Genomic DNA, 57,671 nt, shown 5'->3' with positions numbered 1-57,671 from the left:
CATTGTCCATATCTTTGGCGTAGTTGCAGATGGTTGTTCACAAATTTGTAATAATTTTATTGCGGAACGACATTCCCTGGGATATAGTAACGGTGAGGACCATTCAAGGCGTCCGGCCGTGGAGTGCAGGAGCTTCACCGGACATGCCCACAGGAGGGAAATGCAATGGCAGAAGCAAATACAACCGAAACCCGGGTCGAAGGTCGGGAGTTTATTCTGGAGAAAACCTTTGACGCTCCCCGGGAGCTGGTGTTCCGGGCATTCACGGAAGCGGAGCATCTGAAGCATTGGTGGGGGCCCCGCGGCTGGACCATGCCGCATTGCTCCGTGGATCTGCGGCCCGGAGGGGTATGGCATTACTGTATGAAATGCGAAGACCCCAGCCAAGGAGACTTCTATGGTATGGAGTCCTGGGGCAAAGGCGTCTACGGCGCCATCGACGCGCCGGTTGGTCTTACCTACACCGACTACTTTTCCGATGCGGAGGGAAAGGAGGCGGAAGGAATGCCTGCCACGGAGGTAGTGCTTTCCTTTACCGCTGCCGGGGACAAGACCCGGGTAGTCTGCCGCAGCATCTTTGACACGGAGGAGAGCTTGCGCCAGGTGCTGGAGATGGGAATGGAGCAGGGCATTCTGGAAACCTGGGGCCGTCTGGAGGACTATCTGCCATCATTGGCACAATAACTTTTGCAGGGAGGCCCGTTCTTTGTGGAGCGGGCTTTTTTCGGGTTGGAAATAAAAATGACGTTTACGGATGAACTCCGCGGCAGATGCGGTGCCGATGTCCTGGGGGGTCGGTTGTGACGCGGACCATCTGACGGTTGCGAGCGGAGCCCCATTGATGGCTGTGGGCCGATTGTCTGCTGGCTGTGGGTCGACCGTCTGCTGGTTGTGGGCCGGCCGTCTGCTGGCTGCGGACAGAGCATCCGTTATTTTTCTCATTTGGCCCGTTTATTGATGTTCGCGGACAGACAATTCGTTATTTTGCTTCAGAAGCAAGGAGAACCGGAGTTTTTTCACACTTAACGGATTCTGTGTCCGCTCCGGAGAAAAATAGGCCGATTTTCGAGAAATAACGGAACCAGGGTCCGCCGAATAAGACGCATGGTGCCGGCCCGGAGCTAAAGGGGAGGAATAGCCATCCATGCTGCGTTTCCCGCCGCACCTTTAGACCGATGAAATGTCGAAGATGTCCCTCAAACCGGCTTTGCCGGTTTCGAGGCAAACCTTTGCAAACTTACAGCCAGCTTTCAGATAGGGTTCAGTGGGCATTCAGCTTGAGCGGGTACTGTAGAGGTATTCCAAGCTGAAAGGTGGATGCAGAACATGCGCAACCACATCACTTCCAAACTGTTGTCCTTTGCCCTATTATCCACGGCTCTGGCGGCCTGCAGCACAGCGCCGGACAATGCGGCAACCTCCGCTGCCGCGGCAACTGCGGGTTCTGCTTCTTCAGCGGCCTCCGCTGCCGTGGAAGGCAATGTGACGGCAAGCCCCGTTACCGCCAAAATGGTCACCTACACCTCTGACGATAGCTACACCGATTGGACCAAGGAAAAACCCAATACCATTCAATTGCAAGGCAACACCGCTGCCATCACGGGGACCGGGGCGGTAGTGGAGGGCTCCACCATTATGATTGCCCTCCCCGGCGTGTACGTTATCAGCGGCAAGCTGGATGACGGCCAAATTGTAGTAGACAGCCAAAGCTCCGGGACAGTGAAGCTGGTGCTGAACGGCGCGGAGATTACCAGCAAGACCAATGCCGCCATTTATGTGAAAAAAGCCGACAAAACGGTAGTTTCCCTTCCTGAGGGCACTGCCAATGTTTTGACGGACGCGGCGGAGTATGTCTACAGCGATCCCAAGGAAGACGAGCCCAACGCCGCCTTGTTCAGCAAAGACAATCTGACCATTAACGGAACAGGGGCGCTCACGGTAAACGCCAACTATAACAACGGCATCATGAGCAAGGATGAGCTGAGAATTACCGGCGGCAGCATCACGGTTTATTCCGTGGATGACGGCATTGTGGGCCGCGACATGCTGGCCGTTAAGGACGGTACCTTGGTGGTGGAAGCCCAGGGCGACGCCCTCCGCTCCACCAATGACGAAAAAGCGGATAAAGGCTTTATCGCCTTATCCGGCGGAACCTACAAGCTGACCTCCGGCAAGGATGGCATCCAGGCGGCGGGCTCCCTGCTGATTTCCGGCGGGCAGTATGCGCTCACCACCGGAGGCGGCAGCGCCAATGCGGCGGCCAAGGCCCAGGACGGCTGGCAGCAAATGGGCGGCGGCCCCTTCGGCAACGGCGGCGGCGCACCTGCGGGCAATGCTGCCCCCGCAGGCAATGCTGCCCCTGCCGGCAATGCCGCATCTACCGGCAACGCCGCGTCGGTTACAACAACTGCAGCAACCGCCACCGCGACGGAAAAAACCAGCGCCAAGGCCATTAAAGCGGCGTCCGATCTGGCTATTACCGGCGGCAGCTTTACCATCGACTCTGCCGATGATGCCGTGCACAGCAACAATACCTTGTCCATCGGCGGCGGCGAATTGACCATCACCTCCGGCGATGACGGGCTGCATGCAGATGCCTCGCTGACAGTTTCCAACGGAACCATTTTCATCAAGAAGAGCTATGAAGGCATCGAGAGCAAGCAGATTACCTTGGCCGGCGGCAAAATCGAAGTCACCGCCAGCGACGACGGAATCAATGCGGGCGGCGGCAATGACGGCTCCGCTGTGAACGGCCGTCCGGGCCAAAACAGCTTCAGCGCCTCGGGAGACACATGGCTGAACATTACCGGCGGCAGCCTTGCGGTGAACGCCGCAGGCGACGGCCTGGATTCCAACGGCATCATCACCATGTCCGGCGGGACGGTAACCGTTGACGGCCCTTCGGACAATGGAAACGGGGCCTTGGATTACGACGGCAGCTTCACCCTGACCGGCGGCTCGCTGGTGGCGGCAGGCAGCTCCGGCATGGCCCAGGCGCCCTCTGAGGATTCCTCGGTCTACTCCGTCATGATGAGCTTCACCTCGGCCCAAAAAGCGGGCACCACGGTAACCTTGACGGATAAGAGCGGCCAGGTGGTGGCCTCCTTCACCCCGGCCAAGCAGTTCCAAACCATTGTCTTCGCTGCACCCGGATTGGTCAAGGACGGCACCTACACCGTCTATACCGGTGAAACCAAGGTGGTGGAATTTACCCCTTCAGGCTCTGTCACCTACCTCTCGGAGACCGGTGTTACCACCAAGCCGTCCGGGGGTATGGGCGGAGGCGGAATGGGGGGCGGCGGCCGAATGGGCGGCCAACAAGGCCAGATGGATGGCGGTATGGGAGGCGGAGGCCAAGGCCAGATGGGCGGTCAACAAGGCCAACAGGGCCAACGCGGCCAGCGGCAGGGCGTGCAAGGTCAGACCGGCGGACAGCAATAGGACTAACAGGGCCTCCTCATATACAGCAAAACCCGGCGGGACGGCAGTTTCCGCCGGGTTTTTGTCAATCCGCGTCACACATCCGGACCGCAAGAATGGCTACAATTATTTTTTCCGGGAATTTCCGGGGCGAAGAGAGCATCTATAAGATATGGTTATGATATAATGTTACCGCAATCCTTCAAATTTGCAGAAACGGAGTGTGCCCTGAAATTGGACACCAACTGGAAACGAAGAATTACCCTGTTTCTCGCCACCCAGACCATATCCCTGTTTGGAACTGCCTTGGTGCAATACGCCATCACCTGGCATATTACCCTGACCACCCAGTCAGGCAGCATGATGACCATCGCCATTGTCTGCGGCTTTTTGCCCACCTTCTTCCTGTCTCCCTTTGCCGGGGTGTGGGCGGACCGCTACAACCGCAAGCGGCTGATTATGATCTCCGACAGCGCCATTGCGCTGACAACCTTGATTATGGCTCTTCTGTTTCTATCAGGGCATGGGTCCCTGTGGCTGCTCTTCTTGATGTCGGCCATCCGCGCCTTGGGTTCGGCAGTGCAGACGCCTGCTGTGGGAGCGATTTTGCCGCAGCTGGTGCCCGAGGATCAATTAACCCGCGTGAACGGAATCAACGGAAGCATTCAGGCGCTGATCATGCTGGTGGCCCCCATGGCCAGCGGCGCTTTGCTGGGGATGGCCCCGTTGGCAGCGATTTTCTTTATCGATGTGGTTACCTGCTTCATCGCTGTTGGCGCCTTGTTCCTGTTCCTGCGGGTTAAAGACCATGACCGGATGCAGAACCGGCAGGAGGGCGGGTATTTCAACGATATGCGGGAGGGGCTGCGGTTTATTGCAACCCATTCCTACCTCAAGCAATTCTTTATTTTCTGCGGCTTCTTCTTTGTTTTGGTGGCCCCTGCCGCATTCCTTACGCCTCTGCAGGTGGCCCGCAGCTTCGGAGAGCAGGTATGGCGGCTGGTGGCCACGGAGATTACCTTTTCCATAGGCATGATGCTGGGCGGTCTTATCATCGCCTCGTGGGGCGGCTTCCGCAACAAGCTTCATACCATGACGCTGTCCTGCATTATTATGGGGGCCTGTACAGCAGCATTGGGGATTGTGCCGATGTTCTGGATGTACCTGGCCATTATGTCCCTGTTCGGCCTCACCATGCCCTTGTTCAATACCCCCGCCACCGTGCTTCTGCAGGACCGGGTGGACAAGGACTTTACCGGCCGGGTTTTCGGCGTGTTCGGCATGATCACCAGCTCCATGATGCCCATCGGCATGCTGGTGTTCGGGCCAATGGCCGATGCCGTAGCCATCGAATGGATTCTGCTGGCCACCGGCGCGCTCTTAATGATTCAAGCCTTGTTCCTGTTGAAAAATAAAGCTCTGCTGAAGGCGGGAGCTCCCCTGGAGTCCGGCCCGGCGTGAGAAGCGGAAGCATAACAGCGCGGGTGATCCCGCCCCTCACAAAAAACGTCCTGTACCTTCCTCCGGGAAGGCGAACAGGACGTTTTTTTCTTGAACTCTTAGAAAGTATATATTGGGGAAGCGGCTCGGCTTCTTGACAAACGCAGGTTGTCAAAGGATGCCGACGGGCGTTTCGTCACAGCTGGGCGGACAGAGAATCCGTTATTTTCCGAATGTGCTCCGTTTTCAGATGTACACGGACAGACGTTCCGCTATTTTGCTCCAGGAGCCTGGAATCGCCTGCTTTTTCAGATTTAACGGATCGTGAGTCCGCGTGGGAGAAAAAAAGGCGGATTTTAGCGAAATAACGGAACCACAGTCCGTCAAACTCAAACACCAAAACTCAAACACCAAGACTCAAACACCAAACTCAAACGTCTTGATAAACGCGCAGCTCCAAAGGACGCCGCACGCGTTTTTCTCATTCGGGAACGGGCTCCCCCTCTTCTTCATCCCCCGCCGCCGCTTCCAGTGCCGCTAGCCGCGCCTGATCCGCCAATAAAAGCGCGGCGGTTTCTTCCAGCAGGCAAGGATCGGCGTCCCTGGCCAGCCACCCTTCCTCCAGCTGGCGGCTGCTGGCGGCAGCGCCTTGCAGATAGCTGTACATAATCTGGGCCTCATCCACATCGAACCGGGTAATGGGACCTTGCTGCTCTGTTCCGGAGGCGGCATAGGCAGCCCGCACCAGCCTGCCGATCTCCGGAGCCAGGGCCGTCCGCAACGCTCCTTCAACGGGCAGGGGCAGCCGGTGGTTCAGGAGCAATCGGTTGCCTTTGATCAGGAACAGCTTGGCCATTCCGCCGTCCATGTCCTCCAGCACCAGGGAGATATGTCCCGTCTCCGCGAAGCTGATCATCTTTTCCCTCTGCAGCAGATATTGGACTGCTCGACCCTCATCCCGGTATCTGGCGGCAGCCTCAAAGTCAAAGCGCTCGGCAGCCTCCACCATTCGCTTCTCCATCAGCTCGGAAATCTCTGTGCTCCGCCCCTCCAGGAACAGAATGATCCGGTCCACAATCCCTTCATACACCTGCGCCGCGTTTCCCCCGGCGCACATGCCGATGCACCGCCCCAGCGCATGGTTCAGGCATGGCCCGCGACCGCCGGCAGGGTTGCTGCAGACAATCCGCAGACACTCCTTGATCCCGTCCAGCGCACGCTCTACAGTGCCCCGGCTGCTGTACGGGCCGAACCGGCGGAGGCCGCCGTCCTCCTCCGGACGGTAGCTGACCGCCAGGCAGCGCAGACCGTTCTCTTTGGCCCGGCGGATGGTGATGTAGGTATAGGCCTCCGGATTTTTCATTTTCCGGTTATAGACAGGACGCAGCTCCTTGATCAGGCGGCATTCCAGCAGAAACGCTTCAAATTCCGTATCTGTATGGCGTACCTCCAGATCCCGGATATGGGAGACCAACACACGGGTTTTGGGGCTGTGGCCGCTGCTTTTGACAAAATAGGACTGGACTCTGCGCCGGAGCTGCTTGGCTTTGCCCACATAGATGATATTGCCCAGGGAATCCTTCATCAGATAGACGCCGGGGGTTAGAGGCAGCGCCTTGACCTTATCCTTCAATTGCTCCTGCATGTGCCGCTTCCCCTCCCCAACCGGCGGGCTTTCCACCGTTTTCCTCTATGATAGGACAGACTGGGCAGGCAGCGCAATCGGCAAGACCATACCCAAAGCGGTGCCTTGTGGGAAAGCGGACGCGAGAACCCGTTCCGTTTCCTCTTTTTTTCGAAAAAACTTGGACCGGCCCTCTTGACCTTGGAGCGGCACCAACGCCTATGATAGGGATAATTCCGGAAGAATGAAAGGTTGAATGCGATGCATTACACGATTGGCGAGTTGGCAAAAGTGGTCAATCTGTCCACCGATGCCATCCGGTATTATGAGGAAGTCGGGCTTCTTTTGCCCCATCATGTGGACCCGGTTAACCGGTACCGCTATTATACGCCGGAGCAAATCGGCAGAATTACGGAAATTATCGAATGGAAGGAATGCGGCCTGACTCTGGAGGAGATCGGGGACATGCTGGGCGGAGCGGACCTGGACAAGCGGCAGGAGATATTTCAGCAGAGGCTTGCCGACATGCTGGACAAGGAAGCGAGACTGGCACGGTCCATCCTCCTGCTCCAGAAGCGGATAGCCGCCCTAAAGGGGGCATCTACCGAAATGAAAATGGTATTGATTATTGATGATTCGGAATTTGTGCGGCAATGTATTGCCGATGTTCTGGAGCGGCAAGGCTGGACGGTGGCGGGGTCTGTGCCGGACGGGGAGCAGGGGCTGGAGCTGTACGGCCGGCAGCAGCCTGATGTGGTTGTGCTGGACATCGGGCTCGAGGGTATGGACGGCATCCAGGTGCTGAAAAACATCCGGCAGCAGGACCCTAACGCCAAAGTGGTGATGTGCTCCGGCAGAGGCACTCCGGAGGTGGTGCAGGAATGCCTCATGAGCGGGGCGGCGGAATTTGTGGCCAAGCCGTTTCTGCCGCATGTTTTGGCGGATGCGGTGGCTGCGGCCGTGCAGTCTCCCGCTGCGGGCTGAAGCATCAGGAGTATTCTCCCACATACCAGTCCAGCATTTTGCGGGCGATGCTGACGGGAGACGGAATGACGGGCAGCCTGTCCGGGTCAAACCACTGGGCGTCCACAATTTCTTCGCCGTCTACCTGAATCTCGCCGCTCTTATAATCTGCAATGAAGCCGATCATCAGGGAGTGGGGGAAAGGCCATTGCTGGCTGCCGAAGTAGCGGAGGTTGGTGATAGTGATGCCAACCTCTTCTTTGATTTCCCGGCGGACGCAGTCCTCCAGCGTTTCCCCCGGCTCCACGAAGCCTGCGATCAGACCGTACATATTGTTGGTAAAATGTCTGGCCCGGGCCAGGAGCACCTGCCGCCCCTTGAGGATGGCGGTAATCACCGCAGGCGCCAAACGGGGGAAGCTTACGCTGCCGCAAGCGGGGCATAGCATGGCATGTTCCTTGGGCGAAGGCACGGTTTCGGTGCCGCAGGCGCCGCAGAAGCGGTGGGCAAGGCCCCAGGCTACCAATTGGACAGCCCGGCCTGCCAGGTGGAACAGGCCTTCGTCCATTTTGCCGTAGAGGCTTCTTAAAGGGTGGAAGGCTAAACCCTCCGCCAGCCCTGTAGCGGTTTCTGTACCGGCGGCGGCATAGCAAGGGATGCCTTTCCAGGTGCCCAGGTAATGGACACGGCCAGGCGCAAGGCCCAGTTCTTCCGCCCCGGCGGCTGAAGGAACCTCCAAGCCGTCCGCATCTTCCCGCATCAGCAGGCTTCCCGACCGGGAAATAAACCAATAGGCGGCAGTACCCGGCTCATGGTCGGGAATATAAGCGGGAATATAGTGGGTGTAAATGCTCTCTCGAGGTGCAAGCATGTGCAGGACCCTTTCTGGTCAAGTCTCGATTGAAATTGCGGTTGTGCGGCAAGGCTATTTTCAAGATAACAGATGTCCGCAGGACTGGCAATTTGCCCGGGAATTTGGGACAATATAGGCACATTGCAAAAAGGAGAGTCCACATGAACAAGCCTTCGATTTACGGACTGGCCTTTGATGAGCTGGCAGCCTGGCTGGAGAGCCATGGGCATAAGAAACACCGGGCGCTTCAGGTATGGGATTGGCTGTACCGGAAGCGGGTGGGAGAATTCGCCGTCATGTCCGATGTGCATGAATCCTGCCGCGTTTTGCTGGAGGAGCATTTTGCCGTTCAGACGCTGGAGGAGCATACCCGGCAGCAGGCTGCCGACGGGACCATCAAGTTTTTGTTCCGCCTGGCGGACGGCGATCTGATCGAAACGGTGCTGATGCGCCATAAATACGGGTTATCCGTCTGTGTGACCACACAGGTGGGCTGCAATATTGGCTGCAGCTTCTGCGCCAGCGGCACCATGGCCAAGAAGCGGGACCTGGATGCCGGAGAGCTGACCGGCCAGATCATGAAGGTCCAGTCGTATCTGGACCGGCATGAACCGGGGGCCAAGGTCTCCCATCTGGTGGTGATGGGAATCGGCGAGCCACTGGACAATTGGGACAACCTGATGTCCTTCCTGCGCATTGTCATGGACCAAAAGGGACTGGTCATCGGCCCGCGGCATATTACCGTGTCTACCAGCGGCCTGGTTCCGCGGATTCGGGATTTTGCCGACGCTATGCTGAAGGTCAATCTGGCGGTGTCCCTGCACGCGCCCAATGATGAACTGCGCACCCGGATTATGAAGATCAACCGGGCCTATCCTCTCCGGGAGCTGATGGACGCCATCCATTATTACCAGAACAAAACCGGACGGCGCATTACCCTGGAATATATCCTGCTCCAGGATGTCAACGACCAGCCTGCCCATGCCCTGGAGCTGGTGGGGCTGATCGGCGACCGGAAGGAGGCGACCGGGGTCAACCTGATCCCCTACAATCCGGTGGACGAGTTTCAGGAATACAAGCGGAGCAGCCGGGAAGCGGTGGATGCCTTTTATGATGTGCTCAAAAAACACGGCATCAACTCCACCATCCGCCAGGAGCAGGGGGCGGATATAGACGCCGCCTGCGGCCAGCTCCGCTCAAAGCAGCTGCGGGGCGTATAGGGCGGCAAGGCGAAGCAAAAAACCTTCGCCTCCGCGAAATGGCGGATTTGAAGGTTTTTTCTCACATCTAAAATTATCCGGTTTGTGGCGGAGCCAGCCAATGAAAGGCTTCGAAATTCCGCAGGACACCGAATGCCAGGGTGAGGGTCAGCATAATCCCCATCACGATGCTGCCGGTGCGTTTCATCCCTTTGCGCTGGGCCGACCAATACAGGGCATAAAGCGGGATCAGAGCAAAAGGCAACGCATTAAAGCGGAGGGCTTGTGCCGGGTCAAGCTCCAATAGGGCCAGAAACATCCGGGTGATCCCGCAGCCGGGGCAGTACAATCCTGTGACCGTGTAGAAGGGGCAAGGGATTCCCAAGTGAGTGTACGGTAGCCACACCTTCAGATAAAGCAGTCCTCCTGCCGCAGCCGCCGTCGTCCCGACCAGCCGCTTAGGGAGAGGCCGGAACAGCCGATTAATAACGGGCCATCTTGTTGACATCGGCTTGAACCAAGGCCAGAGTGACAATTTGCAAACCGAAGAAGTGGAGAATCAAATAAATCAGGGCATTATCGGAGGCATGCCAACCCCGCTGATGCTGGGCCTGCTCCACCTGACGACCGATCTGGAACGCCCATACATAGCTCCAAATACCGCAGGTGACCAGCGTGAGAAGGAAATGCTTGCCGCCGGTAAACTCATGGTCGCCGCTTAACTTTCCGACATCACTGGTTAATACGATAAACCAATAAATCCCGTAAATCCCGCATGTAATCAAAGTCAGAATAACTGCAACTGCCACGCCGCGCTGCTCTACCATGCTCCACCGTCCCAATAAAATTGTGATAAAAAACTACACAAGCCGACAAAGGCTAGCTTGAGTATACTGAATTGTATTGGAAGGTTCAAGAAAAAATTCCTGCTATTCCATCTGCACAACAGTTCCCTCCGGGACCACCTGCACCCAGGTGTTTCCGGGCAAAAGAGGGATCTCTGTGCTGCCTGCATAGACGCGGAGCATGCCGTCCTTTTGCTGCCAGGTGACGGACAGGGCGCGGCCCTCCTGGATCAAGGTTCCCTTGCCGGGGCCGGTGACATTCACGCTGCGCCGTCCCTCCTTGTCCAGCACGGCGTGCTTTGCTTCCAGCACCAGCAGGTTGCGGGTATGCAGCTGGCCGCCGGTTTCCTTATCTGCGTGGGGCTCGCCGTCCATGCTGCGCAGGTAATATTCCTTGTCCGCGTCATAATCATAGGAGACCACGTAGCCGCGGATGTACGGAATTTTCACGCGGCTGGCCGGGTTTGTCCCGGAGGCGGCAGCCGTGGGGGAGACGCCTTGGGCGGCAAACAGCAGCCCCTTCTGCTTCCATTCCTTGCGGAATTTCCGGGTTTCCGCACCCTCTGCTATTTTTGCGGTGGAGGTGTAGAGATTATGAGGAGCCTTGCGGTCCGTAGCCCGCCAGTAGAAGGCATGATCCCCATAGACCTGATCCAGATGGTTCAGCTTATGGCTCTGCAGCAGGTTCATGGCATCCTGGCTCCAGCCGGCATGAACGATCACCGCGTCCAGCATCTCGCCCAGCTCCACAAAGTAGGGCCTGATGCTGCGCACTGGCCCGATTATCTCCACGGGCTGGCTTTGGAACACGCTGACAAACCGGGTGATTTCCCCCTCCGCCAGGATTTCAAAAACCAGATCGGCCTGCTGCAGGCCGGATTGCGGCCGGGCCTGGGGAGCATTTTCCACCATGACCATATATGGGCGAGTTGTCATTTCGGTTTCGCTTCCCAGTCCTGTAAGGGGATAACGGAAGGGAGCGGGAGTGGGAGTGGCCGGCAGCACAGATGCGCCTATGGAAGCGGCGGCGGATGCGGCGGGGGACATACCCGGCTCACTGCCGGAAGGGGCTTCCGGGGAGCAGGCCGTCAGAACGGCGGCGGTGCAAGCTCCCATCAGCAGAAGACGGAAGCGGAACAAAGGTTGGGATTGCATAACCATCAGTGACAGCCCTCATTTCTGTTGTGGGCGAAAGCTCGCCCAACGGATTCATATTCTTCCATTTCGCCGCGGAGCCGGCCGAATCCTGTTGGGTATACGAAATAATGGAAACGTTTGGTGACATGGCCTGGCGCGTCGTCCCCCGGATACGGATGAAGAGGAGAACCTGTATGAAGCCCACCTGCAAAAAAATAGCCAATGCTGCGGCGGCAGCCATAACCGCCGGGGTCTTGCTCCTGGCCGCAACCGCCTGCGAATCCGCCGGCAGCGGCAATGGCAACGCCTCCTCCGGGAAGAACATGCTTCCCGCTGTTTCCTATGGCGGCCAAATGCCGGGAGCGGCCGACCGGGAGGAGCAGCTCTACCGGTTCATCCGGGAGAAAATGAGCGGTCCCGACGGCGTATGGACCAATTATACGGACACGGAGCAGAACAAAGAGGCTGCCACCGGCCATGAAATTTTAAGCGAATCCGCCTCCCTTCTATTGCGCTACCAGGCGCTGGCGGGCAAGCGGGAGGAATTTGCCGCCGGTTGGGAGCAGGCCAAGCGGGTGTTTGACCGGGAGCGGCTGTTCAGCTACCGGTACAGCCCGAAGCTCTCCAAGCAGTATCCGCTGAATGCCGCGGTGGACGACCTGCGGATGATCCGGGCGCTGTATGAAGCGGGGGAGGCCTTTGGCGATGAGGCATACACGGCCGAGGCGGACCGGTACGCCCTCCGCTTCGCCAAGTACAACATCCGGGACGGCGGGATCAGGGACTTTTATGATGAGACTTACGACATGGCAAATCCGTTTATTACGCTTTGCTATATTGACCTAAAGACCCTGGACAAACTTCCTCTACCGATCAAAAGTCATTCCTCTCTCATGGAAAAAATGCAGAAAATTGTCGCGGATGGATACATTTCCGACTTGTTTCCCTTCTATCAACTAAGGTACAATTATGGAAGCAATTCCTATGAATCGGACTCCGTCCGTACGGTAGAGTCGCTTTTGACCATTCTGTCCCTGGCAGAAATGGGCAAAGCGCCGGAGCAAAGCCTCCGCTTTATTAAGCGGGAGGTGCTGCACGGCGCCTTGTACGGCGCTTATTCGCTTGAGGGACAGCCCCTCAATGACATCCAGTCCACCGCCATCTACGCATTGGCGGCCATGATCGGCTCCCAGACCAACGACCGGGAGATGTATGAAGCGGCGTTGCGCAGAATGCACGCTTACCGGGTGGAGGACCCGGCTAGTCCGTTGTACCGGGGTTACGGCGATGCCGCCAGCGGCCAGGCCTACTCCTTCGACAACCTAATGGCCCTATTGGCCTATCGCTACTAGAATGAGGAAGGGTGATGCACATGGGGCTTAGGCGCATTCCGTCCGGATTGCAACGGGCCGCAATTTTTGCGGTCCGTTTCATTTCGCCGGCGGCATTGGCTGCGTCCGCCGTTCTGATCATTACGGCGCTGGCCCTGTTTGTTCCGCCCTTCGTGGGCATGGCGGACAACGGCGACTATTACCGCATCCTCTATGGCAATGGGCTTTATTTCAGCCAGCCGGATTACGACAGTCGGTATTTCGGCTATTTCGTGCGGGAATACGGCATTTTTCAATATTTTAATGAACATCAGACCCTGCTTTATTCCTCCCAATCCCTGTTGATTCGGCTGGCATTGGCCGTGAACAAGCTGGTATACAGCACCACCGTTTTTGATATCCGCATTCAGGCGGCTTTATTGACCCTTATGTATACGGCAGCCGTCTATCTGCTGGTGGAAGGCATCACGTGTCGGATGTCCCGGGCACGGGGGTATGCTGCAGCTTTATTGGTGGTGTTCGTATTGGCCGACACAGGCTATACGGCCTATTTCAATTCCTTCTTCGGGGAGAGCATTGTTCTGGTCATGATGGTCACTCTGATGGCTTCGTGGCTGCTGTTCTACCGGAAACGGTATAACGATTATGTCCTGCTGGCTTTGTTTGCCGTCAGCGCCCTGCTCCTGATCACCGTCAAGCAGCAGAATGCCCCGGTAGGCGTGGTTTTGGCCGTAGCGGGGGTGTCCCTGCTCCTGATGCGCCGGGACAGACTTTTCCGGTTTTTGGCAGGGGGCATTCTGGCTCTGCTTTTCGCCGCCGGAATCGTCACTTACGTATGGATTCCCAAAGACTTCGTGCATATTAACCAGTACCATGCCATGACCCGGGGTGTGCTGCAAACAACGGATAATCCCGAGAAGGCGCTGGAGTCCTTTGGCATGAATAAGCAATATGCTCTTCTTAAGGGAACCATCTATTATGCCCCTTATTCCACGGTAGATGTGGACGGAAGCCACATGGGCGAGAACTTCTACAACAAATACGGGTTTGTCTCCATCGCCGCTTACTATGCGGCACACCCCGGGGAACTGGGGGCTCTGCTCAATGCGGCGGCGCGCAATGCCTTTACCATCCGCCCTCCGGCTATGGGCAGCTTTGAGAAGTCGGCGGGAAGGGACTTCGGAGCCCAAACCCGATTCTTCTCCGCCTATAGTCTGTTGAAACAGGCCGCAGCCCCCAGGACCTTTGGCTTCATCGTCATCTGGATGGTGCTCGTTGCAGGCCTGTATATGCCGGGATTTGTGCAGGCGGTCCGGGTCCGGGACATGCGGCATATTCAGAAGCTGGCGTTGGTAGTGGCAGGCATGGGCATCGGGCTGTCGGGCATTGTCGTATCCATTATCGGCGCGGGAGACGCGGATTTGGCCAAGCATGAATTTCTGTTTACCTTGGGCTTTGATCTGGTCAGTGTGCTGTTCGTTGCCGATCTCGTAGGCAAGGAGCTTGGGTACCAACAGATGCCGGATCAGCCGTCAAGTGCCAGGAAGCCGGCAGCAGTTCTTCCTCCAATCGCGAACAAAGGTGTGAATGCCTAAATGACCATGATCCTCCCCAAAATACTTTTGCGCCCGCTGCTGATTCTGGCAGCGGCCTCTTGTATTTGGCTGCCGGGTCCTTCTCCAGTTGCGGCAGCGGCTCAACCGACGGCTTCCACCGAGGAAATTCCGGTATTGCTGCTGTATGACAGCCTGGCTATCGGCACTCCCCGGGCAAAAGAAACAGCTGCCTTAAGCCGCCTGCTGATGACCATGGGAGCCAAGGTGACCGTGGAGCCTATTAGCGCCTACCGTCCGGGGACTCTGGCGAATTACAAGCGGCTGCTGGTGCTTCGCCTTGATCCCGCCATTGAGCATGACGCGCCCGAGCTTGTGGAGGAGCTGGAGAGCTTCCCCGGCAGTGTGCTGCAGTTGGGCGGCGCTCCTCAGGCGGAAGCCGGGAAGCTGCCTTCCCGCCAATATGGCCCGGCGCCGCAGGGGGGAGCAGCCGGACGGCTGGCCGCAGCCCGGCTGCTCCGGGAGTGGATGGGCCTGCCGGGCCACGGGCAGCTGTACGTGCTGGTCCGCGGCTTTACCCCCTACTCCGACTCCACTCTTCTGCGGAGCATGGCCGATGAACTGTATGCCGCAGGGATACCCTTTATGCTGGGGGCCCGGCCGGTGCTGGATAATCTTCAATTCCCCGCAGCCAAACGCTATGCGGAGGCCCTCCGTTACATCCAGCCGAGACAGGGCAGCGTGCTGATGGAGGCGCCTGCCGTATTTGGGCCTATTGTTGGAGGAGCGGACCCGCTGCAAAGACAAATCTCGGCCTTTCTTGATATGATCATGGAGGCGGGGGTAGCCCCCCTGGGGATTGCGGCGGAGCAATATTGGAGCTTTGACCGGCATTACAGCCGTGAAGGAATGGGATTCTTCGATTCATTGGTGTTGTATGCGGACCATACAGACACGCCGATGTACCAGGAGAGAAGCACGGAAGCGGCCTATTTTCAGTCCGCTTTGTACAGCATCAGCCCCGATTTTCCGGACGAATGGGAAATGCTAAGATCATCTCCCTCCTCGTATCCCGCGGACGCGGCAGTAACCCTGGATTTTCCCGAAAGCCAGGACGAGCTGGATATTCTGGTGAAGGAGCTCAAGGCGTATCCCGCCGTATTTGCCGATTACCGCCAACGGGAGCATACCACCCGGACCGCTGGCTATACGGCCTCCGCCCAGGCAGGCAAGGTGACGATCAATGGTGCGCCCCTTGCATTGGATACCGGGGAAGCAGGAGGGGATGAGCCGGACGAGGATTATTTGTATGTGGAGCGGGAGAAGGCCAGCTTCAAGGGATTTTTCCAGGCCCAAAACCGGATTTTCCTGACGGTGGTGGTGGCTGCCCTGGTTGTGCTTACGTTGTTTATCGCCGCGGGCAGACGGCTGTACCGGCGCAAATTTTTGAAATAGGGGTAAACTCATGAGGCTTCCCGATCTTCTGATGGTTATTGCAGTAGTGGCTATATGGTCATTGCTGCTGGTTAATGTGGCGCTTATCATCGCGGGTTATATCTACTACATAAGAACCGAGCGCAGTTCTTCCCCCAAGCTTGAGGGGGAGTACCCCTTTATCTCCATTCTGGTTCCTGCCCATAATGAGGGCAAAGTGATTGTCCAGACAGTGGAAGCGCTGCTGGCCTTTGATTATCCGGCAGACCGCTATGAGCTGATCGTCATTAACGATAATTCCTCGGACAACAGCGCCGCCCTCCTGGCGGATGTGCAGCGGCGTCATCCCGGCAGGCAGTTCAAAGTGATCAACACGGACAAGATAACCGGAGGCAAAGGCAAGTCCAATGCCCTGAACATCGGCTTCGGGGAAAGCCGCGGAGAGCTCATCGCCATCTATGATGCCGACAATACTCCGGAGCGGGACGCTCTGCGCATTCTGGCGGCGGAGATTACGGGAGACCCAACCTTGGGAGCTGTCATCGGCAAATTCCGCACCCGCAACCGGGACGCCAGCCTGCTTACCCGGTTCATCAATATCGAGACCCTCTCCTTCCAGTGGATGGCTCAGGCGGGACGCTGGCAGCTGTTCCGGCTGTGCACCATTCCCGGCACCAACTTCATCATGCGCCGCAGCATTGTTGAGGCGGTAGGCGGTTGGGATGTGAAGGCGATTGCCGAGGATACGGAAATCAGCTTCCGCATCTATATGATGGGCTATCGGATCAAATTCCAGCCCAAAGCCGTCACCTGGGAGCAGGAGCCCCAGACGGTGAAGGTGTGGTTCCGCCAGCGCAGCCGCTGGGCCAAGGGAAATGTGTACGTGATTGTGAAAAACATCCCGCTTCTGTTCAAACGCTCCGCACGCAAAATCCGGTTTGATATCCTGTATTATATATCCATTTATTTCCTGCTGGTGGCTTCGCTTGTCACCTCGGATACCCTGCTTGTCCTTCATGCTCTGGGCTACGTCCATACCTCCATTGCCGGGATCAGCACATTGCTGTGGCTGTTGGCCATTCTGCTGTTTGTGCTGGGAACCTTCACTACCTTGACGACGGAAAAGGGAGAGATGTCCTTCTCCAACTTGTGGCTCATCATGCTCATGTACATAACCTATTGCCAGATGTGGATGGTGGTGGCCGTTTTCGGCCTTTATCATTTTGCCAAGGACCAGATCCTGAAGCGGGAAGTGAAATGGTACAAAACAGAGCGGTATTAGGCTAAAAAGGAGACCCATCTATGGTTGTAAAAAAGGCAGCGTTATCGGTTTTCATCATAATCGGACTATTGATGCAGGGGAACTGGACCCAGGCTGCCATTCTCCTGACCAAAAGCGGGACACACAGCTATACCGTCCCTTTTGTCAGGGAGGAGGTTTCCCTGTCCGGCTCTGCGGGCTCAAGCGAAATGACCTTTCAGCTCCCTTCCTACTGGGAGGTAGGCCGGGTAAAGGTAATCCTGGATGTGCAGGTCAGCCAGGTATCCCGGAAAGAGTGGTCCACCGTCACCCTGTCCGTAAACGGAAAGCCCTTCTACTCCTTTCACCCGGAGACAGGAGGGGAAACCGGACAGCATGTGGAGGCGCCGGTGCCTGTAGAGCTGCTTGTTCAGGGAGGCAATGTGCTGAAGCTGCAAACCGAGCTGCGGGCATACGCGGATGACCAGGTTTGCGTAGAGGATACCCAGGTTGCCCATTGGCTGCGGATCGGCGCCTCCTCCCGCGTTGAAACCGAATACGGGTTGCGTCCCGTGGAAGACTCCATCCGGGACTTTAATGCCCGGATGGCAGGTCCCGATGCCGTTGCCGCAGGCCGCAGCCTGGTGACCCTTCCCGCCGACCCCAAAGCGGCGGAATGGGAAGCCGCGGCATATGCCTTGACGGGGTTTGCCCGAACCAATCTGCTGACGGAGAATGCCATCCCGCTTTTGCCGTATACGGCGGAGCATATTCAGGACAAAGAATATGTGACCCTGATCGGCCTTTACGACAGTCTGCCCCAGGAGCTTCAGGCGCTGGTCCTGTCCGGTTCGTCTGCAGTCGGTGCCGGTGAAGCTGCGGCTGCCGCGCCCGATCTGGATCGTCAGGGGCTCATCCGGCTGGTCGGCATGCAGGATAAGGCCATATTGATTGTGACCTCCCGTTCCCCGGAGATGCTCATCAAAGCGGGCAGACTGGTGGCCAACCAGGAGCAGATTGGCCAGGCTGCCGGGAATATGTTGTTGGTTGACGACTCAACCGATGTGTCCAAGCCTGCAGCCGGGTTCAGCCGGGAAATCCGTCTGACCGAAAACGGCGATGAACTGAAAGGGCCTTTCCATCAGGAGCGCAGCTACTATATTGCCATGCCCGGAAACCTGGAGTTGGGGAATGCCAGCAAGATCGCCCTGGATTTCCGCTACTCCGAAAATCTCAACTTCGACCGTTCCCTGATCACCGTGAAAATCAACGGCGTGCCCATCGGCAGCAAAAAGCTGCACAAGGAGCTGGCTCAAGCCGACCGGGCCGTGTTTACTGTTCCCGGAGATATGGCGGTGTCAGGCAGCTTCACCGTAACTGTGGCCTTCGATCTGGAGGCGGACTTCAATGCCTGCGCAGTCAGCAGGAATGAAACGCCCTGGGCGTACATCACCCCGGACTCCCAACTGCAGCTTCAGTCCCGGCAGAGAACGGAATTGCTGCTGAACAACTATCCGTATCCCTTTGTCCAGGACGGGCAGTTTGCCTCCGTATCCGTCATTCTTCCCGACCGGCGCGACAATGAGCTGTACCGGACAGTGGGCAATCTGTTTCACCTGTTGGGCCGGTATGCAGCAAGCAACACCGGTGAAGTGAAGTTCAGCCAAGCCTCCGCCGCGCCGGAGGAACTGAAGAACCGGAACCTGATTGCCATCGGCTCCTACCGGGACAATGCGGTTATCCGGGCGCAGAATGACAAGCTGTATTTCCGTTACGACAAGGACGGGACGCGGATTCTCTCCAATGAAAAAATCAGCCTGGAGGCCGGGTATGCCGCCGCCATAGGGACGCTTCAGCTGTTGCCTTCCCCTTATGGAGGGGGAGGGATGCTTGTAGTGACGGGAGCGGAGCCCAATTCCGTATTCCGGGCATCCCGGCTGCTGGCCGGAGAGGAGGCGCTTTGGAGGATTTACGGCGACGGAGTTTTCACGGACCGGGACGGCAAGATTCAGGCGTTCCGCTTCAAGAAGGCCTCCGGCGTCAAGACGGCTCCGGGACTGGATGAAATCCTGCAGCGCAAGGATGTGGTGGCCTTCACGGCAGCGGCGGTTCTGGTGCTGGCGTTGGTGCTGGTATCCCTGATCCTGCTGGTGAGGAAGCATACAAGAAGAAAGGCCCATAAAAAATCGACAAGGAGGAGACGATCATGAGACGGACCTCGCCCGCGCTTGTATCGGATGCCGCTCTCGTCGGCTTTATGCTCCTGTGCCTGGTGGCCATTTTGTTTATCACCGCCGATCCGGAGCAGGCCATGGTCAATGTGATCATGCTGGCCGTCGCCTTCTTGATTGCCGTGATCACCTTTTTCTCCTCTGTAACCGCAGGGCTGGTGCTGAATGTGATGTTCATCTTTGGCTACGGCAGTCTGGTCCTGTACCAGACTGTGGCCCAGGCCGGCGTCATTGAGGGCCGCACTTATTTCTGGCTGTTGATGACGCCGCTTTTTACCCTGGCCATGTGGCTGTATTCCTGGTCCGCCCGCCGGCTCCAGGAAGAGAATGACAGCTTGCGGGAGCAGTCGGCCAATTTGGCAACGCTGGATGTGAATACCGACTTGAAGAACAGCCTTGCTTTCCAGAAGGATGCAGGCGTCTTTACCGGTCTTTCCGTCCGCTACAACATTCCGTTGACCCTCCTGGTTTTAAAGGTCAGATATTGGCAGGAGATCAGGCGCTTTATCCCTGCCGACCAGTTGAGCGAGACGATTCTGGATATCTCCCGGATCAGCCAATCCAGCATCCGGACCAACGATATTCTGTATTTGCTGGATAAAGAAGAAGCCACCTGGGGTCTCCTCCTGTTTACGGACAAGGAAGGGGCCAAGGTGGTGATGGAGCGGATCAGGCAGAAGCTCTATGAATTCAACACCGGCGTGTTTACGGACAAATACAAGGTGAAGCTGGTCCTGAAGATTGGGGCAGTGGAATACAGCCCCGAGACCATTCCTTCCCCCCTGGCATTTGTGGAGCAGGCTGTTAAGCAACTGGAGTATGATGTGTAGGAAATGAAAAAAAGAGCCGCGAATTGCGACTCTCAGCCCCTACAGGTTAACGGCCTAGGTTGGTTATTTCTTCCCATCGCCAAACTCAAACGCCTTGATCAACCCGAAGCGATGGGGGCAAGGGGCGCGTAANGCCAAACTCAAACGCCTTGATCAACCCGAAGCGATGGGGGCAAGGGGCGCGTAATCGAAAAATCAACTACAATTCCGGAAAAAGGGCTCAAAAAGAGGATTATATACGAAATTTCATATATATTTCCGGCTGAAGCGAGTGGAGGAGCGACATAAGCACGAAATTTCATGCTTATTAGGTGCAAATGGGCTCATTTTGAAAAATATACTCGAAAAATCATATCCAGCTCCAGCACCGGAAGTACGAGGCCCCTGTTGCAGGTGACTCGCTTCTCCGAAGTGCTTCGATCGAAGCCTTTCTAACGCGGTTGTGCTGTAGTTTTGTTCCAAGCGGCCTACCGCAGGAACCGGCGAACCAGCTTTAATTTATCCTTGTAGGGCGGGAAGACCAGCCCTGTTTCCAGGCGGGTGGTCTTCTTGAGAACGCTCTTGCGGTGAGAAAAAAGCTCAAAGCTGTGCCGGCCATGGTAAGCGCCTATCCCCGATTGGCCGACTCCCCCAAAGGGCAGGGCGGAGCTGACCACATGGGAGATGGTGTCATTGACGCAGCCGCCGCCGAAGGAAACACGGCTCAGCACCAGGCTCTCCGTCTTTTTGCTCTCCGTAAACAAATACAGCGCCAATGGTTTGGGCCGATCCTGAATCTGCCGGATGGCATCCTCCAGACGGTCATAGGTCAGGATGGGCAGAATCGGGCCGAAGATTTCCTCCGCCATGGAGGCGTCCTCCCATTGGGCTTGGTCCAGCAGCGTCGGCCCGATATAGCGCTCCTCCCGGGACATGGCCCCGCCGTGGACAATCCGGGAGCGGTCCTGCTCCACCATGGCGGCCAGCCGGTCAAAGTGCCTTGTATTGATAATCCGCCCATAGTCCGGACTCACGGAAGGATCTTCGCCGTAGAAGCGGACGATAGCCTCCTTCATCCGCCGGACCAGCTCATCCTTAATGGCCGAATGGGCCAATACATAATCCGGCGCGATGCAGGTTTGGCCGGTATTCATCAGCTTGCCCCAGATGATCCGTTTGGCGGCCACTTCCAGATTGGCGTCAGGCTCTACCACCACCGGACTTTTGCCGCCCAGCTCCAGCGTCACCGGCACCAGGTTCTCGGCCGCCGCCTTCATGACAATCCGGCCCACCGCCGCGCTGCCGGTAAAGAACATATAATCAAAGGGGGCGTGAATCAGCGCCTCAACCGTTTCCTTTTCCCCTTCCACCACCTGGATATACTCCTCCGGGAAGGTCTCCCCGATCAACCGGGCCACCGCCGCCGCTACCGCCGGAGCAGCCTCCGAAGGCTTCAGCACGGCGCAATTGCCTGCCGCGATAGCTCCGATCAGCGGTTCAATCAACAGCTGGAGCGGATAATTAAACGGCCCGATAATAAGCACCGAGCCATACGGCTCCGGCTGAACCCAGCTGCGGGAGGGCTGCAAATGAAGCGGCACCGCCGCTTTTTTGGGCTTCATCCATTTGCCGAGCTTCTTCATGGTTTCCCCGATGCTGTGCAGACAAAATCCCACTTCCGTGGTATATCCCTCAAACTCGCCCTTCCCCAAATCCTTGCGGAGGGCTTCAAGCAGCGGTTTTTCAAAGCGGAGAAGAGCGCTTTTAAGCCTCCGCAGCTGCTCCAGACGAAAAGACAATTCCAGTGTTTGACCGCTTCTCCACAAGCTCCGCTGCGCTTCCACGATGCTGACCGCTTGCTCCTTCGTCGATACCTTCATGCGGGAACTCCTCCAATACAAGGATGGGCGTTGACAAGCCCTGTTTCTCTCCATACTACTGTATGCCCTATTCTGGAAGCAAACTGCACCTTGTATACGGGAGCGACATATCATAAGGGGAAAATTGGCCGCGATGGAGATGAGCATATGGCCTTACCCCAAATTGATATTGTCATTCCCGCCATTGAAAAGGATTTGGCGACCCTGCCCCATGTGATTGATGCTCTGCGCAAGCAGGTACAGCATCCCATTGGGCAAATTCTCATTATCGCTCCGCGCAAGCAGCGGATCATGCAGCTCTGCGCCGCGAAGGGCTGCAGATTTGTGGATGAGGACACGGTCCTGCCCATCACCAAAAAAGACATTCATTACAGCTCCAACCGCTGGGAGCGGTCGGGCTGGCTCTATCAGCAGCTGCTGAAGCTGGGGGCAGCCAGACTGTGCAGCGCCAAGTATTACCTGGTGGCGGACGCGGATACGGTATTGATCCGGCCCCATCGGTTCCGCACAGGGGAAGGCAAGACGGTTTTCTATACCCGGGATTGGAGCCAAAGCGAATATTTTGTCACCTACCGGAAGCTGATGGGCCAAAAAACGGCGGCCCCCTCATCGCTGGTCACCCACTACATGCTGTTCGAGAAGGCGCAGGTGGCCAAACTGAAGAAGACCATTGAGGCGAGGCATGGCGTAAGCTGGTATAAAGCCATTATCCGCAGCATGAACCGGAAGAAGCAGTTCGCCTTCTCCGAGTTTGAAACCTACGGCAACTTCCTGTACGGCCGGATGCCCCAAAAGGTAGTGCTGCGCCCGGCCCGGAACAAGGCTCTGCACACTCCCTTCCGCCTGCTGTCGGCCAACAAGCTGAAGTCCCTGGCCTCCCGCTACCGGTCCATCTCCTTGCATCAGCGCAAGGATTATACGAAGAAAGGGTAAAAAGCTCCAGAGCGGCTTCCCGTCCATACGCGTCTCCTGCAAATTTTGGTACAATACAATCAGCCAAGGGCAGAGGGCTTGACCTGTTTTGGTTCAAGGCCTCTGCCCTGTATCTTGCCGTAAGGAGCCGGACATGATGAAAAAGCTGGTTTATGTGGAGGATGACAAGGATATCGGACAATGGGTCAAGGAGCATTTGCAGGGGCAAGGCTTTGACGTAACCTGGCTAACCGGCGGGGAGGAGCTTGCCGAATATGCGGAACAGTGCGACTTGCTGATTCTGGACGTGATGCTTCCCGGTTTGGATGGATTTACCTTGGGGCAGCGCCTCAAGAAGAAATATCCCGGGCTTCCGGTTCTGATGCTTTCCGCCCGCGGCACCATTGAGGACAAGCTGGCGGGGCTGCAGTTTGCCGATGATTATATGACCAAGCCCTTTCACCCCGATGAGCTGGTGGCCCGGATCGAGGTGCTTCTGCGGCGCAGCGGGAAATTCGGCCAGACGGTTCTTGAGCTGCAGCATCTCTTGGTCTACCCGGAGGAGAACCGCATCGTCGATACCCGCACGGGAGAAGAGGTGCAGCTGACTGGCAAGCAGCATCATATTTTTCAGTATTTTCTGCAATGCGCCAACCGGATTCTGACCAAGGAGCAAATTTATGAGGCCGTGTGGCGGGAGCCTTACCTGGAGGGAGACAAGACGCTGATGGTCCATATCCGCTACCTCCGGGAGAAGCTGGAACGGGACCCCGGCCAGCCGGAGATCATTGAGACGGTCAGAGGCGTCGGTTACCGGCTGAGGACAAGGCCGTGAAGCGCAACTCCCTGATTATCCGCTATCTGCTGATTGTGCTGACCGCCTTTATGATGTGGCCGCTGGTATTTCCCGCGTCTTTCATCCTGTATCAGGGTCCACACGCAGTAAAGGAGTGGCTGGCAGAGGAGAACGGCCCGGCCAATCCCTATTCGTCCCGGCAGGAGCTGATCAGCCGTTGGCATCAGGAGGCGCGGCAGCTGGACGGCGCTCTCCCGGAAGCCATTGATGAAGCGTTGGCGAGGGTGAAAAAAGAGCTTCCCCAAGCCAGGCTCTTCTGGGTGGACGGGGACGGTCTGACCCGGCTTGCCCTTACAGATGAGGAATTGCCTGCCCAATGGTCCGCGGCGGAAGGGATTGCCTTTATGAAGCGGAGCTATGACGCCGACCCGTTTACTGTTGTGGCGTTTATCGGGCAAAAGCAGGAGCAGGGGTTTATGGCCCTTCAAGTGGACCAGGCGCTGATGCGGGACAAGCCGGCTTATGGCTTGCAGCAGTATTTTATCACCCTGTCAACGGTGTTCGTCATCTTTCTGGCGATCTCGTGGCTGTTTTTTTACCGCATCCGCAAGCGCCTGGTGGGTCTGGCGAGGGCAATGGAGACCGTGGATGAAGCGGGGATTCCTCATCCTGTGGAGGTGGGCCGCGGGGACGAAATCGGAGAGCTGGAGCGGGCCTTTAACGAAATGACCGGGCAGCTTCACGCAGGCAGGCGGCGGGAGGCCAGGGAGGAGACGCTGCGCAAGGAGCTGATTGCCAGCCTGTCCCATGATCTGCGGACGCCCATTACCATTATCCGCAGCCATGCGTATTCCCTGCGGAAGGAGGAGCTGCCGGCCCAGGCCCTGCAGTCTGCGGCGCTGATCGAGGGCAAGGCGGAGGAGCTTAGCCGGCTGATGGACAATCTCCTGTCGTATTCCCTGCTGTCGGCAGGCAAGCTGCCGCAAAGCCGGGAGGCTGTGGAGATGGGGCGGTTTCTCCGTACTGCGGCGGCCCAGTGGTACCCGGTGCTGGAGGAGCGGGGTTTCCGGGTGGAGGTGGATACCCCGGAGCATCCGGTTATCTGGCATACCGACCCGCAATGGATGACCCGGATTCTGGACAACCTGCTGCAGAATGTGGCCCGCCATGCCGGTTCAGGCGGCTATGCGGGACTTTCTCTCGGGGAGAACAATGGCAGGAGCATGATGGTTGTGGAGGACCGGGGACCTGGAATGGCAGGCGCTTCGGATAAAAAAGGGGCCGGGATCGGTCTGGAAATTGTGGCTCTGATGTGCAGGGAGCTGGGCATTTCCTTCCAGCTGGAGAGCGGGTCCGGGGGCACCCGGGCATGTCTGGGGGAGCCGGGGACTGGTTTAAACGAAATTTAACCTTGGGGTCCGTTGGTCTTAACCTCGGGCTGGTATGCTTAAGCCCGAGGTGAGGAATGTGAAGGAATGGATTGTGGAAACAACCGGCCTGACCAAACGCTACGGAAAGCGGTTTGCCGTGGACGGGGCCGCTTTGCACATCGGCAAGGGCGACATTTACGGCTTTCTCGGACCCAACGGCGCAGGCAAAACGACAACCATCCGGATGCTGCTGGGGCTGATCCGGCCTACCGGGGGAACCGTCCGCATATTCGGCCGGGACCTGCGCCGGGAGCGCCTGTCCATCCTGCGGCGGGTGGGCTCCCTGGTGGAATCGCCCTCCTATTACGGGCATCTGACCGCCCGGGAGAATTTGGAGGCGCAGAGGCGTGTGCTGAATGTGTCCCGGCGGCGGATTGATGAGGTATTGGCGGCAGTCCGGCTTTCCTCCGAGGCCAACCGCCCGGTGAAGGGATTTTCCCTGGGCATGAAGCAGCGGCTTGGCATTGCCGCCGCCATGCTGGCGGAGCCGGAGCTGCTGATTCTGGACGAGCCCACCAACGGCCTGGACCCTTCGGGCATTCACGAAATCCGCGAGCTAATCAAAAGCATGCCGCAGCAGTACGGAATGACGGTGCTGGTGTCCAGCCATCTGCTCGGCGAAATTGAGCTGACGGCCAACCGTGTGGGAATCATCCGGCGGGGCAGGCTGGTCTTCGAGGGAGAGATGGAGGCCCTGCGCAAGCGGGCCTCCGGTTTTCTGCGGCTGGCGGTCAGCCAACCGGAGCGGGCCCAAAACACGCTGGCTCTGCTGGGGCATCCTGCGGTGCAGGAGCCCGCGGACGGCGGGCTCGTCATTGACTTGCCGGAGGATAAAGCAGTCGCGCGGCTGGTCAAGAATCTGGTGGAGGAAGGCCACAGCATTTACCGTCTGGAGGAGCGCCGCCATTCCCTGGAGGATATTTTCCTGGACATGGTGGGAAAGGAGTCCATTCTATGATCGGCGGACTTCTTGGCGCGGAATTGCTGAAGCTGAAGCGCTCCATGGCTGTGGTGCTGGCGGTGCTGGGCCCCGTTGGGGTGGTGTCCATGGAAGCCGTCAATTTCGTGCTTCGGTACGATTATCTGGTGAAGCAGCATGAAGGCAGGCTGTGGCAGGGATTGCTGGGGAATGTTTCGGGCTTTGCTCCCATCGTATTGCTTCAGGGGGCGGCGCTGCTGGCTTCGCTGGTAGCCGGTTGTGAACACCGGACCCATGCCTGGAAGCAGCTTTTGGCCTTGCCGGTGACCCGGTTTGGGGTATTTCTGGCCAAATTTCTGGCCTGCGCGGGTTTGCTGCTTTTATCCAGCAGCCTCTTGGCCGTGGGCACCTTTTTCCTTGGCGGTTTGCTTGGCTTTGGCTGGCACCCGCCCGTGAGGGAGCTTCTGGCGGCAAGCTTCCATCCCACCCTGGCCGGGCTGGCCGTGGTTTCCCTCCAGCTGTGGCTGTCGGTGATGCTGCGCAATCAGGCGGTCCCCTTGACAATCGGAATCGCCGGCACCATTGTCGGGATGTTCTATTATCAGCTGCCGGACTGGGTGCTGTGGAAATGGGTGACGCTGCCGGAGTCCGGGGGCCTCCGGTACATCCTGTTTGGCCTGGCGGCCAGCGCCGGGCTGCTGGTGATGGGCGCAGCCCATTTCGGCCGAAGGGATGTGAACTAAAAATGATCCTCTTCACAAGACTGCTGAGCGCCGAATGGATGAAGCTCCGCCGGTCGGCGATCTGGCTCCTGCTGGCAGCGGGGCCGGTGCTGGCGGCCGCTATCGGCTTTATGTCTCTCCGGTCGGAGATGGCAGGCAGCCGGACGTGGGAAAGCCTGAGCATGATTATGGCCATCACCCACGGCATTCTGTTCCTGCCCTTGCTGGCCGGCATCATCTCCGCCTTCGTATGCCGCTATGAGCATGACAGCGGCGGCTGGAAGCAGCTGCTGGCGCTGCCGGTGAAGCGGGGCGGCGTGTACCTGGCGAAGCTGGCAGCCGTGCTGCTGCTCCTCTTCATCAGCCAGCTGATCTATCTGGGCCTGGTGATTGCCGTTGGGCTGCTGCTCGGCCTGGCGGGGCCAATGCCTGCGGCAGACCTGGCGCAAAGCGCCCTGGGCGGCTTTGCGGCCGCAGCGCCGCTGGCTGCGCTGCAGCTGGCCTGCTCTGTGGGCTGGGCCAATTTTGCCGCGCCGTTGGCCATCAACGCCATGATGGCCCTGCCCAATGCCATCATCATCAACTCCGCCCGCTACGCCCCTTATTATCCGTGGTCCCAGCCGCTGCGGGCCATGCTGCCGGATGCCGGAAACCAATTCGGCTTCCTTCACTTGCCGGCGGCCTCCCTGTACGGGGTGGTGGCCGGGGGCTTCCTGCTGTTCTTTCTGGCGGGCTGGCTCTATTTCCGCAGAAGGGATGTTTAGGAGCTGTCCGACGAAAAGGAAAAGCGAATAAATATTCATAGTGGAATGACTGGGAGGGAAAGGAGTGACTTGAGGGCGAGTTTTTTGGCGGCTTTGACACCTTAAACATTCGATTCAATCAAGGCCGACAAAACGTGTTTGAGCATCCAAGGCACTCCTTTCCCGGCAAGGAATGAAATCCGATGAATATTTATTCTCCTAAACCACTCCGTCGGACAGACTCCTGAGACGCCGCCCGGAAAAAGCGAAAAGACCGTCTCCATGCCGGAGGCGGTCTTCGTCACATGCATTCCGTATGCTCCAGCCTACATTCTGTGCTGCTTCCGGTAATGGAGGGGGGAGGAGCCGGTGATGCTTTTGAAGGTTTTGTTGAAATGGGATACATGCTCGAAGCCCACCTGCTCGGCGATGAGCTGGATCTTCTCCCGGGTATTGCGCAGCATGTTCTGGGCTTCCCTGACCCGGACCACCCGGATGTACTCGCTCAGATGGAAGCCTGTCAGCTTGAGGAACACCCGGCTCAGGTAGGCCGGGCTGATGTAGAATTGGCGGGAAAGCTCCTCCAGGGTCAGCGGCTCCCGGTAGTGCTCATGAATATAGGCGGAAATTTCCGAAATCTTCTGGTGCATGGGATGGCGGGGCTGCGGCATGTCGTCGGCCCCCAGCGCGGAGCGGTGCACACGGATAAGAAACTCGGTCAACAGCTGTCTGACGAAGGTCTCATAGAAATTGTGATGCTCCTGGCATTCGGCCAGCATCCCCAACAGCAGCTTCTCCAGCTCCGGCTGCTCCTTTAATGGCAGATGAATCATCCCCGACTCCAAAAAAGGCGCCTGCTCCAGAATTGCCCCGTCCTCCCCGGAGAGAAAATCCGCCGAGAAATGGACAAGCACCCGCTCGAACTCCTCCACCTGGGAGCTGGAGGTGGAGTGCAGGTCTCCCGGCACGACCAGCATCAGATCGCCTTTGCGGGCCACATAAACATTGCCGTTCATAAAGTAAACACGTTCTCCATGCAAGAGATAATACAGCTCGTAGCAGGTATGGGAATGGGGGCGCGCCATCTTGTCAAAGCCGAGCTTGCGCAGCTGCTGGATGGAGAATGCCTCGCCGATAAAATGTTTTTCAGAGGAACGGTGGTTCACAGCGGGCCATCCTTTCGTCCTGAAGATATTCTCTAAGTATACACCACCTGGACGGGTATCCGAAAGGGCCACAGATAACCCGCTTGTCCGGGCGGTTTCCCGAGCCTTGGGCGCAGCAGGCATCATCCTGTGACATGCAATTATTTATTTGATGGGACGTTCATGAAAGCGTACACTTGAGTCGGGAGGCGGCTTCGGGGCCGCCGGAGCAGGCCGATCAATCGGAAGGAGATGGGAGCAGAAGTATGGAGCAGCAGCATTGGGCATTGGTAAGCGGAGCGGACAGGGGACTTGGGCTGGCTCTGGTCAAAGGTTTGCTGGAGCGGGGTTACGGGGTTTTTGCCGGTCTGCTTCAAGAGAAGGGCGGAGCGCATGAGGAGCTGGAGCGGGCTTTTGCCGGCCGCATCAGGCTTCTGCCGCTGGACATCGCCAGCGCCGCCAGTGTGGAGCAGGCGTACCAACGGGTCCGGGAGGAAGCCGGATCATTGGACATGCTGATCAATAACGCGGCCATTCTGGGGAATATCACCGCCACCGTAGAGGATGAGCTGGATTTTGCCGAGCTGGAGCGGGTCTTCGGGGTGAATGTCCTTGGTTCGCTGCGGATGTCCAACCGGTTCGTCTCGCTGGTGATGGGCAGCCGGGACAAGCTGATTCTGAACATCTCCTCGGAGGCGGGAAGCATCGGGGACTGCTGGCGCAACGCCTGGTATGCCTACTGCATGTCCAAGGCGGCTTTGAATATGCAATCCAAGCTGATGCATAACCAACTGGCCCCCAAAGGCGGGCGGGTGATGGTGGTTCATCCGGGTCATGTGCAGACCTATATGCAGGGAAAGCTGGACATGGCGGGCAAATTGACGCCGGATGAATCCGCAGGGCATATTCTCGGACTGGTGGACAAGCGGCTTTCTCCGGATTATGCTGGGGAGAATATAGGATTGGTGGATTATGCGGGGCGGGAGCTGCCCTGGTAATCCGCCGGAAACGAGAGGAGAGACAAATCAATGCCCATTCGCACATTGCTTGTTGGACATCAGGAATCTGCGCCGTATCATCCGCTGGGAGCGGTGCAGGAGCGGCTGACCGCCATTTGGGGGGATGAGTTTCATGTAACCGCCGAGGAAGGAACCGCCGGCCTGCGCAAGGAGCGCATAGGGAATTATGAGCTGGTTGTCTCCTATACGGACAGCTGGAAGACACCGGCGGCCCCGGAGGAAATCGCCGGGCTCCTTGCTTATGTTGCCCAGGGAGGCGGGCTATTGGTGCTGCATAACGGCATGAGCCTGCAAGCGGCTCCCGAGCTGGCCCAGCTGGCCGGCGGGTATTTCACGGGACATCCGCCGTATACCGGGCTGGAGTTTCAAGTGACGGAGGCGGGAGCCTCCCATCCCCTGTCGGCAGGTCTGCCGGGCTTCACCATGGACGAGGAGCCGTACCGCTATGATCTGGACCCGCTGGCCAAGGCTCAGGTGCTGATGACCTACCGGCATGAGGGCCAGGACCATCCTGCCGCATGGACCCGCCCTTACGGCTTGGGCCGGGTAGCTGTGCTGGCGCCGGGGCATCATCTGCCCTCCTTCCAGCATGAGGCGTATTCCCTGTGGGTGCGGAAAGCGGCCCTGTGGGCGGCGGACAAGCTGTAGGCGCAGGATCAGAAACGGAGGAAGACAGATTATAAAAAAGGCCGGGCCCTTGATTTTCAGGGCTCAGCCTTTTTTGGTTTTGCGGTAATCGGAGGGGGACATGTCCATCATTTTCCGGAACATGCGGGAGAAATAATACGGGTCGGAGAACCCCACCTGCCCGGCAATCTGCTTCAGGGTCAAATCTGTCATGTCCAGATACTGGCAGGCCCGCTGGATTTTCAGCCTCAGATAAAAGTCAATGGGCGTGTACCCTGTTCTTGTCTTAAAAAGCTGCACATAGTGGGGCACCGACAGCCGCGCCGCCTCCGCCAGCTCCTTCAGGGTCAGGGTGGAGCCGACCCGGTCGTTCATCAGCTGCACCGTTTCCTCAATCAGCTGCCCCCGTTCGCTTCCCGGCTGCAGGCCGCCGTGTAGAAAACAGGCTACTCCCAGCAAATGCCGCAGTGTTTGGGAGACGTAAACCATGTGGTCTGCCGTAATCCCCTTCAGCAAAATATCGGTGCATTCATTGAACAGCCCGGCCAGCTTCACCGCCTTCTCGTAGCCCACCTGCACGGGATTGCCGCCGGCGCCGGAATCGGCAGCCGTGAAAAAAGCGGGGGCATCGCTTCCCATCACATGGACCCAGTAGATGCTCCACGGATTCTCCGCGGACGCCCCGTAGGCATGTTCCATATCGGGCGGCAGGACAAACAGCTGTCCCCGCTCCACGGTTTGGGTCTTGCCGCCGCCGATGCGGTACCAGCCGGAGCCCTCCTCGCAAAGCATCACAATATAAGCCCCGCAGCCTTCCGGCCGGGTGCGGTTATGGTAGCGGGCCTTGGGAAAATAGCCGATATCGGTGGCGTACAGGGACCGGATCAGGGGATGCTCCCCATGCTCCTCCAGGAAGGCCGGAGGAATCACAATCAGCTTCTGGGAGGCGAAGCCTTCCTTTTTTTGAATCACGTCGGTTTTCATAAGATTATTATGATCGTTGGCTTCCGCGCTTGTCAATACAAGGGATTATTGGTTTGGCAAAACCGGATATGATCCATCCTAATCCTTACATGATGCATTGGCTTGGAAGGGGCGGCGGGATAGACTGGGGGTATCATCAGCGCCGGAGATGCCGGTGCAGCCTTATGGGAGGGAGAATGGGCATGGAGCAGCAAAAGAAGAGAACAGGGCAGGAGAAGGCGGTGAGAATTTGGGAGGAAACGGTCTATATTCCCACCTATGGAACGGGGGAGCCGGACCGGAACCCGATGTTTTTGGAGAAGCGGATTTATCAGGGCAGCTCGGGGAAGGTCTATCCCCACCCGGTTATTGACCGGATTGAGGATAACAAGGAGGACCGCCCGTACCGGCTGGTCTATCTGGAGAACGAATATCTGCTGATCGCCGTGATGCCGGAGCTGGGCGGGCGCATCTACCGGGCGTTGGACAAAACCAACAACTATGACTTCGTTTATTATAACCGGGTCATCAAGCCTGCGCTGGTGGGGCTGACCGGACCGTGGATTTCCGGCGGCATTGAATTCAACTGGCCGCAGCATCACCGGCCCAACACCTTCGGTCCGGTGGAATACCGGCTTGCCGCGAATGATGACGGCAGCGCCACCGTCTGGTGCAGCGAGATTGACCGCATGTACGGCACCAAAGGAGAGGCTGGTTTTACCCTGTACCCCGGCAAGGCGTATCTGGAAATCCACGGCAAGCTCTACAACCGGACCAGCCTGCCCCAGACCTTCCTGTGGTGGGCCAACCCGGCGGTGGCCGTCAACGACCATACCCAGTCCGTGTTTCCGCCGGATGTCCATGCGGTGATGGACCATGGCAAGCGGGATGTGTCCCGTTTTCCCATTGCCGACGGCATCTATTACAAGATGGATTATTCCGCAGGGGTGGACATTTCCCGGTACAAAAATATTCCTGTACCCACCTCCTATATGGCCTATCGGTCGGAGCATGATTTTGTGGGCGGGTACGACCACGGGAAGCAGGCGGGTATTCTTCATATTGCCAACCACCATATTTCTCCGGGCAAAAAGCAATGGACCTGGGGCAACGGGGATTTTGGCCGGGCCTGGGACCGCAATCTGACAGATGAGGACGGGCCGTACATTGAGCTGATGACCGGCGTGTACACGGATAACCAGCCGGATTTTTCCTGGCTGGCGCCGTATGAGGAGAAGACGTTCAAGCAATATTTTATGCCGTACAAAGAGATCGGGGTGGTCCGGGAGGCCAACCTGGATGTGGCGGTGAGCCTGGAGCTGCGGGAAGCGGAGACAGGGGCAGACGTGGAAGCGGGAGCAATGGTGCAGGTTTATGCCACCTCCCGTTTTCCCGGAGCCTGTGTGACCCTGACCGGAGAGGACGGGCAGGTTTATCTGTCGGAGCGGGCGGACTTGTCTCCGACGGAGACGCTCCGCCGGGAGGTAACGCTGCCGGAGGGTGTGGCCCTCTCCCATGTGACGGTGGCGGTGCGGACGGCGGAGGACGAGCTGCTTCTCCGGTACAAACCCGCTCCGGCCGCAGAGGAGGAGCTGCCGGAGCCGGCCAAGCCCATCGGTGCGCCGGAGGAGCTGGAAACCGTCGAGGCCTTGTACTTGGCTGCGCTGCATCTGGAGCAGTACCGCCATGCCACCCGGGAGCCGGAGCCATATTACCTGGAGGGGCTGCGCCGCGCTCCGGCGGATATCCGGCTGAACCTGGGCTACGGGCTCCTGCTCCTGCGGCGGGGAGAGTATGCCAAGGCGGAGCGGTATCTGCGCCGGGCCGTAGAGACCTCCACCCGCCACAATCCCAACCCCGCCGACGGCGAGGCCCTGTTCCACCTGGGCATGGCCCTGAAGCGGCAGGGCAAGCTGGACGGGGCGTGGAACGCCTTCTACAAGGCGGTCTGGAATGCCGCCTGGCAGGACAGCGGCTACTTCGCCCTGGCCCAGATCGCCTGCCGCCGGGGGCAGGGCGAGGAGGCGCTGGAGCTGGCCGAGCGGGCGCTTCTGCGCAACAGCCGCCATTTCCAGGCGCGGCTCGTCCGTACCGCCCTGCTGCGCAAGCTGGGGCGGCTGGAGGAGGCAGCGGTATCCGCCGCGGAGACGCTGGCGGCGGATACCGCCGATTTCGGCGCCAGGCACGAGCTGGCGCTGCTGGAGACGGACGCCGCCGGAGCGGCTGCGGCGGCAGAGGAGCTGCGCGGCTTCATGCGCGGGGAGCCGCATAATTACCTGGCCCTGGCGGCGGATTACGCCGACTGCGGCCTGTGGGCGGAGGCCATCCTGGCGCTGCGCCTGTATGTCCCCGCCGATGGCGTGAGCCGCTACCCCATGGCCCACTACGCTCTGGCCTGGCTGTACCGCCAGAGCGGCGATCCGGCCGCCGCGGCTGCGGAGCTGGCTCTGGCGGCGGCCGCTCCCGCCGACTACTGCTTCCCCAACACCCCCTTCGAGCAGGAGGTGTTGGAGGCCGCCCTGGCGGCAGCGCCGGAGGATGCCCGGGCCGCCTATTACCTCGGCTGCCTCTACTACGACCGGAAGCGCCATATGGAGGCGGTGGCGTGCTGGGAGCGGTCGCGGCAGGCCGACTCCGCCTTCCCTACCGTCCACCGGAACCTGGCGCTGGCTTATTACAACAAGCTGGGCCGCCGGTTGGAGGCCCTGGCCTCCCTGGAGGAGGCGTTCCGGCTCAATCCCGCCGACGCCCGGGTGCTCTTCGAGCTGGACCAGCTGCACAAGAAGCTGGGCACGGCGCCGGAGGAGCGGCTTAAGCGGCTGCAGGACCATATGCCGCTGGTGCGGCTTCGGGACGATATGTATGTGGAACTGGTGACGCTCCTGAATCTCCTCGGGCAGCATGAGGAGGCGCTGGAGCTGCTGTCCTCCCGCCGCTTCCATCCCTGGGAGGGCGGCGAGGGTAAAGCCCCCGGCCAATATGTGCTGGCACTGTTGGAGATTGCAAAAAAGCGCTTGGGCGGAGGCAACGCAGCCGAAGCCAAGGCCGCGCTGGAGCGGGCCTTGGTCTACCCGGAGAACCTGGGCGAGGGCAAGCTGGCGGGGACCATGGATAACCACATTCACTATTATCTGGGGCTGTGCCATCAGGCGTTGGAGCAGCCCGGCGAAGCTGCCCGGCAATTCGGGCTGGCTTCCCTGGGCATTGCCGAACCGGCCGGGGCCATGTTCTACAACGACCAGCCGCCGGAGATGATCTACTACCAGGGGCTGGCCCTGGCCAGGCTGGGCCGCGCCGAGGAAAGCGCCGCCCGCTTCCGCCGTCTGGTGGAGTACGGGCAGGAGCATCTGGCCGATGAGGTCCAAATCGACTATTTTGCCGTTTCCCTGCCGGACTTCCTGGTCTTCGATGACGATCTGGACCGGCGCAATCTGATCCACTGCCGCTTTATGATGGGCCTGGGCTATCTGGGCCTGGGCTATCTGGGCCTGGGCCAACCGGAGGCGGCAGCGGCGGAGCTGCGGCAGGCGCTGGAGCTGGAGCCGGCCCATGCCGCCCGCCTGTTCCTGCCCTCCGGCCAATAGCAAACAGCCAGTCCCAATAGGGGCTGGCTGTTTGCTTAGCAAAGAAGCGGCAGCTATGCGGACCAACGATCCGCTATTGTCCAACTATATGCGGTTTTGTGGATTTCACGGACACAGGATGCGTTATTTGCTTTCCCAAGCGTCCAAACCGCTTGTTTTGCCCACCATAACGGATTCTCTGTCCGCGTGGAGGAGAAAACACCGGTTTTTCGCGAAATAACGGAACGTGTGTCCGTATAAACCGGAGCATAGGCCGCCGCTGTCTAATGCCCTCAGGCGCTTATCCCGCTAAGCCGGTCTGCACCTTATCCCCGTCAAAGCTGTAGACCAACCTCCGGTTTTCCTTGTCCCTGGTTTCCAGGTGGACCGGCTTGCCCCACAGGCGGTGGATCAGGGGCAGGGTCCGGTCCACATATTTGCGGTCCAGCTCCAGCCCATCGTAGCGGTGAAGCAGCAGCAGCTCCCCGCGGCCGCCGTGATCGGCGTCCATGGCGGTCACATAGGGGAAACCCCCGTTGGTGCGCTGGCGGATCAAGCTCATCTTCACCTCCTCCACGTCCTTGGAGGTGACCACATAGAGATCGTCCTTTTGGCCGAACAGGAACAGATCCATTTCCTCCACCAGCGTCTTGTCCAGATAGTTGCGGATGAAGGATACGTCCGACTCCGTCTCCCGGATTTCGAAAAGCGCCTCCAGCCCCTTGTGCCGCTCGATATATTCCAGCATTTTGACCCCCAGATAGTAGGGGTTCAGACTGCCCGTTCCCGGCTGGACCACACCTGCGTTCATTTTGGCAAAATCCATAATCTCCGCACCCGTCAGCTCCAGCTGCCGCACCAGCCGCAAATGCCAGAAGGTGGCCCAGCCCTCGTTCATGATCTTCGTCTCCAGCTGCGGCCAGAAGTACAGCATCTCCTCCCGCAGCATATAGAGCACCTCCCGCTGCCAGTCAGCCAGATTCCGGCTCTCTCCGGCGATAAAGCCGATGACATCCTTGGCGCCGCCCTCCGTTTCCCGGAAGCCGCCCTTGGCTCCGAAGCGGGTGTGGGGGTCCACATGCTCATGGATGGCCAGTCCCGCATCCAGCGTCTCTTCTACCGCATCGCTGCCGAATTCTTGCTCGAAGTCCCGCATCCGCCGGGCAAACACGGCCATCCGTTCCACCATCCGCCGGTCCGTCCCCTTAAACATGGCGTTGTTTTTGAAAAAATCGCTATGCGCCAGCACATGGGCGACAATCAGCTTGTTTTGCAGGAGCGTGTTATGGTCCAAAAGAAAGGCATAGCAGGGGTCGGAGTTGATGACCAGCTCATAAATCCGGCTTAGCCCGTAATCATATTCGGATTTCATCCGGTGGTAGGTTTTGCCGAAGCTCCAGTGAGTGAACCGGGTGGGCATGCCGTAGGCCCCGATGGAGTACAGTGTTTCGGCGGGGCAAACCTCATAGCGCATGGTAAAAAAATCCAGACCCGCCTCCACAGCCATGCCGGTAATTGATTCAATGGCCCGCTCCAGCGCTTCCGCCTCCGCGTGGTTCATGATGCTCCCTCCCTTCACAATTTCCGCTTCCCGGTTATTCTCGTGTTCTCCTTAAGGCCTTCAGCTGACGGCATGCTCTCCGAAAAATTGCTTCAGCGTCCGGTACACATCGCCCTTTTCCTGCAGCACGGAGGTGGTGAATGCCTCATGCCGGACAGCGGAGAGGCTGTCCCACAGCCGGCTGGCCCTCATATAACGGCGGATTTCCCCGTAGCCCATGAGATTGGTGCGCAGGAGGAGCTGCTTGACCAGCTCCACAGACAGGGCGTTGTCCGAATCAATGTTATCCCCGTCGGTAAAATGAAAGGCATAGGCGTTGTAGGCCGATACGGGATACTCCCGGGCAAGCAGGTCCAACGCCAGAGAGTAAACGGAGGAGCAGCGGGTGCCGCCGCTTTCCCCCTTGGTGAAGAAGGCCTCCTCCGACACCTGCTTGGCCTCGGTATCATGGGCGAGAAAGCATACCTCCACCCGTTCATAGCGGGTGCGCAGAAACCGCACCATCCAGAAGTAGAAGCTGCGGGCAATATACTTCTCGAAGCTGCCCATGGACCCGGAGGTATCCATCATGGCCAGCACCACCGCATTGCTCTGGGGCTTCCTGATGTCCTCCCAGGTTTTGAAGCGCATGTCCTCGTTCTTGATGAGCCCGGCTTGCCCGGTGCCGGACCAGCCGGACGGGCCGCTGCTGAAGGAAGCCCCGGCTTCCGGGGACAAGCCGGCCCCGCCGGCATCTGCGCTCCAGGCTGCCGCCGCTCCTTCGCCATAGCCGTTGCCCGCGCCGCCGCCCCCGGCCAGGCTCCGGCGCTTCAGAGACTCCAGCAGCGTCCGGCGTTTGTCGATATTGCCCATCATGCCCTTCTTGCGGATGTCATTGAAGCGGATATCGTCAATGGACATATCCGCTTCACTCTTCCGCTGCAGGCGAGGCAGCTGCAAGTCCTCGAAGATCAGCTCCGCCAGCTCGTCCACGGTGACCTCGGCCTCGTAGTAGTCCACGCCGGGCTGCTCCCCCGGCTGGCCCTCTTGACCCTGGCCGGGCTGCTGGCCATTAGGGGAGGCCCGGCCGATCACATCTCCGGCCTTGGTGCCTCCGTTGCCTTGGCCTACACGCTGCTCTCTGCCGTAATCGTAGCGGAACCGGGGCTCATCCATTTCCCGGATGGGCACCTTCACAATCCGCTCTCCCTGGGAGGTAATGATCGCTTCCTCACTGACCAGCTCCTTCAAATTTTTGCGGATGGCCTCCTTCACCTTGCGGGCATGTCTTTCCTGGTCCCGTTCCCCCTTCCGGTGGAGCGACCAATCATCCCGGGACAGCACGAACAGCGGCTTTTGCATGGATCTGATCCCTCCTTATTGATGATGTGATTACCGGTTCAACAGGCTGCCCACATACTTCAGCAGTTCGTTGGCGCAGGACGGGCAGTAGCCATGCTGGTCCATCAGCCGGGCAGACACCTCGTTGATCCGCTTCAACTGGCCCTCATCGGGATTTTTCGCTGAGGTAGTGATTTTCACGACGTCCTTCAGGTCCTCGAAAAGCTTCCTTTCGATGGCCTCCTTCAGCTTTTCGTGGGAGGAATACCCGAATTTCTGGCCACGGCGGGCCAGGGAGGAGATTTTGATCAGGATTTCCTCCCGGAAAGCCTTCTTCTGGTTTTCCGAAATCCCGATCTGCTCCTCAATGGAGCGCATCAGCTTTTCGTCCGGGTCCCGCTCCTCCTCGGTAATGGGGTCCTTCAGCTTGAAGCCGTTGCAGTAGGACTCCACATTGTCCAGATAGTTGTTCATGAGGGTGTGGGCCGAATCCTCGAAGGAGTAGACAAAGGCCCGCTGCACCTCGGTTTTGGCGTGGTGGTCATACTCCGCCCGGGCCATGGTGATCAGGTTCAGGAGCCGTTCCCGCTCCTCCCGGGAGATGGAGGCATGCTGGTCCAGTCCCTCCTTCATGGATTTCAGCACATCCAGGGAGTTCAGGCAGGGCTTGTCCCCTTTAATCAAGGCGCTGGAAATCCGGTTGATCACGTACCGGGGGTCCACCCCGGACATGCCTTCGTCGGTGAATTCCTTGCGCAGCTCGGCGGCGTCTCCGCCTTTGGCGCCGTCCACCTCCTGGCCGTCGTAGAGGTACAGCTTTTTCATCAGGTCCATGCCGGGCTTCTTCGGTTCCTTCAACCGGGACAGAACGCTGAACACGGCTGCGGTTTTGAGGGCCCCGGGGGCAATATGGACGCCCTTTATATTGGACTGCTTGATCAGCTTGTCGTAAATCCGCTCCTCCTGGCTGGCCTTCAGGTTGTAGGGAATGCGCATGACAATCATCCGGGAGTGGAGGGCTTCGTTCTTTTTATTGGCGATAAAAGACCGGTACTCGGTCTCGTTGGTATGGGCGACAATCAGCTCGTCGGCGGAAATCAGGGCGAAGCGCCCGGCCTTAAAGTTGCCCTCCTGGGTCAGGGAGAGAAGATTCCAGAGGAACTTCTCGTCGCACTTGAGCATTTCCTGAAATTCCATCAGGCCCCGGTTGGCTTTGTTCAGCTCGCCGTCGAAGCGGTACGCCCGCGGGTCGGACTCGGAGCCGTATTGGGAGATGGTGGAAAAGTCAATGCTGCCCGTAAGGTCGGCGATATCCTGGGACTTGGGGTCCGAGGGGGCGAAGGTGCCGATGCCGGTCCGTTTGGCCTCGGAGAACAGCACCCGTGTGACGGGCATTCCCTCAGCCCGGCCGCCATATTCCAAATCCAGGCGCATGCGGCAGACGGGGCACAGGTCGCCCTCGATCCGCACGCCGTACTCCGCCTGGAATTCCTCCCGCAGCTCGTGGGGAATCAGGTGAAGGGGCTCCTCCTGCATCGGGCAGCCCTTGATGGCATAGACCGCCCCGGCATCCGTCCGGGAGAACTTCTCCATGCCCTCCTTGAGCAGCGCCAGAAGGGTGGATTTGCCTCCGCTGACGGGGCCCATGAGCAAGAGAAGCCGCTTGCGCACATCCAGGCGCTGGGCGGCCGGGCGGAAGTATTCCTCCACCAGGGTTTGCAAATCATCCTCCAACCCGTACAATTGGGAGCTGAAGAACTTGTACTCCCGGCGGCCGTCTCCCTTGTCCTCGACTCCGGCGGCTTCAATCATCCGGTAAATCCGGTCATGGGCGAGCCCGGCAATCTCCGGCCGTTCCCTGACCATGTCCAGGTAATCCATAAACGTGCCTTCCCAATGCAGCTGATGTTCCTTTTCCCGGTAATGGGACAGCTTGTCCAAGAACGGCATAGACGGCTCCTCCTTCATGATAGTAGAATGTGAAGAACACAAAGACCCCATTGCGGAATCTCTGCCGGAAACCAAGATGCATGTGCTGGAAACTGGAAAAACGGCGATGGGGTAAGGGTTATAACTCCTATTCTACAACAATTTTAATTATCAGACAAATAAGAATATTCAGAAAATTAACAAGTTTTTTTCTGTGTTCGAATAATGGTCACAGCTTGGCCGGGCAAAAGGGAGTAGGATGAGAAGGAATAAAGGTTGTTAAAAAGGAGAGATGGCCTGTGATTATCATTCATGCCCGTTTGTATGTCAAACCGGAATGCGTAGAGGCATTCCTGGAGAAATCCAAGGCGCTGGTAGCCGGCTCCCAGGCGGAGGAGGGCAATATCAGCTACAACCTGTTCCGCCAAACCGATGAGCCGGAAACCTTCATTGTGGTGGAGGAGTGGAAGGATATGGCGGCCATTGACTTCCATAACAGCACCCCGCACTTTACCGGTTTCTTCGCCGAGGCAGGCGGCTGCTTTGCCAAACCGGCGCAAGTGAAGCGCCTGCTGGTGGAGCGGGAAATATAAGCGAGTGTCACAACAACCAATCCCCCGAATGAAAATGCGCAGGGCACAGCATTTTCGCAAAAAAAGCCTGGCTCCGGGAACGAATGCTTCCGGTGTGCCAGGCTTTTTGGCGCAGGTTCGTCGTGTGAAGCGGGTTTGGTTTGGCGCGACGGAAGCCCATGCGGATTGAAGCTGCCGTATCTGCCCTTAACAGTTAGCCGGCAGAGCTGCCGTTCTTCCGCAGCGCATCGCGGATTTCCGTCAGCAGCACCACTTCCGCGCTGGGAGCGGGAGGCTCGGCGGCCTTGATTTCCTCCTTGCGCTTCAGCTTGCTTGCCAGCTTGATGACAAAGAAGAGGGAAGCGGCGATAATGAAGAAGTCCACTACTGATTGCAGGAATATGCCGTACTTCAGCACGGCATCGCCATACTGATACTGGAGCCCGTCCAGCTTGACGCCTCCGATCAATAATCCCACCAGCGGCATAATGATGTCATTGACCAGCGACGAAACAATTTTTCCGAAGGCGGCGCCGATAATGACGGCTATCGCCAGATCCAGGACATTTCCCTTTAATGCAAAGGCCTTGAATTCTTTCCACATGGGCAAAAAACCTCCTGTATTCATAAATTGGATTTATTATAACATACCTGTCCAGTTTCGGGACCAGAGAGAGGTGAAGGTCATGGTGCAACGGCCAAAGCCGGAAAAATTCGATAAACAAGCCAGGGCCTATGCGGTGAAGCGGGAGGCTGCCATCCTGATCGACTGGAGGCGGCGTCTGCTGGAAGCGGCCGAAGGCCAGGTGCTGGAGCTGGCGGTGGGGGCAGGAGCCAACTTCCCGTATTATCCGCCGGGGGTCCGGGTGACAGCGGTGGATTTCAGCGGCGGTATGCTGGAGCAAGCCAGAAGGGCTGCGGCCCGCTGCCGCCTGGAGGCGCAGTTTGTCTGCGGCGATATCGAGCATATGCCGGCTCTGTTTCCGGAGCAAGGCTTTGACACGGTAATCTCCACTCTCTCCCTATGCGCTTATGAGCATCCGTTGGCTGTATTGCAGCAGATGCGCCGGTGGTGCAGGCCCACGGGCCGGATTCTCCTTCTGGAGCACGGCAAGAGCACCAACCGTATGCTGTCGCTTCTGCAAAAAGCGGCCGACCCGCTTCTGTACCGGATGGCGGGCTGCCACCACACCCGGGATATTGCCGCTTTGGTGCAAGAGGCGGGTTTGAGGGTGGAGGGGATGGAGCGCTGCTGGCTGGGCATGGGCAGCCTGATTTGGGCCCGGCCGTAAGCTTTCCCTATGGAAAAAGGCACTGCTTCCGCAGCGCCTCTTTGTCGTAGTTATCTTCGAGCTTCTGCTTTACGCTTCGGCTTTTTCTTCAAACAGGCGGGCGATTTCAACGATTGTCTGGGTGGCCTTCAGCATGCTGTCCACCGATACATACTCGTATTTGCCGTGGAAATTATGTCCGCCGGCAAAGATATTGGGCGTAGGCAAGCCCATGTAGGAGAGCTGGGAGCCGTCGGTGCCGCCGCGGATGGGCTTGACGATGGGTTTGATGCCCAGGTTGACCATGGCCTGATGGGCGACGTCCACAATTTCCTTCACCGGCTCGATTTTCTCCCGCATGTTGTAATATTGGTCCTTGATCTCCACCTTGACGCTGCCGGGGCCGTATTCCGCCTCCAGCTCCCGGGCAATTTCCACAATCCGGTTCTTGCGGGCGATAAAGTTTTCCTTGTCGAAGTCGCGGATCATATAGCGCATGGTAGTGGTGTCCACGTTGCCTTGAATGGATTGCAGGTAGTAAAAGCCCTCGTAACCTTCAGTAAATTCGGGGGCTTCCTCCTTGGGCAGCCGGCTGTTGAACTCCATGGCCACCTTGGCCGAGTTCACCATCTTGCCCTTGGCGGTGCCGGGATGGACCACAATCCCCTTGAAGGTGACTGTGGCGGCAGCGGCGTTGAAGCTCTCATACTCCAGCTCGCCCAAGGGTCCGCCGTCCAAGGTATAGGCAAAAGCCGCGCCGAAGGCCGCTACATTAAACTTGTGGGCGCCCCGGCCGATTTCCTCATCGGGAGTGAAGGCTACCCGAATTTTTCCGTGGGGAATCTCCGGATGGGCGATCAGATAAGCCATGGCCGTCATGATTTCGGCAATGCCCGCTTTGTCGTCGGCGCCCAGGAGGGTTGTGCCGTCGGTGGTAATCAGGGTTTGGCCCTTGTAGTCCGCCAGCTCCGGGTAGGCGGATACCGACAGAATCGTGCCCTGGGCGGCGTTCAGCACAATGTCCTGGCCGTTGTAGTTCTCGATCAGCTGCGGGTTCACATTGGCCCCGCTGTAATCCTGCGCGGTATCCATATGGGCCAAAAAGCCGATGACCGGCACAGCGGTTTTGTCCGTATTGGCCGGCAGGGTAGCCATGACGTAGGCATGCTCATCGACTGTAACCTCGGTCATGCCCAGCTGCTTCAGCTCCTCCGCCAGCTTGTGGGCCAGCGCCCATTGTCCTTCCGTGGAGGGGCAGGTATCGTTATGCTCGTTGGATTGGGTATCTACCTTCACGTAGGAGGTGAAACGCTGGACGAGTTCATTTTTCATCGGAAATCAAGCTCCTTGAGTAGGGTGGTCAAGCCTTATTGGCTTTATCATACCACGCCTCCGGGAGGATGCAAAAATCCCCTGCCCTAGAATTGGAAAATCTTTAACGAAGCCTCTCCGTCCAGCTTAAGCAAAAGCTGCTGTCCATCCGTGAAGAGGGCTTCCGCCGTGCCTGCAATCCGCGTCAGCAGCTCCCCCTGGCTGTCGTAGACGTTCAGGGTGGGACTCCGCCCAAGGGTTTGCGCCAAAATCCGATCCCCAGTGAAGTGTACGGCAGAAAAGAAATCGCCGCTGACCTCTTTCGGCTCCTCGCCGCCCGCCCCTTTGTAGAGCTGGCGCATCCAACCGTCCGCCAGCACGGTGTAAAACACTTCTCCGCCCACCGAACTGAACTCATGCGCCTTGTGCTCCCCGGAGAGCAATGTCTCCTGCCCGCCGGACAGATCGGAGGCGTAGAGGCGGCCGTCGGCTGTTTTTATATACAGGATGCGCCCATCGTCTGTGATCTTGAATTTGTCCACCGGCTCCCGGGAAATCAGCGTGGGTTTTCCGGTCTTCAGATCAATCCGCCATATTCGCTTGGATTCCTGGCGATTGTCCGGAGAGACGGGAGAAGGAGAACCATGTGTGTAGAGATCGGTGCCGATCACCTGAAGATCCCCCTTTGCATAGAGCGTTCCCCCATTGTCGGAAATGGCAATGGCCCAGCCGTAGATCATGGAAGGGTCCCCCAGGACAACCGGTTCGGCTTCAGCCGGAGAACCGGCAGGGATAAGCTTCAGATTGGGCGGGCTGGGCGCCACGAAGTAGTTCACCAACACCCGGCCCAATGGGGATTCGCGGAAGTCTACTTTCCCGGAAGGCCCATCTTCGGCAGTACCGTCCTCATTCAGCTGCACATAATGATCGCTGCCCATGATAGGTCCTCCGGTATAGTAGTATAGCCACAGGCTGCTGTCCCTCATCTGGAAGCTTAGTCTGGGGCTGGAACGATACGAGGAGCCGTTGTCGTATTCGTAGATGTGCTCTTTGGCTGCCGGGTCGTTTACAGGACTGCGGTAGATATGGTTTAGCGCCCCGTCTGTCTCGGCAAAATAGTAATACCCCTTGTACACGGCAAAGCCGTTGCCGGCCGCCGACTCGGGAAGTCCCGCATCCTTTACCTGCGGGTTGGCGGAGCGGATGGAGAGCCCGCTGGACTCGCTCCAGTCATACTCCCAGCCGAAGGCATCATGGGCGTAGCGCCAGGTCAGCGGGAAGTAGGTGATATCCCGGAAGCTCAGGAGGGGATACTCTTCGGTATGGTTGTCAATGGTCTGCCCATTGACGGCAATGGGGCCTTCAGCCAGCTCCGCCCGGTAGCTGCGGGCCGTGTTCGCCGCGGCGGCGGAGGCATAGTCATGATAAGGGGCGGTGATGCTGCTTTGCTGCACGGAGAGTCCTTGCCCGGGGGACCAGGCATTCTCCAGGCCGAGGTAGCGGCAGTCGTACCAGGTCATGGGGAAATAGGTGATGTCATTGTACACGATGAGCGGATATTCCCGGTTGCGGTTGTTCACGGTTTGTCCGTTTAGCGTCACTTGAAAGGAAGGCAGGGTAACCGTGAGGCGCGTATCGGCGGCAGATGTCTCCCCCGGGGTTGCCCAGGCGACGGCCCCCGTCAGGATTAGAGCGGCTAGCAGCTGCCGGCCAACAGGTCTATATGAAGTTGGAAACAAAAGCGTCATCCTCCTTATGGAAATTTCCTTCCATGGATGAGACGCTTCCTTTCCTTATAAAGTTGCGCAGCCATACAGCGGGAGCTCCTCCGCATGCGTATGCAGATACTATCCCTTTTGCTCAGGAGGAAGAAACCATGCCCTTGCGGAACTGAGCGCCCCTTACAAGGGGTTCCAAGCGGTTCACCCGGATTCCAGGCTGCAGCGCACCGCATTCCTGCCGCTGGCTTTGGCCCGGTAGAGGGCCTGATCGGCGGCATGCAGCAGCGGCTCCAGCTCATAACCCGCCGCATGCGCATCCCCCGCCTCCGCAACGCCGAAGCTGGCCGTCATCCGCAGCGGACCGCCGGGGGCGGGCATAGGCGAGCCGGCGATGGCCGCCCGGATCTGCTCCGTCCGCCGCATGGCCTCGGCCAATCCCGTACCGGGCAGGCACAGGACGAATTCCTCCCCGCCATACCGGCCGAGAAGTTCCCCCTGCCGCAGCTCTCTTTGGCAGATGTCTGCCAGATGGACCAGGGCCCGGTCCCCCGTTGAATGGCCCAGGCGGTCGTTGATGCTTTTGAAGTGGTCCACATCGAACAGCACCAGGGACAAAGCAGAGCGGTTTTCCTCCGCCTCCGCCGCCAGTCTGCCGGCCTCCTCCATAAAGCGGGCCCGGTTGAAAATTCCCGTCAGCCCGTCATAGGAGGCCAGCTTGAGCAGCCGCTCTTCGTAGCGGACATGCTCCGTCACATCAATCAGCATCAGCATCCGTCCTACCTGGCGATGATTCTTTACGCGCACCGGCAGAGAGCGGATCTCGTAGTGGCGTTCCCCGCCTTCCCCTGTCCAGCGGGTCCGCCAGGTCTGTTCCGCCTCCCCTTGTTCGCTTGCCTTCCGGGAGAGCTGTTCCGCCTCCTCTTCCGGTTCTCCGGCCCAGACAGTGTCCACCGCCTGGCCGATCCGTTCCGGGGACAGCGCCGGAATCATGCGCCGGGCTGCCGGGTTGTAATCCACCAGCCGCCCGGCCAGATCCAGCACCAGTACACCGTCCCGCATGCTTTCAAGGACATAGCTCCGGGCAATGGGAACCACCTGGAACAGGTCGGTGGTCCGGATCGCCCATACATACAAGGTGGTGGTAATAATCAAAATAAAGGGAACCGGGTCCATATTATAGGGAACCACACCCATAAGATACAGGAAGGCTGCAATTATGGGCAGCATCGTCCCCAGAAACAGCGTGAAAATTTGCTTTCGGTATGCGGTGGAGGCAGTCCGCCATTGGCTTACCAGCAGACAGGCGCCCAGAAACATGCTGCCGAAGGTGTAGGCGCCGTGGATAATGTACCAGGGGCCGATGACGATACCCGCCATGGGAGACGGTGAATCCGCACGCAGGAATACGGATTTGTAGAACAGATGATGCAGATCATTCGTTGCCACCAGGAAGCAGGTGATCGCCGGAATGACGAATAGAAGTCCGGTTACTTTGCGGGAAAGCCACTTATCCGCTCCGGTATAGCGGCTGACCAGAATAAGCAGGAACGGCGGTGAAAACGCCATGCCCAGATAAGCCACACTGATCCAGAGCTTAATCGCGGCAAGGGAGGTGCTGGCCAGCTCCAGGGCGGTGCCGAAGCAGTAGAGGGCTGCCGTTGCGGTGACTCCAATAAAGGCCCTCATGGTCTGCGAGCGGGTCTTGTCGGCCAGGGCGTACACAAAGAGGAGCGCGTTCAGGGCCCCCGAGGTGGTAATAAGCGTGATATAAATAAAAGTCTCGGAATTCAAGCCCGCTTCCTCCTGACAAATGAGAAATAAACAGTTAACCGATTTTATTGTATAATATAGGGATACGAATGTGAAAAGAGGCGGTATCATGTCGCATCGGCTAGTTGTTCTGCAGGGTCCCAGCGCAGCGGGAAAAAGCACGCTTCAGGCCAAGCTTGGCCTGCCCCGGATCGTGACCTGGACCTCCCGTTCTCCCCGGGAGGGAGAAGCCCATGGAAGAGAGTATTACTTCGGCAGCCCCGACCAGCTGAGGGGCATGTACGCCTCCGGCGAGCTGCTGGAAATTACGGAGTACCAGGGGAATGTATATGGCACCTCCATGGCATCCGTTGTCGCAGCCATCCAGGACGCAACCCCCTACTCCGTGGTGCTGGACGCTTCCGGCGCCCGCAAGGTGAAGGAGCGCTTCCGGGATCAGGTGCTGCTGGTGGGCGTCTACGCGGAAAAAGACCAATGCGCCCGGCGTCTGGCGGAGCGGGGCCTGCCGCAGGAGGAGCAGGAGCGGCGGCTGGCCGGCTACGAGGAAGAAGTCCGCCACCTGTTCGGCTGCGATCTGATCATCCCCAACCGCGACCAGCAGCTGGACCAGGCCGCTTACTTTATTGAAGCGATTGGCATTTCTTTGACGGAACCTTGGGACTAAACAGTCACCCTCCTACGCGGGGGGTTTTTGGCGTAAAGGGAACAGTATGCGGGGAAGCTGCAGACAATGGCAGCCGCCCTCCTTTTCCAGTTTATCAGCTATGCGGCCGTTAGGGTATTCCTAGATTCATGTTTGCGGCGGCGAAGGACGCTATTGGCCAAAAACGGGCGTTTGAAATTGTAACTTTCGTTAGACTCGCAGCCGTCTCTTTTGGGCCCGATAACTTCTATGGATGCCGTTAAAATCCCCATGGCCTGATTGCAAGTTTGCAGGAGGGGCCTGCGCGTGGTATATTTGTTAGGCAACGCTTAAATAAATGAGTTATCAGCTTAAAAAACGGAAGGGGGAGCGGATATGCTGGAATGGATGCTGCGCCAGATTATGGCGGAACGGAATATCTGGACAGGGGCGGCTTTGGCCCGTTTGCTGAAGGAAAGAGCCGGCTACAGCTTGTCGGCCCCGTCGGTGAGCGCGCTGTTGAACGGGGCGCCCAAGCAGGTGAAGGCGGAGACGATGGATGCCCTCTGCACGGCGCTGGAATGCACCCCCGGCGATCTTTGGGTGTATACACCCCCGGAACAGGCGAAGGGGGCATAAGGATGGCGGTTAAAGAAATTTTGCCGTTTGGCGATCCGATTCTGCGGAAGACGGCAAAGCCGGTGGAGGAGCTGACGCCCCGGGTGCTGCGGATGCTGGATGATCTGGCGGAAACGCTGTATGCGGCAGACGGCAGGGCGGGTCTGGCGGCTCCCCAGGTGGGACTTCTGCGGAGGCTGATTGTGATGGATTGCGGCGACGGTCTGGTGGAGCTGATCAATCCGGAAATTCTCGAGCTGAGCGGGGAGCAGACGGGAACCGAGGGCTGTCTGTCATATCCCGGTTATTACGGTGAAGTAAAACGGGCCAACCGGGTAAAGGTGAGCACCCTGAACCGCCAGGGGGAAACGGTCATATTGGAGGCGGAGGGTTATTTGGCCCGGTGCATCCAGCATGAGGTGGACCATCTGAACGGGGTGCTGTTTATCGACCATATGCAGGAGCAATGGCTGTATCATGAATCCGGCAGCGGCCGGGTGCCGCTATTGCAGGTGCTGAAGCTCTCCAGGCCCCTCTGATGGCGTAGAGCCCGAGGCGGCTATGGACATCTCCCGCTCGGATAGGTATCCTTAGAAAAGGAAGTGCGGCTCCGGCGCCGGGTGCTTCATCGGCCTGGACCGTAGCTGCGCAGCAAGAATAGACAGGAGGCAGGTACGAATGAGCAATATCGGAGTATGGGAAAATGCGGAGCCCGGCGTCAAACGGTGCATTCTGAACGCTGCGGGCAGCCTGATGATGATGGAGGTCCGTTTTGCCGCGGGTGCGGAAGGGTATGAGCACAGCCATCCCCATGAGCAGATGAGCTACTGCTTGCGCGGGCGGTTTATGTTCCGCATTGACGGCAAGGAAACGGAGATTTCCGCCGGGCAGACCATCGCCATTCCCAGCAACGCCAAACACGGAGTGACTGCGCTGGAGGAGGATTCGGCTCTGCTGGATACCTTCACTCCCATCCGCCAGGATCTGGTGAAGTTCTAGCTCTCGGAGCGCAGGGCCGCGGCCGGGGATGCCGTTTCGCATTGCCAACCGCAGGTCTTCTTGGTAAGATGATCGTAATTGCATATGAAGCATGGGAGTCCGCAGGAGCGGGCTGAGAGTACGGCTGTCCGCCGTTTACCATTGGAACCTGTTGGATCATGCCAGCGCAGGGAGCTTGCCCGTTTGAGGCGCTTTGCTATTGGCGAAGCGTCTTTTTTTCTGTGAACATGCACCATCGATAAGAAGAGGAGTTGGCGAAAATGGAGTTGCATGAGCTGGAGCAGAATCTGATCAAGGTCCGGGAGCAAAAGCCCCTGGTCCACAACATCACCAATGTGGTGGTGACAAACTTTACAGCCAACGGGCTCCTGGCTCTGGGCGCATCCCCGGTGATGGCCTACGCCAAGGAGGAAGTGGCGGATATGGCCAAAATCGCCGGCGCCCTGGTGCTGAACATGGGCACCCTGGATGAAGCCGTGGTCCATGCCATGCATGTGGCCGGCCGTTCGGCCAATGCCCATGGGGTACCGGTAATATTTGACCCCGTTGGCGCAGGCGCCACCCCGTACCGGACCGACACGGCGCGGCAGATGATGAATGAGGTGAAGCTGTCCATCCTCCGCGGCAATGCCGCGGAGGTGGCCAATGTCATCGGCGAATCCGGCACTATCAAGGGTGTGGACGGAGGCGACACAGCAGCGGATGCGGTGGATCTGGCCCGCCAGGCGGCCCGGAAGCTGGACTGCGTAGTTGTGGTGACCGGTCCCGATGATATCGTCAGCAACGGCAGCATCACCTGGAAAATCAGCAACGGCACCCCTCTGCTGACCCAGGTCACCGGCACCGGCTGCTTGCTCACCTCGGTGATCGGAGCTTTCGCCGCCGTGGAGAAGGATCTGGTCAAGGCGGCGGTATCCGCCCTGGCCTATTACGGCGTAGCCGCCGAGGAGGCGCTGAAGGTATCCGGCAGCGACCGGCCGGGAACCTTCCAGGTGGAGTTCCTGAACCAGCTCCATCAGGTAGACGGCGCAACTGTCAAAAAAGCGGCTGTTCTGACCCGGGTGGAGTAAGCCGGATCAGCAGGCAGCCGCCGCAAAAAAGCCCCGTCAGGCTCGTCCTGACGGGGCTGATTCATTATGGGCGATGCGCTGCTTCTTCAGGATGGCGCCCCGCCGCGCTCCACCTTGCCGGGCAGCTCCGCTTCCAACCGGTCCATTAAAGCGGCTGTTTCCGCCGAATCGCCCTGGCAGTTGATCCATTGGGCCAATCCCGTCAAGGCTGCCACTTCCGCATCATCCTCTGCATCCCCGCCGCCTTCAACTGTGGCGTCCGGCTTCGGGAAACCCGCTGCTGTCTTTTGCTCCTCCTGGAAATCAGGGCACAAGCTCTCCGCCTCCCTTCCTCACCATCTTTACCCATACTATGGCTTGCGGGCAAGGGTTCTATACAACGCGCCAAAACGCCGCCTGGCGCAAACCGGGCGGCGTTCAATAATCTGGGATCAGCCGATGGCATACAGACCGGGACCGGTCAGGGCAAGGGCGACGGCTACGGCGATCAGAAGAAGGTTATATTCATAACCGCCCTTATCAGTCCAATACCCATTGGGACCGTGCACCTTCACAATCGCAACCAGCATGGTGCCGGCAATCAGCACGGCGGCAACCGGCAGCCACAGCCCTGCGGCGAACAGCAGGCCGCCAACCAGCTCCGCCAAACCCGCCAACACCGCCATGGCCACACCGGGCTTCATGCCGATGGATTCCATCCAGCCGCCGGTGCCCTTGGGACCGTAACCTCCGAACCAGCCAAACAGCTTCTGCGCACCGTGCCCCATTAAGGTCAATCCCACTACCAGCCGTATAATCAGCAAACCTGCGTTCAACATGTTTACTCCTCCTTATATTTCTTTTGTTTTTAAATTAACTTACTTTATGTAAGTATAATATCATAATCAACTTACTTTTGTAAAGCTAATTATTTTAAAAAATGGAGCGTGCAAACCCCGGCAATGGTTTGCTGCACCATCCAACTTGCGGCAGGGACTTTAGGATAGCGGATTGGTGACAGCAGCGTGTGCGTTTTGGGCGGGTTTAGCCGACTGCAGCCTGTGTAACGGAATTCAGCGACTCTTATGGTGGCAAAAACGGGAATTTGGATTTTTTGCGGAACTGAGAGACCCTTATGCGACGTTGCACGGCAAAAATGAGGGGAAATAAAGCCGCGGCGGCAGATAAGCGCTTCTCAGTTCCGCTAGAACGGGAATAAGCGGAAAAAGCGGCTGTAAGAGTCGCTCAGTTCCGCTGTGCTCAGCTCCCCCGGGGTGCAGGGATAGGCAGGACGCGAGTCCAGGCGGGGGCAGGCTGCCCCTAGCGGAAAACATCTTCCGTTACCGGTCGCTAAAACGGTGCAGCTGCTCCACTAGCGGAAAACTCTTCCGGATGTTGTTGCCAACAAGAAAAGAATAGCCCCTGGCGAAACATTCCATTGGCTGTAAGCGTCTTTAATCTTAGAACAACAGGCATAAGATCGGCAGGGATGGTCCCTGTCTGAAAATGCCCGTGAAACAGGGAGGCTTCCCCCATGATTCGTCGTCCTGCCAGACAAACAGCACTCTTTATCATATGGTTTTTGGCGGCAGCTTTTGTATTCGGCTGCGAAGGGGACCGCCAGGCCGCGCCGGAGGAGACGCCGGCGGCATCGGCCTCCCCTTCCCCCAGCGCCACAGCAGCCCCGCCCGTTCCGCCCGCTTCCAGCCCCCTGCCCGGACGCAAGGTTCCGGTGGCCTCCATCGCCGCCGGGCGGATATTTGATGCGGCCGGCTACGGGAGCAAGCCGGGCCTATCCTTTGCCATTGACCAGGAGGGCGGCGCCTGGCGTTGGGGCTGGGGCTTCAACCCGCCGGAGGGAGAGACCGGACCGGAACGGGTCGCCGCGGACCGTCCGGTGGCGCAGATGACGCGGAATTATCTGCTGGGAACCGACGGCCATGTTCTGAAGCTTGGAGCCAGGCACCAGGAGGCTCCCCAGCAGGTAGAGGGGCTGACGGAGGTTGTCTCCATCCGGCAGCTGGATGAGATGTTCGGCACACTGTTTGCCCTGCGCAAGGACGGGACGGTATGGTACCTGCCCAGAGAATCGGGTAAGCCGCTGCGCTTCGGAAATTTTTCCGGGGTGTCGGCCATATACGGCACATCGTTTTCACTTTTTATCCAGGAGCAGAACGGCAAGCTGTGGTACGCGGCAGGGTTAAGCGGAGACATCCTGAAGCCGGAGAACCATTCCGTCCTAGTGCCGCAGGGAGTGGCAACGGTTGCTGCCGGTTATGAGGATGAGGCTTTGATCCAACTGGAAAATGGCGAGGTTATGCGCTATCTTCCCCATGAGCAGAAGCTTGCGGCGGAGCCGCGGCTGTCCGGCGCGGTGAGGATGGCAGTGGCCGGGGAAGGCACCAGCCTGTTTACCCGCGGGGATGGGACGGTATGGGGATTCGGGAAGAATACGGACGGACTTCTGGGGGCAGGCGCGGAGACGGTGCTGGAGCCTGTGAAAATAGAAGGGCTGGCCGGCATCGTTGGTCTTGAAGCGGGCAACCACCATGCCTTGGCCCTGGACGATCAGGGCCGGGTGTATACCTGGGGCAGGAATATGGACGGCCAGCTGGGACGGCTCCCGGTTATTCTGGACCGCTGGGAGGATATGGGCGAGCTGTCCGGGGTGCGGAAGACGGTGGCGGCTCCGGGACGCCCTTACTTTATTATGGAGGACGGAACCCTCCGCACCATGCAGCCGGACCGGACTATCGGGACTGTGCAGAATGTAGCGGGCCTTAAGGATCTCCACTTTGTTCTGGATTATCCGGTTACCCTGGATACGGCGGGGATGGTCCGGCTGTGGGAAAAGGATTTTGCCTCCTCCATGCCTCTGACCCTCTCTGATCCGGTGAAGGAAATGGCTGCCGGCGGGGAACGGCTGCTTCTTCTGGACGGCCGGGGGAATCTGGAGCTTGTATTTTTGGAGCGGGCGGCAGGGGCCGATGGGCAGGAGATTGCCGCAGCAGGCTATGCAGTTACGGGCCTGGTGCCTGCGGGGGCGGAAAAGGTGGCCGCCGAAGGAGGCTGGACCGGCCGGATTCGTTCTCTCCACGGGAATCCGTATGTGTTTATGGCGCTGACGGAGGACGGCAAGGTATTTTACGCCGACCGTTCCAAGGAAGGAGGATATGTGTTCCGTGCGGTGATGGGGCTTCATCCGGTGAAGGAGCTGTCCTTGGACGACTATGTCCTCCATACCGCCGAGCCTCTGCAGGTATGGGCGCTGGAGGAAACCGGCGATCTCCGGGAAATCCGCCTCGATATGAAAATGGAGTGGAAGAAGTCCACCGGCGCGCTGGAAATCCTGTCGGTAAGCCCCCAGGTGCAGCCTGCCCATGCCCGGAAGGTTGCCCGCATCAGCGGGAGCCTCCAGGTGCATGCCGACGGGACAGCCGCCGAGGAGCGGTACAAGATCCGGCTCCAGGCAGCGCTTCCCGCGCCGATTAAGCTCATGTCCTCATTTTATGATTACAATATTGAGGGTCCGGGTCTTCACTACCATGTGCTGGTCAATGACCGGAACCAAGTCAGCCTCCTGGGCTACAATCCCTTCGGGCAAGGCGACTCCGTGCCGGGAATCGTCCCGTTTCCCTGAGCCGCCGCCTCAACTGGTAATGAAGTCCCCGCCGTTGACATGGATTGTCTCTCCGGTCATGTACCGGGAGTCATCCGAAGCCAGGTACACATAGGCGGGGGCAAGCTCGAAGGGCTGGCCCGCGCGTTTCATGGGCGTTTCCGTGCCGAACCGGGCTACCCGGGCGGCGGAGAAGCTGGAGGGGATCAGCGGCGTCCAGGTGGGGCCGGGGGCCACCGCATTAACCCGGATGCCCTGCTCCACCAGATTCATGGCCAAGGAACGGGTGAACGAAACAACGGCTCCTTTGGTTGCGGAATAGTCCAGGAGGGTCTTTTCCCCGCGGTAGGCCGTAATCGAGGCGGTATTGATAATGGAGCTGCCCGGCTTCAGATGGGGGAGGGCCGCCTGGGTCATGAAGAAATAGGAGAAGACATTGGTGCGGAAGGTATGCTCCAGCTGCTCCTCGGTGATATCCGTCAGTTTTTCCTGGGGGTACTGTACCCCCATGTTGTTCACCAGAATATCCAGTCTGCCAAAGGTGCTGATGGCGCAATCCACCACTTCCTGGCAGGCTTTTTTGTGGAGCAGGTCGATGCGCATAAAAAGACAGCGGCCTCCCAGCTCTTCAATCCGCCTCCTGGTTTCCTCCGCATCCCGCTCCTCGTACAGGTAGGGGATAACCAGGCTGGCGCCTTCCTTGGCAAAGGCAATGGCCGTGGCCCGGCCGATACCGCTGTCGCCGCCGGACAGAATGGCCGTGCGTCCCGCCAGCTTCCCGCTGCCCCGGTAAGCCGGGTTTTCAAAGATGGGCCGCGGATTCATGACGTACTCCAGGCCGGGCTGAACCGGCTGGTGCTGGGGCGGGAAGGACACGGGCTCCTCTTTCCATTCTGTTGTTTTGCCGTAATAAGGGTAAACCGGATAACAATCCATACGAAAAAAACCTCCGTCTCATACAGGATGAATGCCTATGTTTCCACCATATTCCATATTGGGGAAAGGGTGAATGAGGCGGATGGAAAAGCGGCCGGCGGGAGGGGCTCCCGAACAAGGGTTGGTCTGGATAAAAACGGGATAAAATGTATAACAATTCACCTATTCTATATTTTCTGCATAATAAAGGAATTGCTAAAACAATGTCGAATTACTACCCAAGTCAATGGGCGCAAAGACCTATATGCATTATAAGGACAAGGTCGGATTTACGGGAGACAAGAACATGAAGCAGGATGATTTTCTCGGCTTGAATAACCGACGGTGGAATCGGAAGTCTCTCAACTCGTTCTGGTGGATGCTGCTCCTGGTCCTGCTGGTGGAGGAGATTCTGCTCCTGATCAGCAGGGGAGGCGGCTGGGAGGCCCAATTGAAGTACCTGATTATTCCCGGCGGCATCAACTTCGCCATTCTCTGCGTGGGCGAGTTTCTTTACCTGCGGCTGAAAAGCGCATATCATTGGGTGATAGTCGGCATGACCACGCTGATCTGCTCTGTGCTGATTGTTGCCCATCATCGTTTGGACTATATCCAGGCTCTGTGGATTCTGCCGATTGTGGTTTCCATTATGTATTTCCAGCGCCGTTTTGTGGTGTATACAGCGCTTATGAATGTGTTCGCTTTCCTGATTGTCACTGCCTTGTTTCCCGTGCTGCGGGACCGGACATCTATGGTGGAATGGCTGGCCATCCCTGTTATTCTGGCCGTCTCCGCCTTTATCGCCATGAATTCCATGGAGCGGGGCATGGAGCTTCTGCAGGAGCTGCGGATGGAATCGGTGGACAAGCAGAATTTGATGATTCAGAACGTGATCAAGGATAAAATGGTGCGGACCGACCCCTTGACCGGCCTATACAACCGGGCGGCGTTGAACGAGCATCTGGAGATGCTGCTGCGGTATGCGGATTCGGAAGGGTTTTCGCTTCATGTGGCGATGCTGGATGTGGATTTCTTCAAGTCGGTGAATGATACCTTTGGGCATCAGGCCGGGGATCAGGTGCTGAAGCGGATGGCTTCGGTGATCAGGGAGGGAGTGGGCAGCAGCGATTTTGCCGCCCGCTACGGCGGCGAGGAGTTTACCATTGTCTTCACGGACCGGACACTGGGGGAGGTCCGCCAGGTTCTGGAGCGGATACGGATCAATATGGAGCTGTTGGAGCATCCCGAGCTGGGGGGGCGGCGGGTGACGATAAGCATCGGCCTCCATCCCTACGGCAAAGGTATGGAGGCGAACCGTCTTCTGGAGCATGCCGATGCTTACCTGTACCAAGCCAAACGCAAGGGCCGCAACCGGATTTGCGACCATCTGACAACCGATGAGGTCTGAGCTCGCCCAACCGGGGCAAAAGCGGATGCTTCGGCAAACGCTACGCTACTCCTCTATCCCTTCCATAAAATCCTCCAGACTGCGGTTGGCCTTGCTCTGATTGCACAGCGAGCAGGCGCAGACGCAGTTCATGGGCGTTGTGTGGCCGCCCCGGGAGCGGGGCAGCAGATGATCGATGGTATCGCCGTATTCCCCGCAAAAATAGCAGGTGTATTGGTCCCGCATCAGGATGTAGCGCTTGAATTTCTTGTTGGAATAAAGGCGGCGGATGGTATGGGCGTTGACCACCACGGCGGCGAACTCCCTGACCAGGACGGAGGCCGTCTCCAAATCCGTCTCCTGCACCCAGCGGCGGCCCTTGTCCGTATGCCCGCGCATACGGATAATGCCCTCCCTGGTGGGGCGCAGCACGGAAGCATCGGGTCCGGGAGGTTTGGGCGGCGGCTCCGGCAAGGGGCGCCTGCTGAGCCTGCGCATGGGCAGCTGCAGGGGATACTCTTCCTCTGGCGCGCCGGGAGCTGCGGCAGACATGCTGCCGTCAGCGCCCGCAAGGGTCCGGCGCACGGCGTCTGCCGCCGAGGCCGGGTTGCCCGCGGCAGGGGCTGCGCTCTGCTCCGGGAGATGGTTCTCCTGAGCGGTGGGACGGCGCAGCTTTTTGGTTTTTTTGCGGCAAGCCCGGCACATGCCGCGGCGGGCGTTTTTGCTTGAACGTTTGCCTGTCCGCTTCATAAAGTGGGACAGGGGCTTATGCATGTTGCAGCGTGGGCAGAGTCGCTGCGCATCCGCCTCTTCCGCGGATTCCGCAGCCAATTCATCGTCTCTCGGAGACTGGGGCTCCTGAAGCATGGGAGTACCTTCCTTTTATATGAGGGTATGGATATCGGATTCATTGCAGCCGCTTGGGAAAGCTTTTCCAAGGGCTTGTTTCTATTGTAGCGGATTTTCGCGGCGCGTGCATGTTGCGAATTTCATGGGCCGCGGAGGCATTTCCAACCTTGTGTTCCCATATGCTTATGGCATATACCTTGCGCAGCTTAGGCTTGCAATGCGGGCTTCCTGACGGAAAGCCCTTAGCTTCGGCTTGCGATGCAGGCTATCCTTTGGATAGCATCCTTAGGAGGGATCGCCTTGAGCATGAATGCAGTGGGAGATTTTGATGGGGATGGGATTTGGGAAGCGGCGGCGCTGTCCCGGGCCCAGGACGGATTATGGCTGACGGTTTACAAATACAGCGGCTGGGGCTGGATGGAAACCGGCCGCTGGCGGTGGCCGGAGGTGGCGGTGCAGGCCTTTTATGCGGTGCCCGCCGCGGTCAACGGCAGAAGCGGCCACAATCTGGTGGTGGGCTGGGCGGCGGAGGCGCAGGCCTCCCTGTCAGTGATGGACTGGACGGCGGAAGGGCCGGCCGAGCGTGTGCGCTATGCGCTGTCTGCGGCCGGGGAGAGCGGTTATGCCCGCCGGGCTCCGGCTTTGTTCCCCGCAAGCGTCAACACCACCTCCGGCCAAATGTGGGGTTATGTGGACGCCGGCGGCAAGATGCGGCTTGCTCCCGTCTATGATTATGCGGAGAATTTCCAGAATAACGGGCTTGCCGTTGTTTCCAAAGGCGGCAAAAACGGGATTATCAACACCGGCGGGCAATTTGTAGTGGAGCCCCGGTTTGACAGCATCGGAGAGTTCTCCGAGGGAAGAGCGGTTGTGTCCGATGACAAGGGGGCATACGTCATCGACGAGCAGGGCAGGCGGGTGACGCCGCCAGACAAGGTGTACACCTATATCCAGCCCTACAGCGACGGGCGGGCCCTGTTCTATCTGAGCAGCCCGGAGGGGAATGCGGCCTACGGTTATCTGGACCGGGACGGCGCGGAGGTTATTCCCGCCACTTTTATGGAGGGCACGGATTTCCGCAACGGCAAAGCCGTAGTCAAGGTAAAAGACGGGCTGTACCGCCTGATCGGCCTGCAGGGGGAAACTCTGACGGAGCTGCCCTATGCGTTTGTAGGACCCCTTTCCGAAGGGGTAATGGCGTATCAAGCCACCGACGGCGGCAAATACGGGTATGTGAATGAGCAGGGGGCGGTGGTCATTGCTCCCGCTTTTACCGGGGCGCAGCCCTTTCAGCAGGGGCGGGCGGTGGTCAATACGGCGGAGGACTACGGCGCCAATTACGGGGTGATCGACACCAGCG

Annotated in this window: 49 protein-coding genes and 1 riboswitch (1 of these 50 only partly in view); of the genes, 30 read left to right on the top strand and 19 right to left on the bottom strand. The window is 58.5% G+C overall.

Annotated features, from left to right (window positions below; translation table 11 throughout):
• Positions 1–165: 165 nt before the first annotated feature.
• The 3 genes from DQG13_RS15975 to DQG13_RS15965 all read left to right on the top strand — a co-directional run bounded on the left by DQG13_RS15975 (position 166) and on the right by DQG13_RS15965 (position 4,881).
• Entirely contained in the window at positions 166–684 is a 519-nt protein-coding gene (locus DQG13_RS15975; protein WP_113020783.1) for an SRPBCC domain-containing protein, read from the top strand.
• A gap of 642 nt (positions 685–1,326) precedes the next feature.
• Positions 1,327–3,441, top strand: a complete 2,115-nt coding sequence (locus tag DQG13_RS15970; protein ID WP_113020782.1) for a carbohydrate-binding domain-containing protein — start codon at positions 1,327–1,329, stop codon at positions 3,439–3,441.
• A 165-nt stretch (positions 3,442–3,606) separates the two neighbouring features.
• Entirely contained in the window at positions 3,607–4,881 is a 1,275-nt protein-coding gene (locus DQG13_RS15965) for an MFS transporter (RefSeq protein ID WP_113020781.1), read from the top strand.
• A 460-nt stretch (positions 4,882–5,341) separates the two neighbouring features.
• On the opposite strand, the gene DQG13_RS15960 is transcribed toward DQG13_RS15965, so the two are convergent.
• Positions 5,342–6,505, bottom strand: a complete 1,164-nt coding sequence (locus DQG13_RS15960; protein ID WP_113020780.1) for a GIY-YIG nuclease family protein — start codon at positions 6,503–6,505, stop codon at positions 5,342–5,344.
• 240 nt (positions 6,506–6,745) lie between these two features.
• On the opposite strand from DQG13_RS15960, the gene DQG13_RS15955 reads away from it, so the two are divergent.
• A complete protein-coding gene (locus DQG13_RS15955; RefSeq protein WP_258525699.1) occupies positions 6,746–7,468 on the top strand; it encodes a response regulator in 723 nt (240 codons plus the stop codon).
• Between the two features lie 4 nt (positions 7,469–7,472).
• Here the strand turns inward: DQG13_RS15955 and nudC are convergent, their stop codons facing one another.
• On the bottom strand, positions 7,473–8,318 hold the full coding sequence (gene nudC / locus DQG13_RS15950; RefSeq protein WP_113020778.1) for an NAD(+) diphosphatase: 846 nt from the start codon (positions 8,316–8,318) through the stop codon (positions 7,473–7,475).
• A 143-nt stretch (positions 8,319–8,461) separates the two neighbouring features.
• Here nudC and rlmN point away from each other — a divergent pair, with 143 nt between their 5' ends.
• Positions 8,462–9,520, top strand: a complete 1,059-nt coding sequence (gene rlmN, locus DQG13_RS15945) for a dual-specificity RNA methyltransferase RlmN (protein WP_113020777.1) — start codon at positions 8,462–8,464, stop codon at positions 9,518–9,520.
• A 73-nt stretch (positions 9,521–9,593) separates the two neighbouring features.
• Here rlmN and DQG13_RS15940 read toward each other — a convergent pair whose 3' ends face one another.
• The 3 genes from DQG13_RS15940 to DQG13_RS15930 all read right to left on the bottom strand — a co-directional run bounded on the left by DQG13_RS15940 (position 9,594) and on the right by DQG13_RS15930 (position 11,505).
• Complete coding sequence (locus tag DQG13_RS15940; RefSeq protein ID WP_113020776.1) at positions 9,594–10,007, bottom strand: DUF2752 domain-containing protein; 414 nt, start codon at positions 10,005–10,007, stop codon at positions 9,594–9,596.
• Entirely contained in the window at positions 9,982–10,326 is a 345-nt protein-coding gene (locus tag DQG13_RS15935) for a DUF4234 domain-containing protein (protein ID WP_113020775.1), read from the bottom strand. The genes DQG13_RS15940 and DQG13_RS15935 overlap by 26 nt, the downstream gene beginning before the upstream one ends.
• A 102-nt stretch (positions 10,327–10,428) precedes the next feature.
• Positions 10,429–11,505, bottom strand: coding sequence for a DUF3048 domain-containing protein (locus DQG13_RS15930; RefSeq protein WP_113020774.1), 1,077 nt, complete (start codon positions 11,503–11,505; stop codon positions 10,429–10,431).
• A gap of 170 nt (positions 11,506–11,675) precedes the next feature.
• Here DQG13_RS15930 and DQG13_RS15925 point away from each other — a divergent pair, with 170 nt between their 5' ends.
• From DQG13_RS15925 to DQG13_RS15900, 6 genes are read left to right on the top strand one after another with little or no spacing between them, the layout of a single operon-like run.
• Complete coding sequence (locus DQG13_RS15925; protein WP_113020773.1) at positions 11,676–12,833, top strand: hypothetical protein; 1,158 nt, start codon at positions 11,676–11,678, stop codon at positions 12,831–12,833.
• A 20-nt stretch (positions 12,834–12,853) separates the two neighbouring features.
• Complete coding sequence (wsfD, locus tag DQG13_RS15920; RefSeq protein WP_113020772.1) at positions 12,854–14,407, top strand: glycan biosynthesis hexose transferase WsfD; 1,554 nt, start codon at positions 12,854–12,856, stop codon at positions 14,405–14,407.
• Entirely contained in the window at positions 14,408–15,820 is a 1,413-nt protein-coding gene (locus tag DQG13_RS15915) for a hypothetical protein (RefSeq protein WP_113020771.1), read from the top strand.
• 10 nt (positions 15,821–15,830) lie between these two features.
• Positions 15,831–17,081 carry a glycosyltransferase family 2 protein gene (locus DQG13_RS15910; protein WP_113020770.1) on the top strand — a complete coding sequence of 417 codons (1,251 nt, stop codon included), beginning with the start codon at positions 15,831–15,833 and terminating at the stop codon, positions 17,079–17,081.
• A 20-nt stretch (positions 17,082–17,101) separates the two neighbouring features.
• Entirely contained in the window at positions 17,102–19,249 is a 2,148-nt protein-coding gene (locus DQG13_RS15905; RefSeq protein ID WP_113020769.1) for a cellulose biosynthesis cyclic di-GMP-binding regulatory protein BcsB, read from the top strand.
• Positions 19,246–20,100, top strand: a complete 855-nt coding sequence (locus DQG13_RS15900) for a diguanylate cyclase domain-containing protein (RefSeq protein WP_113020768.1) — start codon at positions 19,246–19,248, stop codon at positions 20,098–20,100. The genes DQG13_RS15905 and DQG13_RS15900 overlap by 4 nt, the downstream gene beginning before the upstream one ends.
• Positions 20,101–20,567: 467 nt before the next feature.
• Here DQG13_RS15900 and DQG13_RS15895 read toward each other — a convergent pair whose 3' ends face one another.
• Positions 20,568–21,959: an aldehyde dehydrogenase gene (locus DQG13_RS15895; protein ID WP_113020767.1), complete on the bottom strand. Its 1,392-nt coding sequence runs from the start codon at positions 21,957–21,959 to the stop codon at positions 20,568–20,570.
• 147 nt (positions 21,960–22,106) lie between these two features.
• Between DQG13_RS15895 and DQG13_RS15890 the strand changes: the two genes are divergently transcribed.
• From DQG13_RS15890 to DQG13_RS15865, 6 genes are all read left to right on the top strand, one after another.
• On the top strand, positions 22,107–22,892 hold the full coding sequence (locus DQG13_RS15890; RefSeq protein WP_113020766.1) for a DUF6492 family protein: 786 nt from the start codon (positions 22,107–22,109) through the stop codon (positions 22,890–22,892).
• Between the two features lie 136 nt (positions 22,893–23,028).
• Positions 23,029–23,706, top strand: coding sequence for a response regulator transcription factor (locus tag DQG13_RS15885; RefSeq protein ID WP_113020765.1), 678 nt, complete (start codon positions 23,029–23,031; stop codon positions 23,704–23,706).
• Positions 23,703–25,076: a sensor histidine kinase gene (locus DQG13_RS15880; RefSeq protein WP_113020764.1), complete on the top strand. Its 1,374-nt coding sequence runs from the start codon at positions 23,703–23,705 to the stop codon at positions 25,074–25,076. The genes DQG13_RS15885 and DQG13_RS15880 overlap by 4 nt, the downstream gene beginning before the upstream one ends.
• A 58-nt stretch (positions 25,077–25,134) precedes the next feature.
• Positions 25,135–26,055, top strand: coding sequence for an ABC transporter ATP-binding protein (locus tag DQG13_RS15875; protein WP_113020796.1), 921 nt, complete (start codon positions 25,135–25,137; stop codon positions 26,053–26,055).
• Positions 26,052–26,759, top strand: coding sequence for an ABC transporter permease (locus tag DQG13_RS15870; RefSeq protein ID WP_113020763.1), 708 nt, complete (start codon positions 26,052–26,054; stop codon positions 26,757–26,759). Before DQG13_RS15875 ends, DQG13_RS15870 begins: the two co-directional genes overlap by 4 nt.
• A gap of 2 nt (positions 26,760–26,761) precedes the next feature.
• Positions 26,762–27,502, top strand: a complete 741-nt coding sequence (locus DQG13_RS15865; protein WP_181592782.1) for an ABC transporter permease — start codon at positions 26,762–26,764, stop codon at positions 27,500–27,502.
• Positions 27,503–27,807: 305 nt separating this feature from the next.
• On the opposite strand, the gene DQG13_RS15855 is transcribed toward DQG13_RS15865, so the two are convergent.
• Entirely contained in the window at positions 27,808–28,647 is an 840-nt protein-coding gene (locus DQG13_RS15855) for an AraC family transcriptional regulator (protein WP_113020760.1), read from the bottom strand.
• Positions 28,648–28,892: 245 nt separating this feature from the next.
• On the opposite strand from DQG13_RS15855, the gene DQG13_RS15850 reads away from it, so the two are divergent.
• Complete coding sequence (locus DQG13_RS15850) at positions 28,893–29,624, top strand: SDR family NAD(P)-dependent oxidoreductase (RefSeq protein ID WP_113020759.1); 732 nt, start codon at positions 28,893–28,895, stop codon at positions 29,622–29,624.
• A 30-nt stretch (positions 29,625–29,654) separates the two neighbouring features.
• Positions 29,655–30,293, top strand: coding sequence for a ThuA domain-containing protein (locus tag DQG13_RS15845; protein ID WP_113020758.1), 639 nt, complete (start codon positions 29,655–29,657; stop codon positions 30,291–30,293).
• A 63-nt stretch (positions 30,294–30,356) separates the two neighbouring features.
• Here DQG13_RS15845 and DQG13_RS15840 read toward each other — a convergent pair whose 3' ends face one another.
• Positions 30,357–31,244, bottom strand: a complete 888-nt coding sequence (locus DQG13_RS15840) for an AraC family transcriptional regulator (RefSeq protein WP_258525695.1) — start codon at positions 31,242–31,244, stop codon at positions 30,357–30,359.
• A 194-nt stretch (positions 31,245–31,438) separates the two neighbouring features.
• Between DQG13_RS15840 and DQG13_RS15835 the strand changes: the two genes are divergently transcribed.
• Complete coding sequence (locus tag DQG13_RS15835; protein WP_113020756.1) at positions 31,439–34,819, top strand: tetratricopeptide repeat protein; 3,381 nt, start codon at positions 31,439–31,441, stop codon at positions 34,817–34,819.
• A gap of 280 nt (positions 34,820–35,099) precedes the next feature.
• On the opposite strand, the gene DQG13_RS15830 is transcribed toward DQG13_RS15835, so the two are convergent.
• The 3 genes from DQG13_RS15830 to DQG13_RS15820 are packed head-to-tail and all read right to left on the bottom strand — an operon-like array spanning position 35,100 to position 39,629.
• Positions 35,100–36,359, bottom strand: coding sequence for a SpoVR family protein (locus DQG13_RS15830; protein WP_113020755.1), 1,260 nt, complete (start codon positions 36,357–36,359; stop codon positions 35,100–35,102).
• A 60-nt stretch (positions 36,360–36,419) separates the two neighbouring features.
• Complete coding sequence (gene yhbH, locus DQG13_RS15825) at positions 36,420–37,700, bottom strand: sporulation protein YhbH (protein WP_113020754.1); 1,281 nt, start codon at positions 37,698–37,700, stop codon at positions 36,420–36,422.
• Positions 37,701–37,730: 30 nt separating this feature from the next.
• Positions 37,731–39,629, bottom strand: coding sequence for a PrkA family serine protein kinase (locus tag DQG13_RS15820; protein ID WP_113020753.1), 1,899 nt, complete (start codon positions 39,627–39,629; stop codon positions 37,731–37,733).
• Between the two features lie 278 nt (positions 39,630–39,907).
• Between DQG13_RS15820 and DQG13_RS15815 the strand changes: the two genes are divergently transcribed.
• On the top strand, positions 39,908–40,201 hold the full coding sequence (locus DQG13_RS15815; RefSeq protein WP_113020752.1) for a putative quinol monooxygenase: 294 nt from the start codon (positions 39,908–39,910) through the stop codon (positions 40,199–40,201).
• Positions 40,202–40,394: 193 nt separating this feature from the next.
• On the opposite strand, the gene mscL is transcribed toward DQG13_RS15815, so the two are convergent.
• Positions 40,395–40,784: a large-conductance mechanosensitive channel protein MscL gene (mscL, locus tag DQG13_RS15810; RefSeq protein WP_113020751.1), complete on the bottom strand. Its 390-nt coding sequence runs from the start codon at positions 40,782–40,784 to the stop codon at positions 40,395–40,397.
• Positions 40,785–40,866: 82 nt separating this feature from the next.
• On the opposite strand from mscL, the gene DQG13_RS15805 reads away from it, so the two are divergent.
• The gene (locus DQG13_RS15805) at positions 40,867–41,472 is read left to right on the top strand and encodes a class I SAM-dependent methyltransferase (RefSeq protein WP_113020750.1); all 606 of its coding nucleotides are present in this window, start codon (positions 40,867–40,869) and stop codon (positions 41,470–41,472) included.
• Between the two features lie 69 nt (positions 41,473–41,541).
• On the opposite strand, the gene pepT is transcribed toward DQG13_RS15805, so the two are convergent.
• The 3 genes from pepT to DQG13_RS15790 form a co-directional block, all read right to left on the bottom strand.
• A complete protein-coding gene (gene pepT / locus DQG13_RS15800) occupies positions 41,542–42,783 on the bottom strand; it encodes a peptidase T (RefSeq protein WP_113020749.1) in 1,242 nt (413 codons plus the stop codon).
• Between the two features lie 86 nt (positions 42,784–42,869).
• Positions 42,870–44,501: a TolB family protein gene (locus DQG13_RS15795; protein WP_113020748.1), complete on the bottom strand. Its 1,632-nt coding sequence runs from the start codon at positions 44,499–44,501 to the stop codon at positions 42,870–42,872.
• A gap of 183 nt (positions 44,502–44,684) precedes the next feature.
• Entirely contained in the window at positions 44,685–46,274 is a 1,590-nt protein-coding gene (locus DQG13_RS15790) for a histidine kinase N-terminal 7TM domain-containing diguanylate cyclase (RefSeq protein ID WP_181592781.1), read from the bottom strand.
• An 88-nt stretch (positions 46,275–46,362) separates the two neighbouring features.
• Here DQG13_RS15790 and DQG13_RS15785 point away from each other — a divergent pair, with 88 nt between their 5' ends.
• From DQG13_RS15785 to thiM, 5 genes are all read left to right on the top strand, one after another.
• Positions 46,363–46,917 (top strand): guanylate kinase, encoded by a 555-nt coding sequence (locus DQG13_RS15785; protein WP_113020746.1) that lies wholly within the window; start codon positions 46,363–46,365, stop codon positions 46,915–46,917.
• Positions 46,918–47,271: 354 nt separating this feature from the next.
• A complete protein-coding gene (locus DQG13_RS15780) occupies positions 47,272–47,514 on the top strand; it encodes a helix-turn-helix domain-containing protein (protein WP_113020745.1) in 243 nt (80 codons plus the stop codon).
• Positions 47,515–47,516: 2 nt separating this feature from the next.
• Complete coding sequence (gene def / locus DQG13_RS15775) at positions 47,517–48,032, top strand: peptide deformylase (RefSeq protein WP_113020744.1); 516 nt, start codon at positions 47,517–47,519, stop codon at positions 48,030–48,032.
• A 139-nt stretch (positions 48,033–48,171) separates the two neighbouring features.
• The gene (locus tag DQG13_RS15770) at positions 48,172–48,492 is read left to right on the top strand and encodes a cupin domain-containing protein (RefSeq protein WP_113020743.1); all 321 of its coding nucleotides are present in this window, start codon (positions 48,172–48,174) and stop codon (positions 48,490–48,492) included.
• Between the two features lie 81 nt (positions 48,493–48,573).
• A riboswitch (TPP riboswitch) is annotated at positions 48,574–48,682 on the top strand.
• A 70-nt stretch (positions 48,683–48,752) separates the two neighbouring features.
• Complete coding sequence (gene thiM, locus DQG13_RS15765; protein ID WP_113020742.1) at positions 48,753–49,562, top strand: hydroxyethylthiazole kinase; 810 nt, start codon at positions 48,753–48,755, stop codon at positions 49,560–49,562.
• A gap of 86 nt (positions 49,563–49,648) precedes the next feature.
• Here the strand turns inward: thiM and DQG13_RS15760 are convergent, their stop codons facing one another.
• Together DQG13_RS15760 and DQG13_RS15755 are read right to left on the bottom strand one after the other, a co-directional pair.
• A complete protein-coding gene (locus DQG13_RS15760; RefSeq protein WP_113020741.1) occupies positions 49,649–49,876 on the bottom strand; it encodes a hypothetical protein in 228 nt (75 codons plus the stop codon).
• A gap of 117 nt (positions 49,877–49,993) precedes the next feature.
• The gene (locus DQG13_RS15755; RefSeq protein ID WP_113020740.1) at positions 49,994–50,380 is read right to left on the bottom strand and encodes a DoxX family protein; all 387 of its coding nucleotides are present in this window, start codon (positions 50,378–50,380) and stop codon (positions 49,994–49,996) included.
• A 695-nt stretch (positions 50,381–51,075) separates the two neighbouring features.
• Between DQG13_RS15755 and DQG13_RS15750 the strand changes: the two genes are divergently transcribed.
• Complete coding sequence (locus DQG13_RS15750) at positions 51,076–53,181, top strand: RCC1 domain-containing protein (RefSeq protein WP_113020739.1); 2,106 nt, start codon at positions 51,076–51,078, stop codon at positions 53,179–53,181.
• 9 nt (positions 53,182–53,190) lie between these two features.
• On the opposite strand, the gene DQG13_RS15745 is transcribed toward DQG13_RS15750, so the two are convergent.
• A complete protein-coding gene (locus DQG13_RS15745; protein WP_113020738.1) occupies positions 53,191–54,096 on the bottom strand; it encodes an SDR family oxidoreductase in 906 nt (301 codons plus the stop codon).
• 286 nt (positions 54,097–54,382) lie between these two features.
• Between DQG13_RS15745 and DQG13_RS15740 the strand changes: the two genes are divergently transcribed.
• Positions 54,383–55,483 carry a GGDEF domain-containing protein gene (locus tag DQG13_RS15740; protein WP_181592780.1) on the top strand — a complete coding sequence of 367 codons (1,101 nt, stop codon included), beginning with the start codon at positions 54,383–54,385 and terminating at the stop codon, positions 55,481–55,483.
• 45 nt (positions 55,484–55,528) lie between these two features.
• Here the strand turns inward: DQG13_RS15740 and DQG13_RS15735 are convergent, their stop codons facing one another.
• Positions 55,529–56,329, bottom strand: a complete 801-nt coding sequence (locus tag DQG13_RS15735; RefSeq protein WP_113020736.1) for an HNH endonuclease — start codon at positions 56,327–56,329, stop codon at positions 55,529–55,531.
• 288 nt (positions 56,330–56,617) lie between these two features.
• On the opposite strand from DQG13_RS15735, the gene DQG13_RS15730 reads away from it, so the two are divergent.
• Positions 56,618–57,671: the 5' portion of a WG repeat-containing protein gene (locus tag DQG13_RS15730; protein ID WP_258525698.1), read on the top strand. The gene runs 995 nt beyond the window's last position; the window shows 1,054 of its 2,049 coding nt (coding positions 1–1,054); the start codon lies at positions 56,618–56,620; the stop codon falls past the right edge of the window.

The organism is Paenibacillus sp. YN15, from assembly GCF_003285005.1.
GTDB lineage: Bacteria > Bacillota > Bacilli > Paenibacillales > NBRC-103111 > Paenibacillus_AR.
The sequence above is the reverse complement of the archived record's forward strand: the minus strand, read 5'-3'. Positions and strand labels throughout refer to the sequence as shown.

What these genes read in the sequence shown, in the direction of transcription:
- DQG13_RS15805 (WP_113020750.1), top strand. Translation starts at nt 40,867, where the DNA reads ATGGTGCAACGGCCAAAGCCGGAAAAATTCGATAAACAAGCCAGGGCC.
- DQG13_RS15845 (WP_113020758.1), top strand. Translation starts at nt 29,655, where the DNA reads ATGCCCATTCGCACATTGCTTGTTGGACATCAGGAATCTGCGCCGTAT.
- DQG13_RS15865 (WP_181592782.1), top strand. Translation starts at nt 26,762, where the DNA reads ATGATCCTCTTCACAAGACTGCTGAGCGCCGAATGGATGAAGCTCCGC.
- DQG13_RS15935 (WP_113020775.1), bottom strand. Translation starts at nt 10,326, where the DNA reads ATGGTAGAGCAGCGCGGCGTGGCAGTTGCAGTTATTCTGACTTTGATT.
- DQG13_RS15770 (WP_113020743.1), top strand. Translation starts at nt 48,172, where the DNA reads ATGAGCAATATCGGAGTATGGGAAAATGCGGAGCCCGGCGTCAAACGG.
- DQG13_RS15850 (WP_113020759.1), top strand. Translation starts at nt 28,893, where the DNA reads ATGGAGCAGCAGCATTGGGCATTGGTAAGCGGAGCGGACAGGGGACTT.
- DQG13_RS15830 (WP_113020755.1), bottom strand. Translation starts at nt 36,359, where the DNA reads ATGAACCACGCGGAGGCGGAAGCGCTGGAGCGGGCCATTGAATCAATT.
- yhbH (WP_113020754.1), bottom strand. Translation starts at nt 37,700, where the DNA reads ATGCAAAAGCCGCTGTTCGTGCTGTCCCGGGATGATTGGTCGCTCCAC.
- nudC (WP_113020778.1), bottom strand. Translation starts at nt 8,318, where the DNA reads ATGCTTGCACCTCGAGAGAGCATTTACACCCACTATATTCCCGCTTAT.
- DQG13_RS15955 (WP_258525699.1), top strand. Translation starts at nt 6,746, where the DNA reads ATGCATTACACGATTGGCGAGTTGGCAAAAGTGGTCAATCTGTCCACC.
- mscL (WP_113020751.1), bottom strand. Translation starts at nt 40,784, where the DNA reads ATGTGGAAAGAATTCAAGGCCTTTGCATTAAAGGGAAATGTCCTGGAT.
- def (WP_113020744.1), top strand. Translation starts at nt 47,517, where the DNA reads ATGGCGGTTAAAGAAATTTTGCCGTTTGGCGATCCGATTCTGCGGAAG.
- DQG13_RS15925 (WP_113020773.1), top strand. Translation starts at nt 11,676, where the DNA reads ATGAAGCCCACCTGCAAAAAAATAGCCAATGCTGCGGCGGCAGCCATA.
- DQG13_RS15975 (WP_113020783.1), top strand. Translation starts at nt 166, where the DNA reads ATGGCAGAAGCAAATACAACCGAAACCCGGGTCGAAGGTCGGGAGTTT.
- DQG13_RS15895 (WP_113020767.1), bottom strand. Translation starts at nt 21,959, where the DNA reads ATGAAGGTATCGACGAAGGAGCAAGCGGTCAGCATCGTGGAAGCGCAG.
- DQG13_RS15870 (WP_113020763.1), top strand. Translation starts at nt 26,052, where the DNA reads ATGATCGGCGGACTTCTTGGCGCGGAATTGCTGAAGCTGAAGCGCTCC.
- DQG13_RS15910 (WP_113020770.1), top strand. Translation starts at nt 15,831, where the DNA reads ATGAGGCTTCCCGATCTTCTGATGGTTATTGCAGTAGTGGCTATATGG.
- DQG13_RS15745 (WP_113020738.1), bottom strand. Translation starts at nt 54,096, where the DNA reads ATGGATTGTTATCCGGTTTACCCTTATTACGGCAAAACAACAGAATGG.
- DQG13_RS15960 (WP_113020780.1), bottom strand. Translation starts at nt 6,505, where the DNA reads ATGCAGGAGCAATTGAAGGATAAGGTCAAGGCGCTGCCTCTAACCCCC.
- wsfD (WP_113020772.1), top strand. Translation starts at nt 12,854, where the DNA reads ATGGGGCTTAGGCGCATTCCGTCCGGATTGCAACGGGCCGCAATTTTT.
- thiM (WP_113020742.1), top strand. Translation starts at nt 48,753, where the DNA reads ATGGAGTTGCATGAGCTGGAGCAGAATCTGATCAAGGTCCGGGAGCAA.
- DQG13_RS15755 (WP_113020740.1), bottom strand. Translation starts at nt 50,380, where the DNA reads ATGTTGAACGCAGGTTTGCTGATTATACGGCTGGTAGTGGGATTGACC.
- DQG13_RS15890 (WP_113020766.1), top strand. Translation starts at nt 22,107, where the DNA reads ATGGCCTTACCCCAAATTGATATTGTCATTCCCGCCATTGAAAAGGAT.
- pepT (WP_113020749.1), bottom strand. Translation starts at nt 42,783, where the DNA reads ATGAAAAATGAACTCGTCCAGCGTTTCACCTCCTACGTGAAGGTAGAT.
- DQG13_RS15940 (WP_113020776.1), bottom strand. Translation starts at nt 10,007, where the DNA reads ATGTCAACAAGATGGCCCGTTATTAATCGGCTGTTCCGGCCTCTCCCT.
- DQG13_RS15900 (WP_113020768.1), top strand. Translation starts at nt 19,246, where the DNA reads ATGAGACGGACCTCGCCCGCGCTTGTATCGGATGCCGCTCTCGTCGGC.
- DQG13_RS15750 (WP_113020739.1), top strand. Translation starts at nt 51,076, where the DNA reads ATGATTCGTCGTCCTGCCAGACAAACAGCACTCTTTATCATATGGTTT.
- DQG13_RS15965 (WP_113020781.1), top strand. Translation starts at nt 3,607, where the DNA reads ATGTTACCGCAATCCTTCAAATTTGCAGAAACGGAGTGTGCCCTGAAA.
- DQG13_RS15780 (WP_113020745.1), top strand. Translation starts at nt 47,272, where the DNA reads ATGCTGGAATGGATGCTGCGCCAGATTATGGCGGAACGGAATATCTGG.
- DQG13_RS15835 (WP_113020756.1), top strand. Translation starts at nt 31,439, where the DNA reads ATGGAGCAGCAAAAGAAGAGAACAGGGCAGGAGAAGGCGGTGAGAATT.
- rlmN (WP_113020777.1), top strand. Translation starts at nt 8,462, where the DNA reads ATGAACAAGCCTTCGATTTACGGACTGGCCTTTGATGAGCTGGCAGCC.
- DQG13_RS15885 (WP_113020765.1), top strand. Translation starts at nt 23,029, where the DNA reads ATGAAAAAGCTGGTTTATGTGGAGGATGACAAGGATATCGGACAATGG.
- DQG13_RS15930 (WP_113020774.1), bottom strand. Translation starts at nt 11,505, where the DNA reads ATGGTTATGCAATCCCAACCTTTGTTCCGCTTCCGTCTTCTGCTGATG.
- DQG13_RS15740 (WP_181592780.1), top strand. Translation starts at nt 54,383, where the DNA reads ATGAAGCAGGATGATTTTCTCGGCTTGAATAACCGACGGTGGAATCGG.
- DQG13_RS15970 (WP_113020782.1), top strand. Translation starts at nt 1,327, where the DNA reads ATGCGCAACCACATCACTTCCAAACTGTTGTCCTTTGCCCTATTATCC.
- DQG13_RS15915 (WP_113020771.1), top strand. Translation starts at nt 14,408, where the DNA reads ATGACCATGATCCTCCCCAAAATACTTTTGCGCCCGCTGCTGATTCTG.
- DQG13_RS15735 (WP_113020736.1), bottom strand. Translation starts at nt 56,329, where the DNA reads ATGCTTCAGGAGCCCCAGTCTCCGAGAGACGATGAATTGGCTGCGGAA.
- DQG13_RS15785 (WP_113020746.1), top strand. Translation starts at nt 46,363, where the DNA reads ATGTCGCATCGGCTAGTTGTTCTGCAGGGTCCCAGCGCAGCGGGAAAA.
- DQG13_RS15820 (WP_113020753.1), bottom strand. Translation starts at nt 39,629, where the DNA reads ATGCCGTTCTTGGACAAGCTGTCCCATTACCGGGAAAAGGAACATCAG.
- DQG13_RS15905 (WP_113020769.1), top strand. Translation starts at nt 17,102, where the DNA reads ATGGTTGTAAAAAAGGCAGCGTTATCGGTTTTCATCATAATCGGACTA.